A 57,671-nucleotide genomic window follows, 5' to 3' on the forward strand; every position below is an offset into this window, starting at 1 on the left:
AGGGGGAGACAACTGTTTAATCACGCACAATTCCTCAAATTTCCCATGATTAACAGCTCGGAAAGTCCTGCCAAATCCCCCGTCACGCAGCGGCTCAGTTGCTGCATAAAGGTCTTTTAGCAGCAGCTTTGAACCACAATTAAGACAATACTTTGTGCCTGGTGGGTTCTGACGCTTGTCTCTTGGGCAATCGAGATTAAGGCAGTATGTCATATATTAAAAAAATGCCAACAAAATTATACTCAGGGTTTTATATTATTCAAGAGTCCGATCGCGAGCTGGTTTTTGTAGAGGCGAAACCTCGAACCTTACGGAGGCGGCCGCCACCCTCGCGATCGGAGGGGGCGCTCTCGCCAGACTGCCCCTGAGCAAGTATAACTCTCTTAAGGGTTTGACCTCAAACTCGAAGTCCACATCTAACCTGAGACTCCGATCCGTGCAATACATTTGATTTAGCGGCCAAATAGCCCGTAGATCAAACAGAAATAGTAATTTATTACCAGCCCCGTGAGCTCTGCAACGTCAAAAAAACTGAGGATTCCGCCTGAGATATAATTTTATTGCCAGAGAGAAGCACACTAACGGGAGCCACAGGTTCCGTCAAGTTCGATCTAGTTTAATATTTTACCCGTATAATTTTTAACTTAACCAGGCATAATTAACAATCCAAAAATTCCCAACAAACGCACGTTAAAATCAATACTAGCTTCCTCGATCGCAATCCGAGCCAGACCAGCCACTTAGCCAGTTTTCCCTGTTTCCTTTTTTCAGCTATTACCAGTTACATCTAATTCGATCGGTCTACTTAATTAGGAATCGCCAGTGACACCAAAACTACAGCCCTCTCCCACTCCAAAATCCCGCAAAAAATCACCAAAAGTACCCTGGTTTGAGCGGTTCATGGCACTGGTCGCCCTAGGAAATTTAAGCCTAGTATTATTTGACATAACTTACGTCCCCGGTCGAGATTTCTACCTCCGGCAACTGCCAGTTCTAACTCAAGTATACGACCCATTTAAAGGAATTAAACCCCACCGAGACACCCAGCAATATCTGGAAACCTTAGAAGAATTAAAAATTCAAGTAGTGCAAACAGGGTTGCCCTCTCCCCAAGTAGCAGCCAAATTGCAGGAAATAAACAATCTGAGCGCGAAAATGATCGACGAAGATCCCTTTCGAGTAGCATCAAAAAGTGGCACCCTAGAAAAAATAAAAGACCGGATGCGCGATCGCATCCCGAATCCGCAAGACTCCGCTAAACAATCCTTCCAAAGATTCTGGAGCCAAGACTATTTAAACAAACAAGGCTGGCAAAAAGAAATCAAGTGGTTTGATTCCAAAATCAAGCCATTAATCGCCACCAACTATTACCGCGAGATTGGAGAAAACGGCGAATTCATCGATAACTTTTGGCAAATCGACCTGCCATTTATTGCCATATTCGCGATCGAATTTCTAGCCCGTACCTACTTGATCACCCGCCGCCACCGCAGCGTCACTTGGCGAGCCGCCATGCTCTGGCGATGGTACGACATCTTCCTGCTGCTCCCATTCTGGCGCCTGTTGCGAGTATTACCCGTCACAATTCGCATCCACCAAGCCAAAATGCCAGATCTCCAACCCATACGCACCCAAATCAGCCGAGGTTTCGTCGCCAACTTCGCCCAAGAATTGACCGAAGTTGTAGTAATTCAACTCATCAACCAGATGCAACAATCAATTACCACCGGCGAACTAACTCGTCAACTCTTTCAATCCCAAAAACAGCGCTATGTAGACATCAACAATATCAATGAAATAGAAGCGATCGCCACCCATCTCGTGCAAATAACCGTCTACAAAGTCCTCCCCCAACTCCAGCCAGACCTAGAAGCCCTCCTCCGGTACAATATTGAAACCTTCCTCAAACAATCCCCCCTGTATGAAGGATGGAAGCAAGTACCCGGCCTGGGAAACCTGCCCGGACAGCTAGCACAGCAATTAGTTGCAGAACTCTCCAAATTAGTCACCCTCGGCCCCCAAGATGCCTACGAAGCCTTCAAAATCGCCAGCGAAGACCCCATAAGCATCAAACTCTCAAGCCAGCTAGTCCAACATTTCGGGCAAGCTTTAGGAACCGAACTGCAACAGCAGCACACCTGGCAAGAAATACAACTGCTGCTGTGCGACTTCCTAGAAGAGTTCAAAATCAACTACATTCAGCGGTTGAGCGAAGAAGACTTCGAGAAAATTTTAGAACAAGCCAAAGAACTGCAACGGATAGCCCCGCGTTAGGGCGTGTCATCACTCGGAAGTCCCCAAACCGTTCGGGCAAGTCTCCCCAGGCGATGCCCGCTCGGTAGCGGTACAACACCGCTTCCACGAACAACCGATTGTAGGCCGACTGTCCCACCCACATAACCTTCACATCCGCGCAACAAATCTTTGATCCTTTCCCACTGTTAATCCCGTAGGGCATAACGGCGGCTTGTCCTGCCGATCGAATCCTTCTAGTCGGCTGTATCTCTCCTTTACCTTCCTTTACCTCAAGTGATGACAAACCCTAGCCTCTCGGATTTGAAGAACCTTAAAATCCTTGGCAGCCCTCTGTTCACCTCTAGTACCAAATTCACTATTAAGCTGAGATAGTTTCCCAGAATTAAAAGAATAGCCCTAACCCTCTTCTGTGTCATAATCCCCTCTGCTGCACCGCTCTACTTATTTTTTTCTTCCCCAGTTAGCAATTAGCAATTACCCTGCTGTAACTCCTGCAAATGAAAGTTGCTGGAATTGTAAAGTTTCATGTGCGATCGGCATTCTCTACGAGAGTCATCTGCAGAGTTGTGCATCAAATCTTCAGCGCGGTAGCGAGTTAGACCGCCGTTACGGTTCTCAGCGGCCTAGCGTGTCATGTTTTTAGCGAGAAAGGTCAATTTTTTTAGACGTATATTATATCAATTTATATGTAATTTTGATGAAGTTATACTTTTTATACTCAATCTGTAAAGTAAAGTTAAAAAATACTACAAATAGCTCTCAACCAAGTAATCTATTAGATATGATTGCTAACTGGTTTCCTCAAGGCTAAAAATATTTATAAAGGCTAGAAAAAAATAAGGCGCGTCAGTATCTTTAGTTAGCTTTTATTATAACGATATCAGAGAAAATACGTAAGTAGCGATGCTTGTTTAAGCAAGTTACTGTCTCAAACTTTTCACTAATTATTAGAGATTGCTTTTCAATATATATTTCCTCAGCCTCATTTCACTAAATCCACTGAGATTTTTCAGCCAACTCGTTACCCCAGGATTAACACCAATCAATGTCACAGACCTCTGCAACCCCTTTCCTGTCAAACCGTTCTAAAAAAAAGGTGTCCCTGCGCCTGATTTTAGTATTCCCATTCGTTCTGCAAATATTTGCCGCCGTCGGGCTGACAGGCTGGCTATCCTTACGCAACGGGCAAAAAGCAGTCAACGAAGTTGCTAGCCAATTGCGGAGTGAAATTACGGCCCGCATCCAGCAGCAGCTCAACACATACCTAGATACAGCCCCTCGGGTCAATCAATTGAATGCCAATGCCCTTCGGCTAGGATACTTAAATCCCGAGGAATTGGAGAGTACGGAGCGCTATTTGTGGGAGCAGCTTCAAGCCTTTCCTTCTCTGCCCAATATGGGTTTTGCTACTAAAAGTGGAGAGTTCATTGCCATTGAACGGCAAGAGAATGGCAAAGTAGTTTTTAAAATAGCAGACAAAGAGCATCGGAATGAACTTCATATTTATGAATCTGATAGCAAAGGCAATCAAACGAAGCTCTTAAAAGTCTCCCCCAACTACAATATACTCAGCCGTTCATGGTATAAAGACAGTGTACGCTTGGGCAGGCCCACATGGAGCGAAATTTTTTCGCTTATAGGTCAGAAAACGCTCTCGCTTCCTGCCGGACATCCAGTTTATGACGAAAGCGGCGAACTGCGCGGGGTATTCGTTGCTAATTTTCTGCTCTCTTTCCTCAGTGACTTCCTGCACAGCTTAAACATCGGTCGTTCGGGACAGACATTCATTATGGAACGTTCTGGACTCCTAGTAGCCAGTTCAACTCTCAAAGAATCATTTATCACCAACAATGGCAAACTCGGTCGCCTGAATGCTTTAGACAGCACAGATGATTTAATTCGGCTGACAACAGCGCATTTAAAAGAACACTTTGGCGACCTTACTAAAATTAATAGCTCTCAGCAATTGGATTTTACGATCGCCGGTCAGCGGGAATTCCTCCAAGTTATGCCCTTTCAGGATAGCCGAGGATTGGACTGGCTGATCGTGGTCGTAGTTCCTGAAAGCGATTTCATGGAGCAAATTAACGCCAATACCCAGACTACCATTTTGTTATGTTTGGGAGCATTGGCGCTGGCTACCGTTTTGGGAATCTTAACCGCACGCTGGATTACCAGCCCGATTCTCCGTTTGAGCGCAGCTTCTAGGGCGATCGCCACTGGCGACTTAAAGGAAAAGGTGCAGGTAAAAGGCATAGAAGAACTAGAAGTTTTGGGTCAGTCTTTCAACCTTATGGCACAACAGTTGCGCGAATCCTTTGAGGCGCTAGCCAAGACCAATTCCGAGCTAGAACTCCGAGTAGAAGAACGCACCGCTGAACTGACGGAAGCCAAACAAATCGCTGATACTGCCAACCAAGCTAAAAGTGAATTTTTAGCGAATATGAGTCACGAATTGAGAACGCCACTCAATGGAATTTTAGGATACGCTCAAATCCTAGAACGCTCAAAAACCATTGCTCCGAAAGATATCCAAGGCATCAGTATTATTCACCAGTGTGGTTCCCACCTGTTAACCCTGATTAATGACATCTTAGACCTCGCTAAAATTGAAGCTCAGAAATTGGAACTGTACGCGAAAGATTTCCATTTTCCTTCCTTTTTGCAGGGAGTCGCGGAAATCTGCCGCATCCGAGCCGAACAAAAAGGAATTGCTTTTGTTTATCAACCCAGTTTGGAAATTCCTGCTGGCATCTACGCTGACGAGAAACGCTTGCGACAGGTACTAATTAACTTACTGAGCAATGCAATTAAGTTTACAGACTCAGGACGAGTGACTTTTAAGATAGAAAATCTGGAAAAGGGGACAGGTGAAAAGGTACAAACCAATGAGCAAAAGCCAGCCTCACCAATTCACAAAATTAGGTTTCAAATTGAAGATACTGGCGTGGGTATGACACCCGAACAATTAAAAAAAATATTTTTGCCTTTTGAACAGGTAGGAGACAGCAAGCGTCAGGCGGAAGGAACCGGACTCGGTTTAACAATTAGCCAGAAAATTGTCGAAATGATGGGTAGTACAATTCAAGTAAAAAGTCAGTCAGGAGTCGGCAGTGTTTTTTGGCTAGATTTGGATTTACCGGAAGCGGCAGACTGGGCAAATACAGCCACGGTTGCCAAGCAAAGAAAGCTGGTTGGCTACCAAGGTAGAAAGCAGAAAGTTTTGGTTGTGGATGACAAATGGGAAAACCTCTCGGTTATTGTCAATCTGCTGGAACCCCTCGGCTTTGAAGTAACCGAAGCTAAAAACGGTCAAGAGGGTTTAGAAAAAGTAGAAGATTTTCAGTTCGATTTGATTATCACTGACTTGGTGATGCCAGTGTTAGATGGCTTTGAGATGATGCGCCGTATCCGAAATTTGCCACACTATAAAGGCGTGGCAATCATTGCTTCATCTGCCAGTGTATTTGCTACCGATCAACATAAAAGTTTGGAGGGAGGAGCCAACGATTTTCTCGGTAAGCCAGTGCAGGCAGAAGAGCTATTTGAGATATTGCAAAAGTATTTAAAACTTGAATGGATATATGAGGAACGAAAAAATGAAAAAATCAGCGCTATTCCTTTTTCATCAGATCCTCAATCACTTTCTGAATCTACCTCTGTAGTGGCTCCCCCGCCAGGAGAAATGGAACTTTTATTTGAACTGGCGATGAGAGGCAACGTGAAAGGAATTGTGAAGCGCAGTGAGCACCTAGAGAAGTTAGATCAGCAATTTGTGCCCTTTGCTGTTGAGCTGCGCCAGTTAGCTCAAGGCTATCAGGTCAAAAAAATCAAAGAGTTTATTACATCTCACAGAATAGAAAAAGAATGAAGCCAGCAAATATGGAAACAAGTAGCATCTTAATCGTCGATGACAATCCTAGCAATCTGGACGTGCTTTCTGAAGCTTTAGCGGGTTCAGGATGGGAGATCTTGGTAGCAACTGATGGCGAAACTGCCATAGAACAGGCTGAATATAGTCAGCCTGATTTGATTCTGTTAGATGTGATGATGCCAGGAATTGACGGGTTTGAAACCTGTCATCGGTTGAAGGCAAGTCCGTTGACGAACGAAATATCCGTAATTTTTATGACCGCTCTTTCTGACATAGGAGATAAGGTCAAAGGCTTTAATCTAGGGGCGGTGGATTACATTACTAAGCCCTTTGAACAACAGGAGGTGTTAGCTCGCGTCAACCTCCATTTAAAACTGCGTTCTTTGACTAAAACTCTCGCAGAGCAAAACCTAATGCTGAAACGGGAAATTGAAGACAGGCTCGCAGCAGAAGCAGCGTTACATCAGCTCGCACAGGAGCTAGAAAAACGGGTGGAAGAACGAACTGGTGAACTTTCTCAAGCTTTGGAGAATCTTAAAAAAGCTCAAGTGCAAATCGTTCAAAGTGAAAAGATGGCTTGCCTTGGTCAACTTGTAGCTGGGGTGGCTCACGAAATTAACAATCCAGTTAGTTTTATCTCCAATAATCTCCCTATTGCCAAGGAATATATTGCCGATTTGATCCGGATGGCTCGGCTTTACCAGCACAAGGTTACTTCGACATCAGAATTTGAGGATAAGTCCCAGGAGATTGAGTTAGATTTTATTGTTGAAGATTTGCCAAAAATTCTTGATTCAATGGCGGTCGGAACAGAGCGACTTTACAATCTTTCTATGTCACTGCGTAATTTTTCTCGCTTGGACACATCGGCACTAACGCCAGTGAATATTCACGAGGGGCTAGATAGTACCTTATTAATTTTAGGGCATCGACTGAAACCTAAAGGAAGTTTTCCAGGAATTGCAGTGATTAAAGAGTATGGGGAATTGCCGCTAGTAGAGTGTTATCCGGGGCAACTTAATCAGGTATTTATGAATATATTGGCGAATGGAATTGATGCTTTAGAAGAGTCTACGATCAGTTGTCCGCTGTGCGGGGAAAAGAAACAGGGCAATGACACTCCACAGATTCGGATTTGCACTGAAATGCTTCAGGGCGGCAGAGTGGTGATTCGGATTGCTGATAATGGGGTTGGCATAACTCAGGAAGTAATGCAGCATTTATTCACGCCGATGTTTACTACTAAATCAGTAGGTAAAGGGACAGGTTTAGGCTTGTCTATTAGCCGTGAGATTGTAGAAGCAAAACATGGTGGTACGCTGACCTGCATTTCCTCGCCCGAAGGGGGGGTAGAGTTTGTAATTGAGCTTCCTATTCAGCATTAGTAATGGGGATTTTTTCTGGTGAATCTTAGTTTGGCTGTTTTGTAAATATACCGTTAATTTAGCGATCGCCCCTGTCTAATCTACCCATCACCATCACTGTCAAGCTCTTCACCCCCTATCAAGAAGCACAGGGCTTGTCCCAACTGAAATTAGAATTTCCTAAAGAAACTCCCGTATCGCAAGTCCTAGAACGCCTGAGTGCCACTGCGCGCCTGTTCTAGGATCGATCGCACCGGCTTCGGTATCAACCAGGAATTTGCCCTCGCCCCACCCCACTGCAAAACGGTGATCGAGTCGTCCTTATTTCCCCTGTCAGCTCTCCCCTTCTGCCCTCGGACAGTCCGCCGATGCCGGTTCGGTTTGTCACCGGGCGGGCGATCGAGCTAAACTGAGAACTGAGGCCTCCCTTCGATCAGAAGAAGTCCTCAAACTTCTTGGAAGAAATTGTTTTACCTAGGAGTGGGTCAAGCCCACTTTTTTTGTTGCATTAGTCGCAGGAAAAGAGCTCAGGGCGTCTGACTTGCAAGTTGAGGACTGATTTAGTAGGGGTACCCCCCCGCTTGAGATCCCCTGCTGGGATGTTGGGTAAGTCCCAAAGTTGAAGACGAAAGTCGCAGCCACCTAATCAAACCACCTCAAAGCCAAGCAATCTCAACACCAAATTTTTCCTTGCCCGTGTCCGAGTTTAGGAGTTTTAACTGAAGTATTCGATATGACTCATCCCCTAATCCCACAAATCATAGACTTAGCTACCCCCGTTGCGGAAACACTGGGATTGGAAGTAGTGGGAGCAGTGTTTCACACCAACCAAAATCCTCCCGTCTTGCGGGTAGACATCCGCAACCTCCAACAAGACACTGGTTTAGCCGACTGCGAGCGCATGAGCACAGCCCTCGATGCTGAGTTAGAGGCAGCCGACATCATACCCGATGCCTACGTGCTAGAGATTTCCAGTCCCGGAATATCCCGATTGCTCAGCAGCGATCGAGAATTCATTACCTTTAAAGGTTTCCCCGTGACAGCCACAACCACCGAACCGGACTCGCGAATCAAAGAGTGGAAAGGACTACTCCTGGGCCGGGATGAAACAGCGGTTTATCTCAATCAAAAAGGGCGACAGGTTAAAATTCCCCGCCCTCAGATTGTCAAAGTTGAACTAGACGAAGGAAAAAAGATGTAAAGGGAAATTTTGAGTTTTGAGTTTTGAGTTTTGAGTTTTGAGTTTTGAGATTGCCTCGCAGCAAGCTGAAAACGCTTGGCTGCGAGTTAATTTTTAACAATCATATCTGTAGCAGCGGGTTGAATAGGAATAACAAATAAATTGTTACAGCACCGAGTTCCCCTAATCCTATCCAGTAACTCATCACTCCTCTGTCATCACTTCTGCTTGAAAATTTCCCATTACCAATTACCGATTACCTGTTACTTATTACCACAGCAAAAAAGGAGTGTTTTATATGTCAATGGTTCCCCTGCCCGGACTAAAAGAAATGGTCGAAGGTATTAGCAAAGAACGCAATTTACCCAAACACGCCGTCCAAGCAGCCTTGCGAGAAGCCCTGCTCAAAGGATACGAACGCTACCGCCGTACCCAAAAACTCGATCACTTCAGCGAAGAATACTTCGACAACTTTGATGTAGAACTCGACGCAGAACAAGAAGGTTTCCGCGTTTTAGCCAACAAAACTATTGTCGAAGAAGTCATCAATCCCGATCACGAAATCTCACTTTCTGAAGTGCAAGAAGTAGCCACGGAAGCTCAACCGGGCAGCATCGTGCTCGTAGACGTAACACCAAATCAAAAAGAATTTGGTCGCATGGCCGCGATCCAGACCAAACAAGTTCTCGCTCAAAAACTGCGCGACCAACAGCGCAAAATGATTCAAGAAGAGTTTAAAGATTTAGAAGAAACTGTTCTTCAAGCAAGAGTGCTCAGGTTTGAGAGGCAGTCGGTGATTTTAGCAGTCACCAGCAGCTTCGGTCAGCCAGAAGTAGATGCCGAACTCCCTAAGCGCGAACAGTTGCCCAACGACAATTACCGGGCAAACGCTACATTCAAGGTTTATCTCAAAAAGGTAGGCGAAGGCTCTACTAGAGGGCCACAGTTACTTGTTTCTAGAGCCGACGCAGGTTTGGTGGTTTACCTGTTTGCTAATGAAGTACCAGAAATAGAAGACGGGGTGGTGAGGATTGTCGCCGTAGCCAGGGAGGCAAATCCGCCATCCCGGCACGTCGGCCCCCGGACTAAAATAGCAGTTGATACTCTCGATCGCGACGTAGACCCCGTAGGAGCCTGCATCGGAGCGCGGGGATCGCGGATTCAGGTAGTAGTCAACGAATTGCGCGGCGAAAAAATCGACGTGATCCGCTGGTCTCCAGACCCCGCAACTTATATTGCCAACGCTCTGAGTCCCGCTAGAGTAGATGAAGTGCGTTTAGTTGCTCCAGAAGGCAGGAGAGCTCACATTTTGGTCGCTGAAGACCAACTCAGTCTTGCCATTGGCAAAGAAGGTCAGAACGTCCGCCTCGCAGCCCGCCTAACCGGTTGGAAAATCGATATCAAAGATATTGCTAAGTACGATCGCGCCGCCGAAGACAGCAAATTGGCAGCAGAAGCAACTAGGCTCGAAGAACTAGAAGGCGACTACGATGCAGACGAAGCGGGCGACTACGACGGCGACGAGGAAACCGCAGAATTTGAGGAAGAGGAGGCAGCCGCCACGGAGGAAACCGAAGCTGCAGTCTAAAAACTGTGACATTTACAAGATTTTCTCTCTTCGGGAGACCAGGAGGACTTGTCCCCTACTCCCCCCTCTCCCCCTACTCCCCCTCTCACAAGAAATGAAACCGAACTACCGGTGCTGTGCAAGTTGTCGAAAAATAGCTCCTAAGGAAGCTTTTTGGCGAGTAGTCAGGCTCTATCCTTCTCATCAGGTACAATTAGATCGTGGCATGGGCCGTTCTGCTTACCTTTGTCGGGAAGCAGAATGCCTCAAAGCAGCTCAGAAAAAAAATCGACTTGGGCGATCGCTCAAAGCGCCTGTGTCTGACGAACTGTACCAAACACTTTGGCAGCGTTTAGCCACATCTGACTGTACATCTTACTCTGGCCGGGCCGGACGAAAAACCGACAATAGTTCGGTATCGACTGTATAAACCCTCTTGGCAGCCCTACCAGTAATTACCGGTAGCGCCAGCTATAAAACCCCAATCCGATCTGCCCACCAGTCTGGAAAGATTTGTGTCAGATTAGATAAGGGTAGGGTACTAGCAGAGGTATCCTCAAGGTGGAAAGGCAAACTTTGAAGCTTGAGAGAGTGGGTTTTGCCAAAACTCAGACTTCGGAGTTCCAAGTTCCCAAACAGACTTGAGAATTCTTCAACCGCAGACTTCAGCGAGTTGCATCTTTTAGATAAAATTGCTGAGCGAGTACCAAAACCCCGATTCCTGACACTGAATCAATCACAGCGAATGATGTCGTCATTAGAACAAAAAATCACAATGTAAAAACTGGTTGGCACAAAAGAGGGCAGAGTGGATGAACAACGGCAAAGTAAGAATTTACGAATTATCACGGGAACTAAATTTGGATAATAAAGACATCTTGGCAGTATGCGAGCGGCTCAATATTTCAGTCAAGAGCCACAGCAGCACAATTACAGAATCCGAAGCAGAGCGCATTCGCAAAACGGCGGAAAAATACGTAGCCAGTAGCCACTCTTCCCCCGGCAAGCCAGCTCCACCCGAAAGAGCAGCAGCGCCATCTAGAGAATCTGGCCCTCACCCTAACGACCAACAAAAAAAGCAGCAAATTTTAGAAATACGCAGTCCAAAAGTACGCCCGGCTGGTGCCAACTCCCAGCCTGCAGGCAACGAGGAGAACAAAGACCAGCCCGCGGCAACCGTGGCAACTCCTCCCAAGTCGCCTGCAGCTCAACAACTCCAGCCTCCAGCTAAACCGAATATCAATCGACCTGTACTGTCGAAGCCAAATGTCGCTGTCCCGGCGGCTCCGTCAGAAACAGTGTCAGAAACAGTGTCAGAAACAGTTTCGGAAACTGTAGGTGCGATCGCCCCGGAAACAACCGCCCAAGCTCAGGCACCTACAGCACCTCAACCGCCGTCGGAAAAGGCTCCCGAACGCACCAAGCAACCGCCGATCGCCCCTCCCGCGCCGTCGGCCAAACTCACGTCGCCGCCAGTCAGAGGGGCATCAGAGTCGGCTAGCCGTACCCCACAAAATCTGGGGAACAAGCCGGTACTCAAACTTGCAAGAACCGAGCAAGAGCAATCAGAACAGTCAGAAACTCTGGAAGCGCCGGCTAAACCGAGCCGCCCCAGCAGACCTACACCGGGAGGTACCGAATCCCGCGACGCGCAAAGACCGCGCCGGGAAGGCGCTGGTGGCCCAGTCAAAACTCCACTTGCCGATCGACCCCAGCCCGGTGGCCCGCGCCGGAGCCTGGCCCCCGCAACGTCAGCTACCGGGCTGCGTAGCCGCGGCGGTGACACCGGAGCCATAGGGGATGACACTGATGACAATGAAGAAGATAATACGCCGTTGCTGGAGATTCCTCTCCTCGAAAGGCCCTCCCTCCCTCGTCCTGCCAAAAAGACATCGGTCATTTGGGAAGAAGATGATGACGAAAACTCAGATGCTGCCAAAGCTGCCAAGGCAGTTAAGGCAAAACGTTCTCGCCTCAAACCCATAGACGAGGATGACGAGGACTTAGAAAACGGCTTGGATCTGCCAGCACCAGTCACGGTCAGCCTGTCCCTAGCCCGCCCAGCTAAAGCGAAGGGACAAGCAGCACCCAAGTCAACACCAACTCCGGGCGCACCTGGAAGCAGCGGAAAAAATAAGAGACCAGGCCCTTCTCACGATAAAAGTTCTTCTTCAGGTTCCAGCGGGGGACGCGGCAACCGGGGCAAAACAGCCGAAGCTAAGGTAGAACGTCCAGAAAAGCTCCTGCTGAGCAGGCCGATGACCGTTCAAGAACTAGCAATTACTCTGGCTGTTCCCGAAACCGAAATTATTAAGCGGCTGTTCTCTAAAGGAATTGCGGTCAATATTACCGAAACCTTGGACATTCCAGCGGTGAGGATGGTAGCCGAAGAAATGGGCGTAGAGGTGGAAACCCCAGAAAAAGTAGCCCCAGCTATCAAAGTGATCGAGATGCTGGACGCAGCGGATTTGGAATACCTCGAACGCCGTCCGCCAGTAGTAACGATTATGGGTCACGTGGATCACGGCAAAACTACCTTGCTCGACTCGATCCGCAAAACCAAGGTGGCTCAGGGAGAAGCTGGGGGCATTACCCAGCACATCGGTGCTTACCACGTGGATGTGGTACACGAAGGCAAGAGCCAGCAGGTGGTATTTTTGGATACGCCCGGTCACGAAGCCTTTACAGCGATGCGGGCTCGGGGAACACGGGTTACGGACATCGCCATCTTGGTGGTGGCGGCGGACGACGGCGTGCGACCCCAGACAATTGAAGCGATCAGCCACGCGAAAGCGGCGAAAGTGCCAATTGTCGTGGCTATCAATAAAGTTGACAAGGAGGGTGCTCAGCCGGAACGGGTGAAGCAAGAGCTTACTGAGTACGGCTTGGTCGCAGATGACTGGGGCGGCGATATCACGATGGTTCCAGTCAGCGCGATCCGCGGCGAAAACCTAGATACGCTGTTGGAAATGATTCTGACAGTGGCGGAAATGGAAGACCTCAACGCCAACCCGCACCGACCGGCTAAGGGTACTGTGATTGAAGCTCACCTCGACAAGGCAAGGGGGCCTGTGGCAACTCTGCTGGTGCAGAACGGCACTCTACGAGTGGGCGATATTGTGGTCGCAGGCTCGGCTCTGGGCAAGGTGCGCGCAATGATCGATGACCGGGGCGAGCGCGTAGACCAAGCAACTCCATCCTTCGCGGTGGAAGTCCTGGGGCTGCGGGAAGTTCCTCGCGCCGGAGACGAGTTTGATGTCTTCGCAAACGAAAAAGAAGCTGCGGCGATCGCCACTGGAAGAGCTACCTCCCAACGAGATTCCCGCCTGCTGCAAGGCGGCCGGATCAGCCTCAGCGGCTTCTCTCAACAAGCTAAGGAAGGCGTTCTCAAGGAACTCAACTTGATCTTGAAGGCAGATGTTCAAGGCTCCCTCGAAGCAATTGTCGGCGCTCTGACTCAACTTCCTCAAAAAGAAGTTCAACTCCGACTGCTGCTATCTGCTCCTGGGGAAATTACAGAAACGGATATTGACCTCGCTGCAGCCAGTAATGCTGTAATTATCGGGTTCAATACTACTCTGGCAACCGACGCTCGCCTCGCGGCTGACCAAGCGGGGGTAGACGTGCGGGAATACAGCATCATCTACAACCTCTTGGATGATATTCAAGGGGCGATGGAAGGCCTGCTGGAACCCGAACTGGTGGAAGAACCTTTGGGTCAAGTCGAAGTCCGCGCTGTCTTTGCGATCGGTCGCGGGGCTGTGGCTGGATGTATGGTACTCTCTGGCAAAGTCATCCGTAACTGTAAGGTGCGGGTGCGCCGGGGCAACAATGTCGTTTACGAAGGTGTCCTCGACTCCCTAAAACGGATGAAGGAAGATGCCAAGGAAGTCAATGCTGGCTTTGAATGCGGCATTTCCTTGAGCGGGTTTAGCGACTGGGCGGATGGCGATATGATTGAAGCCTACCGGATGGTTACTAAGCGCCGGACTCTCTCTCAATAGTTTTGAGTTGTGAGTGTTGAGTTGGAAGAGAAGTTTTGAGCGATCGCAACCAAATTGCCGATCGCTCGCAACTCTTCTCTTCACTCAATACTCCCACACTCATCACTCGCAACTTGGGTTTTTAACTTATACCAGAAGGAAGAAGGTTTTAGTTATCTAGGAGAGAAGGAAGAAGCAATAAAAGCAAAGATGTTAGCAATTAACAACGTCCTAATCGTCTTGGCTGTTGCTGAAAATTCAAAACTTAAAACTAAAATAAGACTTACGCAAATCAACAGAGTTTCCTCCCAAAATGCTCGGTTTGACCGCTAGAAATGTACTCTTCGCACCGGGTTTCTGGGTCAAAAGTGCGTCCCCGACTCTCAAAATTCAAAACTCCTAACTCATAACTCATAATTATTTAAAGTGCGTTCTTTTTGGTCAGATCCTTTTTTGTGGATTCACCTTTCTGGGGCGGCTACACTGCCGATATTCCTGGGGCTGTGCTTGCTGGGACTCGCAGTGGGTTCTCCCCAGCTCCCTGTCTGGTTAGAAATATTTTTAGTAGCTGTAGCAGGTATTGTTCCTGTACTGTGGATGCAGTGGTTCCGCCCTTTTTACATTTTTAGTATTTTAGTTGTGGCGGTAAAACCGCAGAATTTAACTTCTGTGCAGCACCGACTTCTGACTCGGTTTAAAACAAAGTTAAATCAAGGAATCGCTCTTTTTGTCGCTGTTTTGCTGGCAGTAATTTTGTGGCAACTCTACCGATTGGCTCCTATCGCAGCTTCGGTGGCTCCCTTTCCTCCTTCCTGGCGGTGGGCTGGATTGTTGTTGGCAGCTTCTGCTTTTTTAGCTAGCAATTTGTTTTTGCAGGTGTCTGCTAGTGTCATGGCGGTTTTGCTGACGCCGGAATCAGAATTTGCAGCGACAAAGCCTCATGTTTTAGAAAAAATTCGGCAGGATTTTACGATCGCGCCTTGGCAAGTCGATCGACTTTTGCCGGCTTTTGCAGCCGAGACAACTGCCGCTGTGGCTGCACCCGTAGAGTCAATTGGGCCAGCATCCGGCATAGGGAATTCGTCAGTCGGCAGTCTTGTCAACCCAAAACCTGCTGACACCAACGGCGTTACATCTCTACCCGAAGAGTCGAGCGAAAAAAAGTGAAAAAAAAAATTAAGAGGGGGACAATTGTAGTTTAAGCTACTTTAATTTGTACAGATGTATGCTGGGAAAAAATAGGTAAGGCCCCTCTTCGGATAGAGATTATTAATAGTCTTAATATTTAATTTTTAATTGCAGGTTGTGGATATTTTATATTGGCTATCTGGAGAGAAGAATCTATAATAGAGAGTGTCAAGGTCAGCTTTCAATCCTTACAGGGGATTAAAACAGAGGTATAACAATATGGCGAATTATCTACCGATCGCAGAAGAACCTCAAGCCACAGAGCCGATCGAGCTGTGCGAAGATTCTGAAATCTGGGGCAGTCTCAAATCCGCGATCGGCGCAAGTTCAGGATTTCAACGCTGGCAGCTAGAACTCAATTTTGAGCGTCAGCAGCAAAATGCCACCATCGATCAGCAGGTTCGTTCCTATCTGCGGGAAACTTTAGAAACTTTGGCTTATTGAGTACCCTAAAACCAAATATTGTCACGGTTTGTGAATTTTACAGGCAAATTCTGCTGGCATCCCCTCCAATATGCTATGTGAGTGCCGACAGTGAGTGTCGATCGCGACTTCGGATCTCAAATTGCAGGGGACAGTATTTCGGGTTACTTAGTTGGGATTAATTCCCGCATCCTACTTCCCATACACTCTCAGAAAAATCAAGAAAAAATTAGCCGGAAACCCCCCATACAAAGCCGCGGCAGCCGCTATCTATTGACGTGACTGTTGGCGAAACTCTTTATAATAAGGCTAAAGCAAAGTAAAATTAATAGTGGGGTCGTGGCGGTACATCAAATCGTCCAAACCGACCTGCTTACACATCTTTTGCACCGTAAGTCCTATTAAATACTGTACAACCACAGTTGAGAAAAATGCGCTTAGTCATAGTTCAGTATGCCGGCGATTACGCAGAAGCTTTTGAACGCCTAGCCACAGGAGGAAGCGAAACATATTACGCTCAAAAATATTGTGTTGATGCCGTTACCGAGATGGCAAAACGAGCTGAGTCAGTAACGGTTATTTGCTGCATGACACCAAAATTTGACGATCGAGTTCTAGAGAACGGCGTGCGGGCGATCGGTTGCGGATTTGATTACAAAATCGATCCCCAAAAATTGATCGAGTTAATTGCCCAGCAAAATCCCACTCATTTAATCATGCGGACGACTATTCCCCCCGTTTTTAAGTGGGCAATTAAAAACACAATTAGAACCATCGCTGTATTTGCCGAATCTATTGCAACAAAAAGTTGGCGCGATAAATACCGCAACTATTTCCTATCCCGATTGTTGAATAACAAACAAATAGAATGGGTTGGAACTTACGGCATTACTTCATCTTTATTGTTCAAACAAATAGGAGTAAAAGCTGATAAAATAATTCCCTGGGACTTTCTCTTAGAGACCAATCCCGGCTCTTTGTCGCCGAAAACAATCCCTGCGGACATCAAAAAAATTCAACTTTTTTACGCTGGTTCGTTAGTACCAAGTAAGGGAGTGGGCGATATATTGAGAGCCGTAGCAAAGTTAAGAGAACGGAATAATATATCAGTTCACTTAAAAATGGCAGGTAAAGGTGAAGATGAGTTTTTTGCCCAGCGAGTCGAAGAGTTGCAAATTAAAGATTGTGTAGATTTTATGGGAATCGTGCCAACTCAGACTTTAGAACCTTTAATGAGAGAATCCGATCTCGTGTTAGTTACTAGCAGGCACGAATATCCCGAAGGTTTTCCCCTGACAATTCAGCACGCTTTACGCACTAGAACACCGATAGTAGCTTCGGATCACCCGATGTTTAAAACCCACTTGAAGCACGGCGTTAATTCCATGATTTTTGAGGCAGGGAACTCTCAGGCTTTAGCAGAATCTATCGAAAAACTAATTTCGGATTCAGCGCTTTACCACAATATTTCTGTGGCTTCTCACTCAACCTGGCATGAGTTGCGTCTGCCTGTCAAATGGGCGGAACTGATCGATCGCTGGCTGGATGATTCTCCTGAAAGCAAGCAGTGGTTATTTGAAAAACGACTAGCTTCTGGAGCCTACAACTCAAGACAAAGTTAATAATTAGGTCGCTCTAATTAAACTTGAGTAGGAGTTATATCTAGTCCTGTCATATAACCCTCATCAGGCAAGTAGTCAGGACGAAGAGTCGTTTCTTAAAGATTTTAGGCAATAAAGAGCAGGGCGGTTTCATTCTCTTGTAGGGGCAATCCCCCGTGGTTGCCCCAATCCCTGAAATGCTGAGAATTTCGTTGGTGGGGAGGGGTCGGCATGAGGACACCACCTCTACAAAATCCGGGTTTTTCTAAGAATGAAACAGCCCTGCAATAAAGAGTCTTCGTCAGTCCTCTCCTATTTGGTTTTTATTTTGCCTGCATTTTTTGTAGAATCTGCTCTCCGCGCCTAGCAGCAACTTGTGGCCAAGTGAATTCCAAAGCTCGCTGGCGGGCGGCGGCTCCCATCTTCGCACGCAACTCAGGAGAATGAGATAGTTTTCGCAGTCCCTCCACCCAGGCGTCTGTATCGTAAGGATCGAGAATTATGCCGTCAATACCATCACGCACAACACCGCCTCCTCCCATCGGCGAAGCGAGAATCGGCAAACCGTGACCCATTGCTTCATAGATAACGAGTGCGCTACCTTCCTCCAGACTGGGAAAGGCAAAAAAGTCAGCTTGGCGATAGGCAGAACTGTAGTCCAAAGCATAATCAAAGTGAACTACATCAGAACGTTTCAGCAAATGGCTGCAAGTTTGAACGATCGCCGGTTCGAGCGAGCCAAAAATTGTCAGCTTTCCCTTAATGCCAGCTCGCTCCCAAGCCTGCAACAGCAGGTGAGCCCCTTTGCGGACACAGGCAAAGCCTAGGAAAAGGACGTTAACTTCCTCTGAGGGGGGTTTTTGGGATTGATAATTGGGGAAACGCTCTGGCGACCAACCTTCAGTCGTTAAAAGCAGTTTCTCTTCAGGAACTCCGGCTTCTTGGAACGATTTTACTACTATCGGACTAGGACAAAACAGAAAGTCAACTACCTTGAGTTTTTGGTCTTCCTTCTGGATTTTTTCTGGGGTAATTGCGTGTTGAGGTTCCAATCCCAAGCGAGAGTAAGCATCGTCAAGGATACTCTTAGCTTGCCTTTGGCAACTATTAACTCGCTCCCAAAAAATTGGCTTACTTTGCTGGTTAACACTCCGTACAGTATCTAAGGAGATACCGGGCCACAAGTAGGCAGCATCAAAATTTTTGATATCTTGGAGAAAACGCTTCTCTGTCTTGATTTTGGGAGCACTAGGGCTGCGGTAATACAGTTTCTTCAGAAAGGACGGAATTGCTTCAACTATATTTGAGTCGCGACAGGAGGGCTCGCAACTCGGGACAACCATGCGAGCCTTCAGATCCGGCTTTTGCCATTCTTTGCACACTGAAAAAAATACGTGACTGATGGCTCTGTCATTGCAATGAATTGGGAATAAAGCACTCACTTTTAACATAGCGTTAATCTTCCGTTAACTAAGGTTTTTCAGCTTTTTTCTAAACATTGACATTGAACAGCCATCCTCTGTTTGCAGAGCAGTCTCATTTTAAATAAAAGGAGATTCCGTAACGGGGCTGTGATTCTACCGTGCCAGCATAACACTTAAGTGAAATCACTGACAAGGCCCTGAGAAAAAAACTATGTATTTTCGCTATATAAGATTTTTTTTTAAATTAAATAGTAGCATCCAAAAGGCAGGGAAAAATTTTTAACTATGTTTAGCATCTAACTAAATAAGGGTTTTTAACCATTGTATATAACTAGAGAATTTAAATGGCTGCTACACATACTTTCGTCCTGAATCTTACGGGCTAAGATAAGCGACCGGGTATTAAGGCCGGATTTGTTAAGTAATACCACTTAAAAAGACAGAATACCGAGAAATCCAACTTCGCGCCTAGTTGTCGGGACTCTAAAAGCGATCGGATTTTACGTTTAATTAAAGCGAGCTGCCGCTCATTACTTTGTAAAAGGCGTTGTGGAGAAAAAAACATCCGAGCTGCTTTTCTGAAAAAACAGCTCGGATGTTTTAATGACAACCTATTTCAGGACTTTAGCCTGCTGTTGCTAAAGCTGGATTCTTAGTATTGCCGATCGCCAAACACTTTTTAACAGCCGCAATTACATCTTCCACATCTGCATCTGTTAATTTGGCCGAAATCGGCAAGCTAATTGTATGCAGTCCGATGTAGCTAGCATTCGGATAGTCTTCCGGCTGCCATCCAAACATTTGTTGATAGATAGGATGTTCCGGCATACTCATGTAATGTACGCCGACACCGATATTTTCAGCATTGATAGCGTTGAGAAACTCGTCGCGGCTGATTCCTGCTTTGGCTTCATCTACCAGAATGGTGTACAGGTGATAAGCATGAATTGTATCCGGTTCGGGGTTTGCGGGCAAAGTAATCGGCAGATCCGCAAATGCTTCGTTGTAGCGCTGCCAAATCTGCTCCCGCCGCTGCCAATAAGGGGTGACTCGTTTCATTTGATGAATGCCGATCGCAGCTTGCAGATCCATCATATTGTATTTAAAACCGACTTCCACCACTTGGTAGTGCTTGTAACCCGAGTCTCCGAAGCGCTTCCAAGCATCTTTGCTCATACCGTGCAGCGCTAAAATTTTGAGCTTGTCGGCGTCTTCTTGACGGCCGGCCAGAATCATTCCTCCTTCGCCCGTCGTGATGTTTTTGGTGACATAAAAGCTGAAGCATCCGAAGTCGCCAAAGGTGCCTGCTTTCCGTCCCTTGTACTCTGTTTCGATCGCGTGAGCACAGTCTTCTATTAACTTCAAGTTGTGACGGCGAGCAATCTCGCAAAGCGCATCCATATCGCAGGGACGACCCGCGAAGTGAACCGGCAAAATTGCTTTAGTTTTTGGAGTTATTTTAGCTTCGACTTGAGCCGGGTCAATATTCATTGTCACCGGATCTACATCCGCCAGTACCGGTGTTGCGCCTGCGTGAATAATCGCATTAACTGTGGCACAAAAAGTCATCGGAGTAGTAATGACTTCATCCCCCGGTTGTAACGAAGCAGCGAGGATGCTCAAGTGCAGTGCCGCCGTACAGGAATTGACTGCAATCGCGTACTGAGAATCCTTGTAAGCTTTGAAGTCATCTTCAAAACTCTTGACTTTCGGACCTGTACCCAACCAACCTGTTTTCATGGTTGACACCACTTCTTGAATTTCAGCATCTTCGAGCGCCGGAGCGCCGAAAACCAAAAAACGGTCTTTTGAACGAATAGGATTGTTGTTCATGTTGCCAGTGTTACCCCGTGAATTGAGTCTATCGAGTGAAAGTGTCGTCCCCTGAAAAGTAAGATTTTATTTGCATTTGAGGTGCTGTTCATTAATGCAGTCTCTCACCTTTTTTTTCAACTTTTTTTCGTCAAGAGTTTTGGGGAATGCGTGGCGCAGTGGTATTGGTTATAGCACGAGCTTACTAATGACCAGCCGTTTTTCCGCAAGCGCCTGACTCTGAGAGCGTTGATCTATCTTAAGATAGATCAACTGCAATGTCCAGGCGATCGTATTTCAGTTTATGGGGGATACAGAAGCTCATGCCGTGTTTTTTATTCTCAAATAGTTTTATTAATCAAAATATACATATATTTTATTTTAAATTTGTGTAAACCATCGAACGTTTATCCGGACACTTCCTTTACAGCCAACTTATACCCTTTTAGGTTTGAGATTTGAGAATTGGGAATGCCTGATTACCGTCAGGTTTGGAGCTTGTCTACCGTTGCATTTTTTTTTAAAGTCGTGTTAAATTTAGGCAAATTTTGCCCAAATAAAATGTGACTCCACTTTAATTTATGGAGGTTCAGAAACATTGTGCGATCGCTCGCACGAATCCACCCTCCTTGACACCATCTGCTACAGTCTAGGGAGGCGAATCTTGTTCAAAATGTCTTGCAGCCGTTCTGAAACGCCGCCCAATTGTTCTGACAAAGCTACCAGTTGACCGTAAGCTTCAACTAAGCGATCGCCCTCAACATAAACTTCTGGAGTAGGATAATTCTTCATCGCTTCCAGCAGTGTGATCTCGTTATCATTAGTTGCAGACAGCACCATGGCCTCGCGCAAAGCTTCTCGATTTGCATTCCCAGAAGGAGTGCGAATTACCTGACCGACTTCATCGAGAATTATTTCCCCAACCTTGCTGTTAAGCGTCCGATCCAAAAAGCTTTGACTGACTTTTACTGGTCTCCTCAGACTGTTGCGAACCGCTTCCGGGTCTTTTTTTGCCTTTCCCAGCAGCATTTCTAACGCGGGCGACATTTGCCCAGTTTCTGCAAAAATTTCTAATTCGCTGACGGGTAAAGTCATTCGGATCGCACTGTATTTGAGCACTACCTTTTCGGCCGCCGCCGCAGCATTGCTGTAAAATACAATTCCCGCGCCTGCTGCCAAAAATAATGTCCACCGCCCTTTGAAAAATGATCGACCCATAGTAAAATCTCCCAACATCTTTTTCTACTTCGACTTTGACACATCTCATCAATTACTGCACAGGCTAAGGTCTTTGGGAAATACCAAATTATTTGAGCGCCCAAGCAGTTATACCATTTGAGATTTTAGAGAGATTTTAGATTTTAGATTTGCACATGACTGATGATTGTCCGGGTTTGGAGCACGAGCCTACAGTTGCAGGATTTTTGGGAACTGGTATTACCTATATCGGATGATAGGCACAAAACTCGGTTCAGGGCGCTTGTACGGGCCTCTCTGTGCGGAGTGTGCACCCTACTGATTCTCTCTCCCAATCTCCCGAGCCTAGCAAAATGCCGAACGCCAGCTCTTCTATCAGTGAAGGCTGGCGCTGGGCTTAAATTTATTTTATATATTTAGGGTCTTTATGAAAGCTGACCCCAATTGAACGAATTACAAGCGGTTTATGATTAGGGCCTTTAAATTTGCTGACCCCAATTGAACCCACATTATTATAATTACAGGGATCGCTGGCAAACCAGGATTTTATAATAATTTCTTTATATTTCTAACTTTTCCTTGCCTCAGATAGATTTTTGTCTCGATTTGTAAATTTTTGTTATTTCGACTTCGGGGATCGGCCCTCGGCGCGCTGCTCCCAGCGAAACAGGAACACCATCAGGGCCACAACTCCGACTTGGAGGGCAAAATTAGGCAAAGCAGAACCAATTTCCCGGCCCGAGGCAATTTTAGCGAGGAAAACCAAGCCGCCGATAAAGCCCGAAGCGCCACAAGCTACGTAAACAAACTGTCGCAGAGGCCGGTAGGGAGTGGCCATTTCTGCGGTTAAACGCTCGTATTGTTGGCGGCTGAGGTTGCGCGGGTTTTTTGGGATGTTTGTACGATCGTCCGAATTTGGGGCTGGCATAGATTTAGGAAATAGGTAAATTAAGATTGGGCCACAAAAACCCGGTTTCTACCAAACACCCTCTGGCTGAGGTGGCAACTACTGCCGAAAAACCGCGTTTTTGGTACTGGGTGCGCCAGAGAGAGTGAATATTAGACTACAACAAATATCTCACAACTGCCGAAATAAATCATCGCTGAATCCAAACCACAACTGTCTGCAAACAGCCGACAAAAACACCCAAAATCCCTCCTAAATTTACAATTCCCTGCAACTCGCTTTGGACAATTCCCTGAATTGCTAACTCCAACTCTTCAGGAGAAGTACCTTTTACTCGATCGACAATCACTTGGTCGATATTCAAAATCGGGATAGCCTGAGCTACAATATTTTCTAAATCTCTTTCTAAATAGCGCTCTAAAACCAAAGCCAGTTCTTGGCTGACAATTCCGAGGGAAGCGCTCATCACCGCTGAAGTTTGCAATCGATTGAGAAGCAACCGCGAAATATTTTCCCAGTCAATAGATTTGCTCAACCCCTCAAGTACGTCTGTACCCCGCTGTTGAACGTAGCTGCGAACGCTGTCGCGCATAGTTTTTCGCAACTGTCTCACAGTCGAAACCGGTAAATTTTGCATCGACAAATTTTGCAGCCATTCCTGAATTCGCCCGCGAATCCCCAAAGAAATAGTTAACTCTGCTAAGCGCTGATTTGTCGCTTCTCTGTCATCAAGACAAAAAGTCCGCAGCCGAGTTAAAGTGTTCCGCAAACCAAACAAATTTGCTACTACCCAATAAGTGCCGCTGGTTTTTTCTCGAAACCCTTCATCGATGATCGAAATATTGCGATCCGTCAAAAAGTCAATTAAAGCCTGCCGCAGCACTTCCGGTGGTATTACTACCTGCAACAACCACTCAGCAAGCTGAGCCGCCTGAGATTCGGTTAGCTGAATCTCCAGCAAAACTTGGTCAAAAATTTGATTTAGCTGAACTTCTAAAAAATCTTCCCGGCGCGCCAAAACTTTGAGAATTCGCGGCATAGATTCCCCCAGCAAATCTCGCAGAATGTTTGCGAGAATTTTAGCGGTTTTTTGCTCGGCGTCGGCTTTTACCTGATCCAGCGCCAACTGCAACAGCCAGAGAATTATCGACTGCATCCGCTCAGTTTGCAGGAGGCGGCGCGCCAAGTTTTGCAGTTCCTGTGGCGTCAGCAGGGAACCCATAATTGTGTCGGAAATTCGCTTTGCTAAACGCTCTTGGTTGCGGGGGATCAAACCTGGAGTGAAAGGCAACTGCCGCCCTTTGATGTAAATAGCTCGATAGGGGCGGAACAGCATTTTGATAGCTATATCGTTAGTGAAATAGCCAATAATTCCTCCCACTACAGGTGGGGCCAACAACAGCCAAATTTCAGACGGATTCATAAATGATTAAAAATAGGGTAAGGTGCACACGGATCGGTACACCCTATAGTTAGATAGCCGATCTAGACTGCAAGCATTTTTAATTTTAAATTGCTTTGCCCAGTACCAATACTCCCATCATAGCTCCAGCAATGGGGTAGTGGGTGGCGGCGGCAAATCCGGCTTTGTTGGCGATCGCCACTTGCTCCTGGCCGATCGGGAATTTTTCTAAACTAGGATTAATGTAAGCATATTCTTGAGTCATGCCAAATTGCTGAGCAATGGGCACTACGAGACTGTCTAAATAAAACTGCTGAAAGCTCCGCATTAGAGAATTGCTGGGGCGGTGGAGGTCGAGAATAGCTGCTTTGGCACCGGGTTTGAGCACGCGGTGCAATTCCTGAAGACTGCGGGGGATGTCAGTCACGTTACGCAAGCCGTAACCCATTGTGGCGCAGTCGAAGTAATTGTCAGCAAAAGGCAAGTCTAGGGCGTCAGCTTCTACCCAGGAAATGGGACTTATAGGGGTGAGAAAAGGTCGATCGCGCCTTGCAGCCACGGCCAATTGTTCGGCGGAAAAATCTACTCCAAATACGCAACCGGTCGGCCCTGCTTGTTTAGCCAGCAACAAAGCTAGATCCCCGCTACCGCAGCACAAATCTAAACAAGTATTTCCCGGGCCCGCACTGCTCCATTTCACCGCCATTTGCTTCCAAATCCGGTGTTGCCCAAAGCTCAACCAGTCGTTCAATTGGTTGTAAACTGGTGCAATTCGATTAAATATAGTTTTAATTTGTTCGGCGTTATTAGTCATCGGTCATTTGTCATTGGTGATTGATAATTTGTAATTAGTCAGCCGGAAAAAATAATTAATCCGTGCATTCATGTCATGCTGTCGCCAGTCATTAATGCTTTTTTATTTGTTAGCGAGCGCTGAGCTTTTGTCGAAACTCATTGGTTTGCTATCATTTTAAACTCAAGACTTAGAGGCAACTAAGGACTAAGGACTAATGACTGATGACTCATGACTGATGACTAATGACCCTGAAAACTCGTCAATACCAAAGCAACTTCTTGAGCGGCGAGGTGAACTGTTGTGAGTTCGTCAGGGCGCAGGGAACAAGGCTGCTTCCACTGCATGGAAATCAGGGCGATCGATCGACCTTTGTGAATCACCGGGATGGTCAGGTGAGCTTGAATGCCGGATTTCTGATAGTGCGGCAGGCTGGCTAAGGCTGTGTCGATCCCAATATTCACAGCACCCTGAATAGTTTGAGAGGTAATTGCTTCTCGAACCAGAGGGTCATCTGCCAGCCAATTTTCCACAGTTGAACCAGTGGTGTGAGTGCCTTGGACTGGTATTAAAACATTTTCTTCCACCAGTTGCAAAATGCAAGAGTCCGCCAAAAAATTATCACTTATAGCAGTAGCAATTGGATCTAAACTTGCTTCCAAACTCGGATAATCCACAGCCGTTTGCATGATTGTGGCTAACAGTTGTATTTGATTTTGGGCGCGATCCAATTCCTCAGTCCGCTGCTTGAGAATTTCATAAGTCTCGGCCGCCTTTTGCACCACCATTTTCAGTTCGTTCGGGTCCCAAGGCTTGGTGATATACTTGTAAACCTGTCCTGAGTTAATCGCATCCACCAAGTCTTCAATGTCCGTAAAACCAGTCAAGATAATTCTGACCGTATTCGGAAACTGGGGCACGGTTTTGCTCAAAAACTCCGTCCCCTTCATTTCGGGCATCCGCTGGTCGGAAATGATGACGGCGACCTCGCCTTCGATGCCGAGGACTTCCAAGGCGCGAATTCCGCTCTCAGCTTTGAGCACGTTAAAATCTCGTCGGAAAGTGCGGTAGAGTAAATCCAGATTGTCTGGTTCGTCGTCTACTACCAGCATTTTGGGCTTTTTCGGTCTGTGTAGGGTCATGAGCTGGCGTTTAATTTGATCTAGCTCTGAAATGGCATTATCCATAACAATACGATAAACTCCCCTTTGTAAATTTAGGCGAGCAACTATTCTGTAACAATAGTCTCATAACTCACTTACTATTAATCTATCGCTCTGCCGCGACACGAGCCTTGCCAGTATCCAACCACACATAACTTAGCGCTAGTTTTTGATTCAATTATGACTGATACACCGCAAGATTCATCCCCTCCTGCATCTGCATCCTCCACAACTGCTGTGGATGCCGAAAAGTTAATTCGATCGCTCCGCCGAAAAGAAGGCACTTGGGTAGAGTGGGGACAGGCCTGCACTGCACTGCTAAAAGCTGGCTACAACTCTCAAAGGATTTTTGAAGAAACTGGTTTTGAGCCAATTCAGCAAAATCAAGTGAGCGTCGCAGCCCAAGTCTACACCAGCATGGTCAATGCTGGGGCTTCAGACGAAGTTCGATCGCACTTCCTGGGCAAAGGTAGTGATATCTTATACGAGTTTCGGATTCTCTCTCAAGTAGAGCGGGCCGGGGCGGCTGCTTTGATGCTAACCCACAATTTGGATGTTGACGATGCTCGCCAAGTTGCTAAAGCGATCAAGGAGTTTTCGCACTTCGGGAGTCTCCCCCAAGGGTTCACAGACACTCCCGGCGATGCTATGGCTTACCAATGCTGGCAATTGGCGAGACAGAAAAGCGATTTGCAAGAGCGATCGCGCTTAATTGCTCGCGGTTTAAAATTAGCTAGCAGCCCAACCGCTAGGGCGCAAATCGAGCAGTTGCTCGTCGATTTTACCGTAGTTTCCAGACGGGAAGCGCCCCGCCTGCCCGTCTACAGGCTCGATACCGAGGAACAATTGCCCCGGATTGTCCCGGTTGTGGGCAAATTGCCGCTTTCTACCAGAGATTTGCTGGCCGTGCCTTTGCCGGAGGAAATAGAGCCGTTCCGAATGGTAAAATTTTCCGGAGCCGGAGCTTGGGTGGCGATTCCCGGATGGCAAGTAATTTTGAACGCTGAAGATCCGGTGGCTGTTTTGGAAATGAGCGATCGATTGCCGGTACCGCTGCAAGGCAAAGTTGAAGAAGTTTTGATTATTGCCGATCGAGCCCAAAGACAGTGGGATGCTGACAGTTATTTCCTCGCCGATAACGGGGGCAATTTAGAATTGTACTGGTTTGAACAATCCCCAGATATTCCTATTTTGGGGCGAGTTGTTCTGGTGATGCGTCCCAAAAAGATTGTGGATGAAGACTATACCAAAGATGGATGGCAAATTGATGATTAGTCAGTTGTTAGTGGTTAGTTGTTAGTTGTCAGTTGTTAGTTGTTGTCAGTTGTCAGTTGTTAGGTATCAGTTGTTAGTTGTTATCAGCCAACAGCCAACAGCCAACAGTCAACAGTCAACAGTCAACAGCCAACAGTCAACAGTCAACAGTCAACTGACTACTGAGGCGGTTTCGGTTCTGGAGTTGTCGGATCAGAATGCTGTTTCTTAAATCGATTAAAGCCGTAAACCGCAGCCGCAATTAACAGAAAATAAGGACTGTAAGCCAACAGCCAAATACCCAAAGCAAACAAACCGAGCGTCAATTCACCCACCGAATGAGTCGCTTTCCCCCAACTTTCTTGCACCCGCAAACCTAGAGTAGGTTCGGGAGTTTGTTGAGCCGATACTGCTGCTTCTAGAGTTAAGCTAATAGTCGAATAGGCTACTTGATTTCGCAAACTTTTTAACTGAGCGTCAATGCGTTCGATCGACTCCCGAATATTGCTCAACTCTTGAGAAACTTTGAGAACATCGCCGACAGAGCCCGATCGCTCCATAATTTTTAACACCATTTCCTCGGATTTGCGGAGGTTCCGGAGTCTAGCCTCGTTGTCAACTAATTGATTGGTAACATCCTCAGCCGTCAGAGAACGGTTCTCTACTGTTCCGAGTTTTGCCAAAGCCTCTAAAGTCGTTTCTAAACGTTCTTGAGGCACGCGAATCTGCACAGACGCGGTTTGGCGGACACTCGAATCCGGCGGCTTTTGATTTTGGAAACCCAAGATATCGCCTTGCTGTTGTTCGACAATATTAGTAACAGATTTAGTGCTGGCGTCAATAGATTTGACAACTACACTGAGTTGGGCTTTTTTAATCAGTTGGGGACGGGTTGCTGGAGTTTCTGCTGCTTTTTTTGATGCACCAGGAGTTTTTGACCTTTGGGCTGCTGGCTCGGGTGCTGGTGCCGATTGTGGAGCCGATGCTGCAACTTGGTTTTCAGGCCTGTTGGATGAAGCCGCGCCGCCTGGAGCGCTGCCGGTCGATTGATCTCCTCCGCAGCTAGGCAAAGCAATGGCTGAAGATAAAGTTAAGAATACCGCCACAGCAAAACGAGTTGTGCTGTTGTTGGCTGGGTTTGGGTTTGGCTTGGGCGGGGGGGAATTGATTTTGAGGTGAGTTTTCATTTGGGTGACTCCTCTAAAAAAGGCTTGGGTATTGAATTTTATGCTGGTTTCAATTTAAGCTTCAATAGATAGTGTTAGTTTAGCCGATACGGAAATGGAAACGGTAGAGGTTGAATACTTTGGGATTTTTAACCGCAGATAAACGCAGATGAACGCAGATGAAAGCCAATAAATATCGGTGTGATGACCGAAAACAATTTGGTCACAAGTCCCCGGATTCATCCGTGGAGCCAGAAAAAAGCTCCTCGCTCCCAATGGCCAGCCCCCGGATTTATCAGGGGGGTCGCTTTATTCAATTCTTTAATCTAAAATCTAAAATCTAAACTCGATTGACGGTGTGGTTCTGGGCCTACGCGATCGCCACTAAAGCAACTCGGTTTCTGATAGCCTTTAAAAAGGCTGAACGCCACAAATATTTTTCTAATCTAAAATCTAAAATCTAAAATCTAAAATCGCATGACAGATGAATTTGATACTGATTTTATGCGATCGACAACCCAGATCGATCGCCCGGATGTAGCCTCAGCGCTTTCAGAATCAGGGTTTGCCGCAGTTTTGCGAGAACAAGCTTGCCTTAAAATTCGCGAAAGCTTGCGTGCGGGCCAGCAGGACATGGCGGATTGGCAAGGCGGCCCCCTTGCTGTTTCGGCGGTTCCGGGGGCTGGGAAGTCTACGGGAATGGCTGCTGCGTCGGCAATTGCGATCGCCCGCAACCAGCTTCACAACCGCCGACAGTTAATTGTCGTGACATTTACGCGATCGGCTGCTGCTAATATTAAAGCTAAAATTCGGGAAAGATTGGCAGAATTGTCTTTATCTCAAGGCGGTTTTGCGGTGCACACTTTGCACGGTTTAGCTTTGAATATTGCGATGCGCCATCCCGATTTGTCGGGTTTAAATTTAGAAAATTCAACCTTAGTTACTCCTACTCAAAGTCACCGATTAATTCGCACCTGTGTAGAACTTTGGATTGCCGAAAATCCCCGCCGATATCAAGTTTTGCTGGAAGGACAGCAATTCGACGGAGAGGAAACGGAGAGGCTGCGACGACAATCGGTTTTGCGGACAGAAATTTTGCCGCAGGTAGCTAAAACTGTGATTCACGAGGCGAAATCTTCTGGTTTATTTCCCGAACAGTTGTTAGAAATGAACGCTCTTGATACTGGGGACGGTTATGAGATTTTAGCAGTAGCTGGGGGTTTATATCAAAAATATCAGGCTTTGTTGAGGAGTCGGGAATTCATCGATTACGACGAGATGATTTTAGCCGCTTTGCGGGTGTTGGAAAATCCGAGGGCGAGGGCGATCGAGCAAAAGCAAGTATTTGCTGTTTTCGAGGACGAAGCGCAGGATTCTACACCTTTGCAGACTCGGCTCTTGGAAACATTGGCGATCGATCCCGATCATCCTACTTTACCTCCCAATTTTATCAGAGTTGGCGACCCCAATCAAGCGATTAATTCTACTTTCACTCCCGCAGACCCGATTTATTTTAACCAATTTTGCGATCGGTGCGAAGTAGAGAATAAGTTAGCGACAATGGACGGCGCAGGTCGCAGCACCCAGGTGATTATCGATGCGGCTAACTTTATGTTGAAATGGGTAAATAGCTCGAAATTAGCGGGAACCGAACAGCCTTTTCGCGACCAAACTATTAAGCCAGTACCCAGCCATGACCCGCAGCAAAATGCAAATCCTGCCCCCATTGGTCGAGGCTTAGAATTGCATACTCCCCGCGATATTTACCATACAATTGAGTTAATTGGCAAGCGGGTAATAGAGTTAGTCGAGGAATTTTTACCGGCCGATTTTGAATTTGGCAGGGATGGCAAAGATATCGCTTCAGGCGGGGAAGCGAGCGATGGGGAAAATAGTGCCAAATTGCCGTTAGAAAATCTGAAATCGATGGCTATTTTGGTGCGGGAAAACAAACAAGGTAAGTTTATCAAAGAAGTGCTGGAAAATCCTCAGAAACACGGATTAAGCTTTGATTTGCGGAAATACGGGATTAAAATTGAGGATGTGGGAGAGCGGGACAGACATTCTCAAGTACCTTGGGAAATCTTAACACTGCTGCAATTCCTCGATCGCCCGCACTCTCCAGACTACCTGAAAGCAGCCTTAAAGATTTTGAGCGATCGGCAACTGATCCCCAAACAAGACTACAATGCTTTTGCGACTAGCCCCGAGCAATTCCTTTACCCAGGCCCGCTAGACCCGCAGCAGTCAGATCCCATTCGCAAATGTCGCTATTTTTGCTGCGGTTTGCTGCAAGCTAGCTTAGAACTGCCACCCTACCAAATCATTTCATTCTTAGCCTTAGCGCTGCAATACGACCAAACAGAATTAGCCACCGCCGACAAATTAGCAGAACGAGTAGCAATCCAAACAGCCGGCAACAATTCAATGCGTAATATTTTGGATGTACTGAGCGAAATTGTCAGTTCCGAAAGATTTGAACCTGTGGATGCAGACGACAAAATAGAAGAACGCTATACCAGCAAAGGTCAACTAACAATTATTACCATGCACAAAGCCAAAGGATTGGATTGGGATTGCGTATTTTTGCCGTTTCTGCACGAACAAACCATCCCCGGAAATTTGCGAGTTTTGCCGCAAACCCGATTTTTAGGAGATTTCACTTTAGCAGAGGTAGCGAGAGCACAAATTCGAGCAAGTTTGCACGAAAAATATCCTTTACCAAATCTAGGCGAAGCCTGGGAACAAGCAGGTTATTTGAAAACAGCAGAAGAGTTTCGACTGCTATATGTGGCGATGACCAGAGCAAAAAGCTTGCTGTGGATGGCGGCGGAGAAAAAAGGGCCTTTTACTTGGAACAAACCGGAGAATTTGCAGGAGCAAAAACCTTGTCCGGTAATGCCTGTTTTGAAGCAGAGATTTCCGAGTAATGCGATATAAAACAAGTAAGAAGTAATCAGTAATAAGTAGCTCGTTCCCGGCTCTACTCATGGATGACAACTTAAGCTGAAGTTCCCCCATTTTGGGAAGTTTTAGCTTCTCTCCAAGCCTCGGTATATAATGCTTTGAGTAACCTGCGACTCGTTTAACCTAAATTACTAGAAATATCCAGGGACGCTTACCCTAACCCTCTGGTTAGTACAACTAAATACACATCCTTGTGCAGGCTCGACAAGGGGATCATCTCACTTTTGATGCGCGGTATTGACGGTAATATGAATTTCATATATTTCCCGAAACTCTTTCTTCATCTAATACGCAAGTCTCCAGCATTCTGATTGTTTTAAGGTGGCTGCTAACCTGTAAGTTTGCTCATAATTCAGGTTGCTTTGATTACTCAACAATAAATATTTGCTGCCTCTATCTGTAATTCCTACTGCTCAACTCTCGCTCGTTGCCGCCCTTAGCTCAAAAGGGTGTTTCTGCCTTTAGGTATAACCTGTCTCCCAACTGCGGATGCTCAAAAGAAAGTTCCCGCGCGTGCAAGTGTAGCCGCTTCGCAGCAGCCAGACATCCGTAAAGCCGATCGCCCAAAATCGGAATCCCTAACCCTCGAACATCCGCTGCATGAACCCTCAATTGATGAGTGCGTCCCGTCAGTGGCAAAAACTCGACGCGATCGCAATTTCCCTCCCTCCCCATTACCTGAAAGCGAGTAACGCTGGGTTTTCCGCACTCCCAATTGACTTGCTGGTAAGGGCGATTTTCTGGATCGCCCCAAAGTGGGAGAGCGATCGTCCCTGCGTCAACATTTACAGTACCCGAAAGCACCGCTTCATAAACTTTGTGAACCTGCTTTGTTTCAAATTGCTGTCTGAGTTGACTGCTAGTTTCTTTGTCCCGCGCCAATAGCAAAATACCCGATGTTTCCCAATCTAAACGATGCACCGCATTCAAATCCAAACTATCCGGTAACAAGTTACGCAAACGACTAAAAACACTATCTTGATTTTCCAAATAACGACCGGGAACTGACAGCAAGCCAGAGGGTTTATTAACCGCGAACAACCATTTGTCTTCATAAATAATCGGTAGCATTTGCGTAACGGGCAAGATGCCCGTTCCACAATAAATATTATGGTTTTTAGGGCGGGCTTCAACAGCCCCTACATCTAGAGGTTCTGCGTCCACAATATGTATTTTGGTAACGGGCAAGATGCCCGTTCCACAAGAAATATTATTGCTTGTGGGGAGTAGGGGTTGGGCTTCTAGCCCGCCCGTCAAACCCTCATTTATATTAGAAACAATCTGATTTTGAGCCAATCCTGACAGCAAAAAACCCATCAACGGCTGACACCGATCGCCACAAGCACCATAAAATTCTCCCTGTATCTTATCCCCCGATGGCGGCCCCCACCAAAACTCAGCCATTGCCAGCGGTTTCAGATTGTTTACTGCCGCGTAGTGGAGCAATTTTGGCGCGCAACAGTCGCCGGTGCCAGTGGGAATAGAATTGGTTGGCATCAATGAGGAGAGCGATCGCGATTTCCCCAAAAAATTCACCAGAGTGTAAGCCGCGTGCATTTGTGTCTGAAGTTCGCGGGAAAGTTCTTTTCGCTGCTGTTTCAGCGCCCGCATCCGCCGATCCGCAGCTTCAATTAATTGTTTTAGCGGCTGCAATGTTTCATCCCGCTGTCGTTTCAATTGTCTGCGTTCAATTTTTTCCAAACGGCTTTCTTGATTCAGTTGTTCCAGGGCAATTTCTAGTGTTTCTGCTGGGAGAGTTTGACACAGTAACTGGCGTTTTTCATCTCGCTGCAGCTTGCGATTGCGGTGGCGATCGCTCAGAACTTGCATTTGCACTTCAAACTCCCGAAATAAGGCTTCATACTCTTGTCGCTGCGGGAGTTGATTCAGTGCAATAAGTTCCTGTTTCATCGCCTCCAATTGAGTTAACGTGCGGGCTTCTTCAAAAGCAACTCGATCTCGTCCCGGAATCGGTGGCACCCAGCCCTCAACAATGCTGCAACCGTTCAGCAGCCCGGAAAATGCTTTGAGTATCCGCTGTTCCCCCGAAGGCATCTCCACCAGTAATATGCCGTACATCTTCCCTTCGCGATCGTAGGAATCGTCAGCCGCAAGATACCGCATCAAACCCCGGGCGAGATCCTCAGACATTCGAGTACGCGGCAGTCTCACCAGATCCCCGCTTTGAGGACAACGGCCTTCGTACCAATAATTCGGGTGCGAGTCGATCGACTCCCAATGACAGTCAGTGAAATCTAAAAGCGTGTGCAACTCTAGCATCTTCAATTTGGTTTTAAACCTGAATTAGGGCATATGTGCTTGTGTCCTCGATGCTTTCGGTCAATCGAAAATCGAAAATCGAAAATCGAAAATCGACTGACCGTATCTTACAGGGGTGTACCGAAAGTGGGAAGGGTGCATAATTTTATACCTACTCGAATCAAGTAAAAAGGATTTGTCGCACCAAGCCTGATATGCTAAATTTGTTTCAAAACAGCAGCGATATTAAGAAAAGCATAAGTTAATATATAAGACCGCAAGCTTGTTATCCCACTAAATTTTTTATGTGAAAGGCGTATGCCAGACCTCTCGACTTCGGCTACAGAAAACTCCTCAAACCCCCAACCAGCTCTGCTGCCGCCGATTTTAAGAATTTTTGCAGCATTTCCCGATTACGATCGGGGCAATAGATTGTACGCCGCAGGAAGGTACGAAGCGGCAGTCATTTGCTACGGAAAAGCGGTTCAAATTAAGCCGGACTGGGCCCGGGCGTGGCTGAATCTGGGCAAAGCTTACAAGCAACTGCATTCCTACGCAGAAACCGTAGCCTGCGCCGATCGAGCTACAGCAATTAATCCCGAAGAATACTGGGCTTGGATGCTGCGCGGGACAGGGCTGTTAAGTTTGCAAAATCACTCAGAAGCGATCGCGGCTTTCGACACCGCAATTCAAATCAATTCAGAAAAGCACGAAGCTTGGTATCAGCGAGGCCGAGTTTTAGAGGAATTGCAGCAGTGGGATGCAGCCGCAAGCTGTTACAAAAAAGCAACCCAACTTCATCCGAATTTGCCCGCCATGTGGTACCGGCAAGGTAACGTGTTGGTTCAAGCGGAGCGCTATCCTGAAGCCGTGGCCGCTTTCGAGCGCGCGCTGAAACTCGTCCCGACTAATTGGGAAGCTTGGCTGAACCGAGGTTTGGCTTTGATGAAAGCCGAACGCTACGCTGAAGCTGTAACTTCATACGATCGCGCCATTCAACTGCAACCGCAAAATAGTCTGGCTTGGTTCAATCGGGGCATTGCTTCCGCAAAATTGCACAAATATGCAGAAGCGGTGACAGCTTACGAGCGCGTACTGCAAATGCAGCCCAACGACTGCGAAGCTTGGTTTTATAAAGGAATGGCCCTCAAACACCAGCGGGCAGACGCGGCAATTGCTTGTTTCGATCGGGCAATTCAAATTAATTCTTTTTATCCCGAAGCCTGGATCGGGCGCGGTCAAACACTGTCAGAATCGAGAGATTTTGAAGGGGCGATCGCTGCTTTTGACCAAGCCGTTCAAATTAATCCGAATTTCCCCGAAGCTTGGCTGGGTAGAGGCATCGCCCTGGCAGGATTGGAACGCTACAAAGAGGCAATTATCGCTTACAGCAATGCCCTACAAATTGAAGGTAATTTTCTAGAAGCTTGGAACTTGCGAGGGGAAGCTCTGGAAAAATTACAGCAATACGAAGAAGCGATCGCCTGTTTTGATAAAGTAATCTCTCTGACTTCAGAAGCAGAAATTACATCAAAAGTAGGGTTGCAGCAAGGCGCAGCGCTGGAAAAATTGCAGCGTTACGAAGAAGCCGTCGCAGCTTACAACCGCGTACTAAAAATCGTGCCAGACAATTTTGAAGCTTGGTTGCAACGCGGCAACGCTTTGTCAAAATTGCAGCAGTACGAACAAGCTCTAGCATCATACGATCGAGCAATTACTGTCTGGCCGGATAACTATCAAGGCTGGGTACAGCGAGGTCTGATCCTAGGGGAAATGCAGAATTATTCCCAAGCACTCGTCGCTTTTGACCAAGTGATTCAACTCAAGCCAGACAACTGGGAAGCTTGGGCGCAGCGGGGCGACGTTTTGCAAAAATTGCAGCGAACTCAAGATGCTATTAGTTCTTACGGAGTCGCCCTCGAAATCAAACCCGATTACTACGAAGCTCTAGTCAGTCGAGAAGAATTGAGACTCAAGGACGCGATGTCAGGAAAGTGGTAAGGGGAAATTGATAGATAGTTTTGATTTTTGAAATTGCTTTGTTCCTCGTAATACTGCGCTGGGGTAAAGCTTGAACTATTTAACTTAAAACTAAAAACTTTCCGTCTTCTCTCTTCCTCTGCGTTCTCTGCGCCCTCTGCGGTTGATAAAAAAAATCTAATTCCCAAAGCAATGAGTATTGCTATATCCGCCAGAATATCCCGATCGTAATTAATGATATTCGATCCGTTAAAATAACCTTGAGCAAGTTGAAAACCTACGTAAAAAAGCTTTGAGTTGTTACCACCAATATTCAATAAAATTAAAATTTGGTGAATAAGGTGATTGGTAAAGAACACTACCGCCGATCGATTGAATCAATGGTTCAATCGAAGCCGCTTGGTGAGCTGAAACATTATCCATGAAAACAACTGCACGCCTTTTTGTTTCCTTACCCATTTCCCTGACATTGTTGTGAAATTATCGTGTTTTGAAAAAAATCCACCCATTCAGGCGTTAAAGAGGCTCACCCAGCCTGCTTAACCTAGCTCCCTAGCAACAATCCAAAAGAGCCGGAGACAACTTCTCCTCTAGCCTTTGTGGGTTATCTAAAGAAATAATTTCGGCTTCATCTTAGATTGGCTTATGAATAATACAAAACTGCTTATCCTAGCCACGATGGGTTCATGGCGGTACTATCAAATTGGTTGGTAGTTTTATAAAGTTCGTATTGCCCTTTTGCTGCCGCCTCGCGAGTGCGATTAAGCATTGCTGCAACTTGTGCTCGATCCATCGGCTTAAACGTGCGAGCGGCCTCAAACGCTTGATCGAGGAGTTGCATACTATCAATGCCAGTAATCACGACTGAAGTAGGCAGATTCATCGCATAGTGGAGACATTCGATCGGGCTTACTGTATTACTTCTAAGCACGTAGGGGTCGCCCATAGATTTCATCCCCAATACACCTATTTGGTTCTTCACCAGCACCGGCAGAACTTGTTGCTCAAAACTTCTAAAATGAGCGTCCATCACGTTCAGCGGCATCTGTACCGCGTCAAAACGGAAATTGTTTTGAGCGGCAATTTCCATCACTCGCAGGTGAACCAAAGGGTCTTTGTGTCCTGTAAACCCGATGTAGCGAATCTTGCCCGCCTTCTGCGCTTCTACTACGGCCTCCATAGCCCCGCCGGGAGCAAAAATGCGATCGGGGTCTTCCATCCGAATAATTTCGTGATGCTGCATCAGGTCAATGCGATCGGTCTGCAACGCTTTCAGTGACTCATCAATCTGCATCATCGCAGCGCCCTTGGTGCGGCCGTCAATCTTGGTCATCAGAAACACCTTTTGTCGGTAGCCATCCTTGAGCGCTGCACCCATCCAGCGGTGGCTGCGTCCGTTGTGATAGTCCCAGGAATTGTCCATGAAATTGATGCCGCGGTCGATCGCACTGCGAATGAGCTTAATACTGTCTTGCTCCTCTCGAAGCCGTCCGATATGGTGTCCCCCCAAGCCAATTGCAGACACTCGCTCTCCTGTGCGCCCCAGCGTCCTGTAACTCATCTCGCCACTTTGGGTTTGACCTTGGGCAACTGCACTTTCAGCGTATACTTGGGTCGGTTCATCTTGAGCTAACAAAGGTTTAAAAAACCCTTCGGAAGCAGCCAGCCCTGCTGCAACTAAACCCGAAGCAGAAGTTACCTTTAACAACTTGCGTCTGCTGATATTCATAAATGCCTTCTTCAAGAAACTACTAGGACTCACTCACCGCTTCGCTGCACTAAAGAGTTTTGAATTTAAGATGTCTCAAAATCCAGAGCGCAGTCGGGCTGCAACTTCCCCGACTGCCTACTTTGCCTAATCAATAGTAATGATGAAATTTCTAGTTTTAAGAGTTCCTAGACCCGCCAGCGAAGGCTTTTAACTCAATAGCATCGTGACTGCAAAACACGCGCACATCTTTACTATGTTCCACCGATAATGCGTGCAGTCGGCCTTGATTGAGCAACCGAGCCTTGCGATCGACCTCCATCATCCATTGGTAGGCGCGCAGACCGGGCGTGCAGCGTCGGTTAGCGGCATCCATCTCGTGTCGGTAGAAATAGGCATCGCCTGCGTGCAGGAGCCAGCCATCGGGTGTATCAATGGCAATGCCAGCATGACCGCGCGTGTGCCCCACCAACGGGATTAGCAAAATCTCCGGCGGCAACCCGTCGAGGTCGCGGACTGCTTCAAAACCGAACCAAGGTTCGCCACCCGCCGAATAGTATTTCCACCGTTTGACTTCATCCCACTGCTCCGGACGATAGCGCCTTTTTGTGATGAAACCGTGCCGATCCTGTGCGGCATCGATTTCAGCCTGCATGACGTGTACCGTTGCTTCAGGGAAATCCTCTAGACCACCGGCATGATCGAAATCGAGGTGGGTGAGTACAATATGGCGCACATCGCTTGGTGAAAATCCGAGCTGTTCAATTTGATGGATTGCCGTGTACTTGCGATCGAACTGGATATTATTAAAGTGGACGAAAAACGGGCTGAGCCGAGAGTAAGGGGACTGGATATCCCGCAATCCGAAGCCGGTATCAATCAGAACCAGTCCCTGATTCGTTTCAACGAGCAGACAGTGGCAGACGAGGTGAGCCGTCAAACCCCGACTGAAGCCATCGAAAAGCGCCCCACCAATGGGACACATACAGCCACAATTGAGATGATGAATTTGCATAAATATTCTGTATTACATTACTTAGGCTATAACCATTTATTCCTCAGTTCGCATCCCAGGCGGATGCTACATAATGGCATTGATGAACGCCTGCTCAAACTGTGCTAAATCGGCACTACTGGGAGAAGTAAACACGCTTTTATCGGCAGCAATCTTGCAATTATCTGCGATATTTACTTTCTTTAAATCTCCACATAAGAGTAGTAAGACGGGCGGAAATTATTGGTTAGCAGATCCCGGTTCAGTAAGTAGACTGTGCAGTTCGGCATTGACGGTATCAGGCAAAACTTTGCTCGCGTTGGCCAGGATCTTTGTCTTGAGTGAACCTGCAATGATGTTGTCCTTACCGGCCATCAAGGCTTCAAATCCCTGCTTGGCAACCTCGGCTGGATCATCTTTCTTGTCTGCGCCCGCCTTCGTGTCATCCATTCCCGCCCGATGGAAGAAGTTAGTATCGGTTGGGCCGGGCATCAGCGAGGTGACAGTTACACCTGTATCTTTTAACTCATTGCGGAGTGCCTCCGAAAACGAGTGGATGAAGGCTTTGGATGCTGCATAGACTGCCTCGAATGGCCCCGGCATTAGGGCGGCAATCGACGAACTGAATAGAATCCGTCCCTGGCCGCGATCGACCATATCCTTAACTACCCGTTTAGCCAAATGCACAGAGGAGACAACGTTGAGGTTTATCAGATTTAGTTCGTCCTTCAAGTCTGTCTCGCGGGCAAAGTCGCCCCCGACGCCGACACCGGCATTAATTGCGATCGCATCCACTGGCCGATTAGTCGCTTTTATCTGGTTGTAGAGCGTCTCAACACCGTCGTAGGTAGCGAGGTCTGCCTGCACTGTCTCGACTTTGGCACCGAGCCCCTCAAAGGCTTGAGCCGCTTCATTGATGCTCGCTCCGGTGGCGGTGACTAGGAGATCGAATCCGTTTTGAGCGAACTGTTTGGCGAGTTCGTAGCCGATACCGTTAGAGGCACCCGTCACGACAGCCAAGGGCCGGGTCAACGAACTGTTTATAACCATTTAAAATCCTCTGTAACTGCTTCACGCTCGTTTGTCTAGGCTTGCTTCTCTCTGTACTAGACAATCTTTGTGGACTCTGGGCTTTCAACTTTTATAATGCTAGGGAGGTAGGAGTGCGATCGCATCTTTCCTAGGACATAAGCTGTTAGACATTTAAATACGGTATAATCGAAAACCAAATTCATGCAATTAGTGTAAAAATGCCAGCATATAATCATCTCATAGAAAGAGCAAATATAGAAACTACAGAAAAGCTTAAAAAATGAATAAAATGAAAATTTTAGATCAATGAGTAGGTTTTTATTATTAACGACTAATCCAAAATATAGCTAATGTTTCTGATTTTTTTAATTTTCAATAAAGTGTCCTCTTATTGCATTTAGGCAAAGCCCGACAATGTAGCAAGTCTAAGAGATGAACATATAAATATCGTGAAATATTGTTAAATGATATCACCCAAGCGCCCAACAATTAGGATATATAAATTTGGCAGGTGGACATTTCAAAGATTTGGTTCTCATTGACATACTAGCGTCACTACCAAATTAACTAGCTTACAAATACAACCAAAAATATTTTCTCTAAGCGACTCACGATAATCAACTATCTTGTTTGTTTAAAAATCAGTTCGTGTCTCTAAGCCCTCACCTATTGTCTTCCCCACTCTCGAAAATTCAATTTTTTTTGTATTTGTAAGTGCGACATTTTTTTACAATATATTGAGAGCCGCAACGGGGACATTTCATAAGCTAAAACTGAATCTATTGTGAATAAAAATTACAAGTAATTTTCCTCTGTATGCAGGAAGACCCGCCATTCAAAAGGGCAATTCTGGTCAAGTCGCTCTATCTCGGGTGAACTTTGATGTCTATATGTATAAAATGCGCGTAGATATGACTAATAACTCTTTTGAGAATTATTTGGGAACCGCCATTATCGGGGGCTAAATCGGATGCGATGAGAGACGGGAGATGGAAGATGGGACATTGACTCGGAAGATTAATGCTGGGCTAAAAACATTTATCTCTGGTGGAACGGGCAGGAGGCTTGTCCAGGGAGAACAGTGCGTGATGTCAGTTATAACTGAATCTCAAGCACTGTTCTCAATCAGACCCAATCAACCTGGTAACAGCGACGAAAAATCTCAGATATCAGGTCGATCGCGCAGCAAGAAACCAAGCGGATGACGCCAAGAGTGTAAGATGTCACTTATCACGAATACTTTCTGTTGGCGATTGCCCGACGGCACCGAAAATTGAAAATTATGACAGCCAATTGCTGATTCTGGTGGCTTCATGTTATAGTGGTTTTCCAAGAATTAAATTCGGTGGCGTAGTTTGTTGGTGTTTATTTACAAGCGTCTCTCCGAATCTAAATCTCTGCACCCTAATGATTCTGGAGATTTTATGTCGATTTACGTGGGTAATCTTTCATATGAGGTAACATCAGACGACCTCAACGAAGTATTTGCCGAGTACGGTACTGTAAGCCGCGTCCAAGTGCCAGTGGACCGGGAAACAGGCAGGATGCGGGGTTTTGCTTTTGTGGAAATGGCAAGCGAGGCAGAAGAAGCAGCAGCCATCGCAGCTCTAGACGGTGCTGAGTGGATGGGCCGCGACTTGAAAGTCAACAAAGCCAAACCTCGCGAAGACAACAAACGCTCCTCGGGCGGCGGCGGCGGCTGGGGCGACAAAGAGCGCTCTTCACGACGCTACTAAGCTTTGACACTGAAAATTTGAGTTTTGGTAGTTGACTGCAGGTGCGAATGCTGCTTTTTTTTCGGGTTGTTCGATCGACCCATCAAATAAAACTCCCAAACCTCTAAATCAGTTTTGCCCCCTCCTTGGAGGGGGCTTTGTTTTTGGCGAAAAATCCCGCGAGGTACGTCGGCGGTGCAGTTCCCACTCTAGTTCGTGATTCGACAGCCTCTTAACTGCTTTTTTTAAGAGGCTGTCGGGATTTCGCGGCTCGACTCCTGTAAATTATCAAACTAGAATTAAGCAGCAAGAAAAGTTAGAATAACGGCAAAACTGAATATTGCCTAGAACAGCAAAACTATCTTTACCGAAGATTAGTCGAGAAAACCAGCCGAATATCAGCCAATATCTTGATTTTGCCTCAATAAAGATGTCCAAGCTCTACAGCACGGCGGAACTCATTAAAATCCTCGAAGAAGAGCGCCAAGCCTGCTTGCATGGGCGGCGCCTCAACTTGACTGAAACTCCTGCTACAGGCAACCCCGTGATTGACCGCTTTCTCAAATCTGAGGGAGTTCAGAAGTTCACTGCTTATCAAAATTTTAAGGCTGCCGTGCACGAATACCAGCGGGAACATCAGGTTTCTGGGATTGTCTGGCGGGAAATCGCAGTTAAAGGCAATACTCTACGCTATCCGGCAGTGGATGACGAATTAATAGCTCTACCGGTTGATTTGATCACGCTGAAGGCAGCTAAGATTGCTATGTTGGAATTCTGGCAGCAGGTAACTGCCGGGATGGATTTGTATTTAAGCATTAACAACGGGAAGGATTTTCGATCGATCGAGTCGGTTGATGTAGAGGCTATAGCCCAGCGCACAGAATGGGCCAGTCTCTCGAAGTGGGAAAAGTTGGATTTTCTAGAAATTTTGTTGCAGTTGGGCTGGGGGAAGCCGGAGGAAGCTTATTATAAGCGGGGATGGCCGACATCGGGCAGCGAGTACATTCACGCCGTCAAACCCGGACAGCGGCCGATTTGTTAATTGGTAATTAGTAATTGGTAATTGCTAAGAGTCAAATACTTTGGTAAACTTACTCAGAGCAATACTTCGGACAGTTTTTCAATAGAGACAGGATAGCGCCCTTATCCCTGAATCCAATTAATTATGGTTGGAAGCGGTTGCGACTTTTTATGAGCGCGCTCCAAACACCAATTATTGTATTGTAGGGATTGTCTTTTTGAGATACTTGCCGCGATTTAGAGCCGATTTCTACCCAAGAGAAAACTAACATGAGAAAACTAAGTTTATGGGGGCAACAACTCAGCCTAATTTTGGGGGGAATTATGGCGGGTGTTTTCCTGGGAGAATTAGCTCTTCATCTGGGGGGAATTAAAGGTCTGAAAAAGCCCAGTGAGCCTGTCTCTTTTGAGACCTACAGATTAGACGATCCCGCTGGAGCTTGGTCATTGAATCCGGGCGCGTCTTTCGAGTGGCAGGGTGAAGGGGAGCGCTCCTTCATCCAGGCGAATAAAGATGGTTTACGCGATCGTGAACATACGAAGGAGAAACCACCAAAAACTTTTCGGATCGCGGTGGTGGGAGATTCCTTTGCCGAAGCTTTACAAGTGCCGATGGAAAAGACTTTTTGGTGGAAAATGAGAAAGCAACTCAATAAAAAATGTACTGCGTTAGGCGATGGCAAAGTTGAGGTAATTAATTTTGGGGTTCAGGGTTATGGGACGGCTCAAGAACTAATGACTTTGCGCCATAAAGTCTGGAAATATTCTCCCGATTTAGTGATCTTAGCTTTTTACCCGGGCAACGATCTTATTAATAATTCAAAAAAACTTGATTTTTATCAACGTCGGCCCTATTTCGTCTATAAAAATGGTGAATTAGTCCCAGATATGTCATGGGTTAAAATGTCACCTAAAGAACATGAATATTTGAATTTTTCCCTGGTTGATTATCTTCCCACTTGGTGGGTCAATAATTCACGCATTTTGCGGTTAGTCAGACAAGTTGATTTAGAGAATAAGAAACGTCTGCTTGATGCCACAGAAAAAAAACGATTTTCTAAGAACTTTCAAGAACCTATTGATCCAGAATGGAAAGAGGCTTGGCAGGTGACAGAAGGATTAATTTCACTAATGAATCAGGAAGTTAAGGCAAAAAAGGCAGATTTTATGGTTTTGATTGTCAGTACGGGATCTCAAGTCCACCCCGATCCTATAGCTCGTCAAGGCCATATGAAACAATCTGGCATTAAGGACTTGTATTATCCTAATCAGAGAATCAAATCCCTTGGCGATACCCTCAATATTACGACCTTGGATACAGTCCCGCGATTGCGAGAGTATGCAGAAAAAAATAAAACTTGCGTACATGGCTTTCCCAATGCTCTACCCTGTGAAGGCCATTGGAATAGTCAAGGCCATGAGCAAGTTGCTCAACTTATGGCACAACACTTATGCGATAAGTTCCAAGCAGAGCCTTCGGGTTCCACAAAAAATAACGCCCTAGTGAAGTAAAATTAATATGATTCTCCCCATTCGTGTCAACTTAACGTCAAACGTAATACCGGTCTGCTGTTTGACTATTAGGGTTCGATCCCCCCTAGCCCCCCTTCTTAAGCTATGCGGTACCCACATCTTCCTTAACAATCAGGAAAGCCTTGTTTCACAAGGCTTTCCTGATTCATTTTCCCACCAGCATTGACAATTTGACACTTATGTTTGTTGATAAAAAGTCAAGTTTATTGATAACTGGTGATCGAGGAATGGGGGTTTGAGAGCGTAAGAGCGATCGCTCTCCAAAAGTTAAGAAAGATGGTTATAAAGCATAGCTTCTTAAGGGGGATTTAGCGAGATATAGACTCACGTAAAACCGATATTTATCAATGGTTTCACTCTTAAGTTGACACCAATGATCGCGGCCCGGTGTCCTGACTGTGGGTAATATCTGAAGAACTCATTTATTAACTTCTGACATCTGACAAAGCATCAAGCCAAACCACTGATTGGGATCGGTCCAAACTTGCACCGGCATTAAACCACGCTGCGAAAGTTCTTCCTTTACAGTATTGAGATTAAACTTGCGCGATATTTCGCTGCGGATAGTTTCTCCCGCTGCAAATTCAACAGTTAAATTGAGAGAACGCAACTGCACAGTTTGCGTTTTTTTACTTTTTAAGTGCATTTCAATTTGACATTCCTCTTGATTGTAAAAAGCCCAATGCTCGAACTGTGCTAAATCAAAATTTCCCTCAAATTTTCGATTTAAATGCCGCAGCATATTCAAGTTAAATGCCGCCGTTACTCCTTGACTGTCATCGTATGCAGGCTCTAAAATATCTTTAGATTTGTCCAAGTCAATTCCCAGCAAAAAATACTCTCCCGGCTGCAATGCACCGACAATTTGCGAGAAGAACAAATCGCATTCTTGAGCGTTGAGATTGCCGAGGGTACTGCCGAGAAAGCAAATCATTCGGGTTGGCAACGGCGACGGTGCAATTTTAGCTAAGGCTAATTCGTATGTGCTGACAAGTCCGTGAATCTGGAGCGACGGATAATCTGCCAACAGTTGACAAGCGCTGCTTTCTAGGATAGTAGGACTGATGTCGATCGGCAAATAATGCAGGGGATACTCCAGTTGACTGTAAGCATCAAGGAGAATCCGAGTTTTTGTGGAACTGCCGCTGCCGAGTTCGACGATTTCGCAGGGGCCAGTTAAATTTGCGATCGCCCCCGCGCACCCCTGCAAAATAGCCGTCTCAGTGCGTGTCAAGTAGTATTCCGGCAACTGGCAAATCAACTCAAACAGCTTCGAGCCGCGATCGTCGTAGAAATACTTTGGAGGCAGGGATTTGCGGGTTTGAGTCAACCCGCTAACTGCATCGCTGCCAGCATTGATTTCTGCGGGTGTCAGTGCCGCAGCGCTCACCAGTCGCTCTAAGTGCAGCCGGTTTTCCTTCGTTAAGGCTGAGTTGGTTGTGTCGGACAGTCTTGGGGATTTCATAAAGTAATTTTTAGATGCACATATCGGTATAGCACGCAGTCGCGTTGCCAAATATCGCGCTCAAGTCAGATTTTTCCTGCCGATCTGGGTTCTGTATTGTCTCACCGGATGGCGATCGCATCCACAATTAAAACTTAAAATTTCTCCACAAAAATTATTAAATAATTAACCAAACTTGTTTTATTTGAGCTTGTTACATGGAAAAAAGTTAGGCATTTCGCAAACAAGTTTCGTTGCAAATACCCTGTCCAGGCATTTATAGGATGTCCGTAAAATAAGCGTTATAAGGCAAGTAGTGAGGGCTAAAGTCCTCTGAAAACTGCGAGGACTTTAGTCATCACTACGAACCAATTTGATTGCAGTTATCATTACCTAGCGAACTACTTAGCGCACCGAAAACCAGCAATAATTTGCCGCACGCCCGGATAGTACCAATTCCGAAAGGTCGATCGCAGTGCCTGCGGAAAAGTCGCCCAACTCCCCCCTTTCAAAACCCGGTGTTCTCCATCAAAATAAACTTGAGAATAGCCCCTGTAAGGATAACTTTCAAATCCCGGATAGGCGTCAAAGGTTGAAGCAGTCCACTCCCAAACATTGCCTAACATATCGCAGCAGCCGATCGCACTTGCTCCTTTGGGGAAGGCATCAACTGGCGAGGTATTGGCAATATTATTGCCGTGATTGCACAGGCTGCCGTTTGGCTGTTCTTCTCCCCAAGGATAGATGCGATATGTTTGATTTGTGGCATCCCAACTCGCAGCTTTTTCCCATTCTGCTTCCGATGGCAAACGCTTGCCAACAAAGTTGCAGTAAGCTTCGGCTTCGTACCAACTCACGCCGCAGACTGGATGGTTGTTGAAAGCTGGATTTTCTGACCAGTAAAGCGGTTGAGAGACGGCTTCGCCTTGCAGCCATTTCCAGCCGTCCGCTGACCACCAATCAGGGTTTTGATAGCCGCCGGATTCCATGAAATCTCGGTATTGACGGCAAGTGACGGGATAGCGATCGATCGAGTATGCTTCTAAATAACACAGGTGGCGCGATCGCTCGTTATCCAAAGCCTCAGCAGCATCGCTTCCCATGTAAAATTCCCCGCCCGGAATTTCAATCGCCTGGGAATCCGTAATTTGTAATTGGTAATCTGCAATTGGTAATCGGTAATTGGAAATTAATCTTCCTTCTTCCTTCTTCCCTCTTCCTTCTTCCTTCTTCCCTCTTCCTTCTTCCTTCTTCCCTCTTCCTTCTTCCTTCTTCCTGTGCATTTGCAACACGAAAGCAACTGTTTCGCAGTGCTGGCTTTCGTGCTGAATAATAAACCGCCAGAGACGTTCTTGCTCGTCTATCGGCGCTACTTCCAAATAATCTAACACCTTTTTTCTCACCGCGTCCAGATATAATTCAACTTCAGGTAACGTCGGCAGAAAAACCCGTTGTTTTTTCGGCAAAATATCAGCAGCAAACAGTTGGTGATACTGAGGCAAGACAGGTTCCAAGCCAGCACATCGTTGCAACAGCCACAAATCCTCAGTATAAGCAATGTGACCTAAGTGCCAGCCAACCGGACTAAAATCAGGATGAGCTTGGCGGCAAAAAGTATCATAATCGATGTCTGCAAATAGCTTGAAAGTGCCGCGCCGACACTGCTGCAAATCGCGATATATTGCCTCTCTACAAGATTGGATAGATTTCGATATCACGCTCTACTCCGGTACTGATAATGCTCTGGACTGGGCACTCGTGCCAATTGCCTGCAAATAAAGGTTCAGAAGCAATGATGACAGAATTCGGGAAATTTAAATCGTCCCGCAGCCAATAGAGGGAAGGAGGGGTTTTTTGGGCAGCAAAGCGAGAGGCAACGAGCTGGTGTCCGTCGCTGATAATGATATTAGCTGAAAATTCTACTTGGTGAGAGTTGGCTAGCTCTGCCACAGTTTTCAGCGTGTTTTGCAAAGCAGCTTCTAGAGTCATATTGGCGGCTGTCAATTCATTGACGAACAAGCCGAAGATATGCTCTGAATCGGTAGTGCCGTTAATTGATTGATAAATGGTATCGGTGAGTCGATCGCGAATTGGTCTGTAAAGAGTTTGCCGAAAATTCTTCACGAAGCCGTTGTGTACGAACAGCAGGCGATCGTTCTGAAACGGCTGACAGTTGCTCAAATCTACAGCTTGTCCTGAAGTTGCACTGCGAACGTATCCGATCGCGCATCCGGATTCAACGTATCGACTGATACTCGGAAGGTTAACGTCGCTCCAAATTGGCTGTACATTTTTATAGGTGAACGGGTCAGTATCTAGGTGCGGGTGATACCAACCAAGACCAAAACCGTCAGCATTGAGTACGCCAGAAGTCATTTCGCGGGGATCGTAACTCTGCACAATTAGGGAATGTTCCGGCTTGTACAGAATAGCATCGAGTAAAATCGGCTCCCCGAGGTAGCCAAGCAAACGGCACATAAAATTTTTGCAGCAATGTGATTAGCATTGTAAGTCATTAGCCGAAAAATTGCCCGAGCGGGCATCTTCAGGGCTGGGAACAAGGTTTTTTGTAGCCCGCTGCCAGCATCGCAGTACAAACGATACAGTTAAGGTAGAACCCCTGCAGCAAAAGGAGACTCTTGAATGTTCCTCGACGAACTCATCCCAATGGCCCAAGAATTGATCCAACAGCCGATCGCCTTCGCGGGCGGATTTTTATCTGGCCTGCTTCGACTCAACCTTCACGAAGATCCCGTTAAAAGCTGGATCGACGAGCAAGCTGGTTCAACTTCCTACACTACTCCCCCAGCCGAACCCACCAACGGTAAAAGCACGGGGCCTCAGTCAATCTCGATCGACTAAGGAAAAGCAGTAACATCCTCCCAACGCCAAACTGATTACAGTTATGGCGTGGGCTTCCAAACTTCACAGTTTGGCTTTTCGCGTTTTTCCCTTACGGGATTTCCCCACTTGGCTAGACTTAATTTCTCCGTGCCCGCTAGAAAGTCTGCACAGACACTTTCGATTCCCGTATAGCCTTTCTCAGATAGATAAAGTACAATAACAGCAGCGTGTAAACCAGTTCCAAATATCTTGCTTAGAAAGTTGACCTGAGAAAGTTGACGGAATGCAAACTCTCTCGCCTTTCCTAATTATTAATAATTTGTTGTGTTAATAAAACTGAAAACATTTTTAATTTTTGACCGTAATTTTTTAGGGTTATGATCAATCGGGGTAAGGCGGCGACAAGTATATTACTTTCGCCCTTTTTCTTGATTACTTTCTTTACTTATTTTCTCTCTTTCTATAATCGTTCTCCCTCACTACCCAAGCATTTTTCCTTAGTTATGGTAGATTTTCGGAGCATAATAGCCTGAAATGTAATTGTATCATTTTACTGCTTAAATTAACTTATATTATAACTTTATTTATCCTTATATATACTGTTTGTATAAAATATTTTTACAGGTTTGTTCGTTTTATTTATTGCCCTTGAATCTTTTATTCAATAGTTAAGAATGAAGTTATTCAAGATTAAATCATTTTTATTTTCAATCGGCTCTAAAATTATCAGTTGTTCGGTATTAATTTTGCCCGATCGCATAAATTAGCTAGATGAGCAATATTTTTGGTTTTAGGAGCCTGTTTAAGTAATTTTTTTACAAAACTGAGAACTCCCAAAAAACAGTTAGGTATGAATTTTTGTGAGATTGCTTCCGTAATGATAAACCTCGATAATTTCTTGTCTAAAATCAACATAATCAGCTTTCATTGCTAGTAATGTATGATGTTTTCAATGCTTGGCAAACAAACGTGCTGTGAGTGGAGGGGGCGTCTCCTCCACTTATGGTGATGCTGTGACTCTTGAGCGAATTATAGTTCATTTATCTTATATTTTATATTTTACCGTTATAAATTAGTCAACAATATGATACCTCATCTGCCTCACAAAGGCTTTATCTCTGAACTCCAAACTTAATTATAATTTTACCACTTTTTATAATTGGCGTGGGCAGGCTTGGTTTGTGTAAAGCCAGGTTTTAAGCTGTAGACTAAAGGGGTTTATAAAAATGAATTCAGCATGATGACAAGCAAAAAGCTACCGTAACTGCGCCGTCACCCAAAATCGATAGCGACTTTCAGGATCGGGAGTTACCGATCAATTAATTACTAATTTTAAAAGGTAAAATCTCAAAGGTAAAATCCTAATAGGTACTTGATCTACCGGAGAAAAGGTATAATATACAAGATATGTTGAGGATGGCAGCGAGGATAACTGTAGTAGAAGGAAGCAGAAATAGTATGTTGAGAAAAATGAATTTACAAACCAGACTGATCGGCGCCTTTCTGATTATGGGACTTTTAGTATTTTTAGTTGCCTGGGTAGGATGGAACTCAACATCTAATCTCAGTCAACACATAGATACTATAGGTAAAAATAATTTACCGAGTATTGAAGCATTATGGAAAATTAACGAGGGACAAACCCAAATCGAGTCATCCGAGAGAGCGCTAATTAATCCGGCACTCAGTCAAGCAGAAAGGCAAGATGCCTTAAACAGAATGGACAAGGCTTGGCAGCAGATTCAAGATGGGTTTAAAGCATACGAAGCCACTCCACGTACCGCAGAGGAAAACGCACTATATCAACAAATGCTTAAGTATTGGGAGAAGTGGAAGCAGGAAGATCAAGAACTCCTGCGAATTAATCAAGAATTTGAGAAAGTGGGAATTTTGAATCCTTTGGGCTTGCAGCTAAACCTAATTAATCAAGGTAAAAGTAATTCGCCAGAAATGGCAAGGGCAAAAACAGCTAGTAACCTTTTGAATAAACTTGGTCAGCAATCTAAGGTAATTCGCCTTGAATATATAAAGGCCGAACAAGCAAATTTAGCCGTAGCTACATCCAACAGAAAGCAAGCCGACGACGCTTATAAAATCGCAGAAAATGATATTAGGAATACTCAAGTAGCTGTATTATTGGCTATGACAGTTGGACCGCTAACAGCGATTAGTTTAGGAATAGCTTTAAGCATAGCGATCGCCAAACCTTTAGATAAAGCGCTGAAAGGTATTATTAATATGATTGTCACTTCTTCTACCGAGATCGCTGCTACAATTGAGCAACAGGAACGTATTGCTGTACAACAAGCTGCTTCTGTTAATCAAACAACTACCACAATGGATGAATTGGGCGCATCATCGAGGCAATCAGCTATGCAAGCCGAGTCAGCCCTTGAGAATGCCAGTAATGTCTTAAATCTGGCAGCAGAAGGCAGTAAAGTGGTGCATAAAACCCAGCAGGGAATGTTGAGTTTGACGCAAAAAGTCGGAGCTATCGCCGAGCAAGTTTTACATTTGAGCCAGCAAACCAATCAGATTGCTAATATTACCAATTTAGTCAGCGATTTGGCTAATCAAACTAATATGCTGGCAATTAACGCTACAGTGGAAGCAGTACGCAGCGGAGAACAAGGAAAGGGGTTTGGGGTGGTGGCAAGGGAAATTCGCCGACTCGCAGATGAAAGCAAAAAATCGTCGGCTCAGATTAATGATTTAGTAAACGATATTAAGAATGCCATTAATAAGACAGTGATGGTAACAGATGAGGGCAAAAAAACTTTAGATAATAGCCTGAAATTGACTGAAGGTACGGCGGATAATTTTAGCAATGTTGCTAATGCTATTAACAGTGTTGTTGTCAGCAGTCAGCAAATTTATCTCAATACCAAACAGCAGGCGATCGCTATTGAGCAAGTGGTAGATGCGATGAATGTTCTGAATAAAGGAGCAACGGAAACAGCCAGCGGTATTACCCAAAGTCGAATTGGCACTCAAACACTTAACAAAGCTGCTTTAAATCTCACATCCTTAGTTTAATTGAGAAAAGTAATATCCTAAACTGGGGATTAAAGAGATGGAGAGAAAATCTGTCCTATTCCTCATTTCCAATTTGCCATTCCAAATTTGGCCCAAGGATTGAAGGTGACATCTCCCCGTTTAGGAAAGGGCTGGGGAGAGGTGAAGTAGGTTTCCTCAAAGGCCTGTCTAGATGTGTATAGCAATTCTCAAGTGAATGAGGTACAGATTTAAATTGTAGATTAAAGAATGGAAGAATTGGGGAATTGGTAATTAACTGCCAAGTACCTTACGAAAGTTGAGAACCGCTATATCAACGCTCGCGATCCAAAGCAACCTAATATATTAGACCTTGTTAGTGGCTTTGTTTCCGAAGATACTCCGTGATTCGTCGCCCACCCATCAGTGATGTGATTAAAATCAAATATTGTTCAGGGGTAGGAGTCCTCGCCACCCCAAAACTCATATTCTCACTCATCCGCAGGGCGAGTGAGGATATGAGTTTTGATTAAGCTAACTATTGCAGCCAGTACCAAGGGTTGGTCAGTGCGGCAAACCCTTTTAGTCAAAGTCGATTGCCCAGTTGTATGGTAGATAGCACTTGACAGTTAAATTAACAGGTTATTATGTATAGCACAACAAGTTCAGTTCGATCGACATGACTATCTACATTGGAAATCTGTCTTACCGCGCCACCGAAGAAGACCTGACAGCAGTATTTGCAGAATACGGCACAGTCAAGCGAGTTGTCTTGCCTACCGACAGGGAAACCGGTCGGATGCGCGGTTTTGCATTTGTTGAGATGATGGAGGATGCCCAAGAAGACGCTGCAATTGCCGAATTAGACGGTGCAGAGTGGATGGGCCGCCCCTTGCGAGTGAACAAAGCTAAACCGAAAGAAGAGGGAAATCGAGGCGCAGGTTTCAAGAGAAACGACGGATATTAGTCCGCGATGCGGCGGTTGACATCCTGTCGGAACCCACCTGATGCACCAGTGCGCTACTAGCGCCGAATTGCTAGCAGCAGTTGATTTTGGGGATGCAATGTCAAATCCGCTGCACAAAAACATCGATTCTTTGTGGGCTGCACTTGATTCATAATTTTTGGAGAAAGACAGAATTTATGCACGCTAGTCTAGAAACCCGATTTCTTCCGCCATACCTCGCTGCTAAAAGCAAAATTTATCAGGAGAAACCGGGTTGATGAGCGTTAGTCTTAGAAAGAGTAAACTCGCCCTTTTTCATCAATATAAACTGATCGGTCTTGCCGAGTGCGGGGGTCTGATCTGGTGATGCGAATCGTCACAAGGTTTGTCTGCGAGTCAACGTTATAGTCGTATTTCAAAGTTGTGCTTCCTCCTGTGGCATTAATCGGAATATTGGCAATGTCGCCGGTGCGATTGCTGATACGAACAATGATGTTTTTGCTGGTTCCGACGGGCAAGGATGACAAGTTGGCACCTGATTGACCGTATTCTAGGTTTAATCCAGTTTCATTTAACAGTCTGAGGGTTATGTTGCGAGTATTGTCAACCTGCGCTTGAGGTTGCCAGAATCCTGGTTTTTTGCCACCGTCAGTTGCAGGTTGAGATAATGCTGGGTGAGGATGCAGAAAGGCGAGGGCGGCAAGTATTGCTGCGGCTGCAATAATTTTTGATTTCACGGTTTGTACCTCCGGGTCAAGATTTGGTGATATTTCTATCCTAGCTTTAAAATCGGATGTTAGTGGAAGGAAGAAGGAAGTTCGGCAACGGATTATTTAACGGATGTAACGGATGTAACGGATGTCAGGAAGAAGGAAGAAGGAAGAGGGAAAAAGGAAGAAGGAAGAAGGAAGAGGGAAGAAGGAAGAAGCAATAAAAGGAATCAAAGCAAGGGTTTGAGAAATTAAGAATTTCCTAAGCGTCAGGGTGGTTGCTATATCTACTCAGAAACCGGGTTTCTGTAGTTGTTAATATTCCTGGACGCACGGGTTGTCTAGAAATCCGATTTCTGAGCGGGTGGCTGCTTGCCAAAGCTATGATTTAGAGTAGAAACCGGATTTCTGGGGTCAAGTGAGTCCGGGAGTGATTAATTGTTAATTATCGATCGAGCGAGTTCTAGGAGTATGCGCTGTTCGGCGCGGACGATCGCCCTGGAAGTTTGTTCTGCAGCATCGACATTGACCGAAATAGACGAAATTCCCCACCGCACGAAGGATTCAACTGTCTCGGGATACAATGCGGGAGCGTCGCCGCAGATTGAGCAAGGAATGCCGGCGGCCCGGGCCTGTTTGATTAATTGTTCGATCGCCCTCATCACTGCTCGATCGCGCCCGTTGAAAGCACCTGCTACATGGTCGGAGTTGCGGTGAACTCCTAATAGTAATTGGGTTAAATCGTTAGTGCCGATCGAAATTCCTTGAACTCCGGCTTTTACGTAATCGGGCAATAAAAATAACACCGAAGGAACTTCCGCCATAATCCACATTTGAAACTCGGTTGAGCGGTTTTTCCAAACAGTTTCTAAGCGCTGGCGGCAGTATATAAACTCGTCAACCGAGCGCACGAAAGGCAAAATTAAATTAACATTGGTATGGCCTGACTCGCAGACTTTTTGAAGTACGCAGAGTTCCCAATCAAATAATTCCGGTTCAAAGGTATAACTGAAACTGCCGTGGGCGCCTGACTCCCGTAAATCGAGAGAGCGATAAAATATTGGCCGCGGCGAAACGGCAGCAGCAAATAAGCTGAGGCAATCCGCCATGCGATCGACAAATTCCGATTGGCGGCCGTCTTGCAGCCAAACTTTGGGGTTTTGACAGTCCAAAGCTTCTAATGCCATTAATTCCGATCGCAGCAATCCGATGCCGTCTATTGGCAGATTTTTGAGGCGGTCAATCGAACTTGTTTGGCTGACATTAACTAGCAGTTGAGTCGCCGTTGGTGGGCCCCAAACATATTGAGTAGACTCAGATTGTCGAGATTTAGGCGCGGAATTGGACGATCGATCGGAGGTAGAAGATTGGTGCTTGGCTATTGACATTTTTGCTGCTGTACTGTATACATCTGCCTTTTTTGCTGTGTCCCGAAGTCGGCCGCTGTCTCCTGTCTCGATCGCATCGTGTTGGGCGAGGGCAAAAACTTCTCCGCTATCGCCGTCTACCAAAACCGAATCGCCCGAGGCGATCGCCCGAGTGGCCCCTGCCACTCCCACAACGGCGGGAATCCCCAATTCTCTAGCTAAAATGGCGCCGTGGCAGGTCATGCCTCCTTGTTCCGCAATCACCCCAGCAGCAACCTTCAGCCAAGGCAGCCAATTCGGATCGATTGTCCGGGCTACCAAAATGCCTCCGGCTAAGAATTCCGCGTTTTCTGGGTGGGAATTAGTCATAACTTGGGCAATTGCTTCGGCTTTTCCTGATGCTGCTCCCACACCTCTGAGTATCGCAGGAGTTCTGGCTGGGGCGATCGAGTTTGGCTGCAGGAGGGCGATCGGATTTTCCTCTACCGGCGCGACTTTTTCCCCTTTCACAAGACGAACTTGAGTGAAATAAAACTGCGATTCGCCGCTGTTTGCTGTCTGGTTTAGCGTCCACTCCAAAATTAAATCCGAGTCAAATTCTGCGCTCACTTTTTTACTCAATTCCATGATTTCTCGCAGTTGCGCTTCCTCTAAAATGTATTCTGTTTGCGCTTCCTCTCCTAGGGCTAAAACTTGCACGCAACAGTCACCAAAATCATGAATTAAAAAGGGAGAATCGGGAATTGGGAAAGCAGAAAACTTGCCGATATGCAGTTTTTTTTTCGGTTCTCCATCGCCGACTTTGAGATTGTAGGCTAATGTTTTGTAACCGATCCGCTGGAATTTAACGGCGGTTGTTTCTGGCTGCACTTGATAGTAATCGGGGATGGTTTCTCCCCTAGCGAGGGACAATCCCAAACCGCTGGTGGCTTGGATTTCCCACTGTGCGCCCGCCTTTGTTTTCACCTCGCCTGCGGCGATCGCTTCTTGAAGTGGCTGCACCAAAACTGCGGGATTGATTTGCTGTACCCGCAGGCCGCACCGCTGCCAGTAAAATAGACTTCGGGCTCTGAACATTTCTGCCCAAGCTCGTTTGAGTCCGGCCCCAATGGCTTCGGGTTCTGCCCGTACTGCCTGAGATTCCAGAATGCCGACTGTTTTCGGGTTCCAGGAAGTCAGGGAAGGGCGAAAAATTAAGGCTGTGGAGTTTAAGTTTGACTGTGAGTTGAGTTGAGAAACAGCAGACTCTAGGGTGGAGAGCAGTGAATCTGGCAGTTTGCCGGCGAGGATTTGGTGGCGGATGCTGCGGGCGATCGATTGCAGTTGTCTGGGTTCATCGACATTCAAGTGCAGGGAAGAGTTTGGCCAGTCAGCAAACAGCGGTTCTAGGCACTCGATCGACTCTAAAAACTGCCAAAATGTTTGAGCCGGCACGACAAAACCCGGTACAACGGGATGATTTTTCTGGAGCAAACAGCTCAAGTAAAATGCTTTTTCTCCCACTGCATCTCGGTCTGAAGGTTGAATTTTGTCTAACCAGTAGAGGTTTTTCACGCTGCGAGCCTGTCGGTGGAAACTGATTGAAGTTGAGAGTTTTTCCCATTAATCACTTACCACAATTTTAGGATGAACAAGCGACAATGGACGGGATTAGTCAAATCTTTTCTCAATCTATTTCTTAAGTCTAACTGTCCTCTTTGTCAGCGGCCGGCCGCCGGAGAGTTTTGTCCGTACTGTCACAAGCAACTTCAGCGATGTCAATTAAGCGATCCAGGTCGATTTTGGCATTCAGAGCAGCGTGTTTTTGTGTGGGGTGAGTATGGCGGGGCTCTCAAACGGGCGATCGCAGCTTTGAAATATGACGGCAATCCGCAATTAGCCAAACCTCTAGGCGGCTGGCTGGCGGAAGCTTGGCTGAGTTTTCCCGAATTAGCTATAGACAATCTAACAGTTGTACCGATTCCCATGCACAAAGAAAAGGTCAAGGAGCGGGGTTTTAACCAAGCAGAACTGTTGGCTGAAAGTTTTTGCGAGCTGACTGGTTTGCCTTTGCAGCGGCACGGTTTGGAGCGGGTGAAAAATACTCAGGCTTTATTCGCTCTGACGCCACAGCAGCGGCAAGCGGAAATGAAAAATGCTTTAAGTTTGGGGAAAGATTTTCGTCGTCGCCTCCCGCGCGATCGAGTGCTGTTAGTTGATGATATTTACACTAGCGGTACTACGGTTAAGTCGGCAATTCAAATATTGAAACTGTCGGGAATTTCGGTTTATGGAACTGTGGCACTGGCAACTCCGAATAAGATTAATCGGTAAGTTATGACTGGCTTTAAGTTTAAAAAGGTTTGTAGTGAGGACATGATATTAATCAGGATTTGCTAATAAGATTTTTTTGGGAAAACGAACCGCGAAGACGCGAAGTCTGCGAAGGAAGAGAAAGAAGAGAGAGAGTTTAGGCCGACAGCGGGAACTGGTTGCTGATGTTCCATCGGCTGCCGTTATGAAGCAGCAAGGTTAATGCCGAAGCGGTAAAATCAAAGTGGAGCGATCGCCCGGAGAATTCCAACCAAGCCGTTTGAAAATTCTGCTTAGTTAAATCGCGAAACGCTACTGTCATGTGCGGTACAAATGGGCGAGTCTGAGAAACTCGATCGACTATTCCCAAATTTGCCTCCAAATAACTCATCAAATCTTTGTGAATTTCCAGCAATTCGGGCGATTTGACAACATCAACGTAAATGACGCGGGGCGCGAAAGCAGCAAAACCGGATAGAGTAACGGGAATGGGCAGCCGATTTGCAGAAAACTGCTTCAAACTTTCCTCTAATTTGGGAACCTCCTCCGCTAACGAGTGAAAAGGAGGTTGCAGCGTGATGTGCGGCGGCGAATTCAAAGCACTGCGGCTGTTGTAGGAGGCCGCAAAATACAGTTGAATGTCAGTAATGTGCTGTTCAATATCGGGAGGCGGCACTAAGGCAATGAAAAATCGCTGTTTTGACTGGTGCATGGGATAACATCGCAGTTAAGAAAGGATGATGGAAAATGGAATATAGAGCATTTGCCCTAGACTCGATTGCCGATCGCCCATTCCCAATCTAAAATATAAAATCTAAAATCCCAAATAAAAATGCCTTGGTTTGTCAAAATTGAGCAAGGAATTGTCGAAAAGCCTGTCTTTGACCAATACGTGCCAGCTCACAGAGCTTATGTCCGAGAGTTGATTTCTAAAGGACACCGAGCGAAAACTGGCTACTGGGGGCGGCGGGGCGGCGGTATGTTGCTGTTTGAGGCGGGTTCGATGGATGAGGCGAAGGCGATCGTCGCTGAAGACCCGCTGGTGAAGAATGGTTGCGTTATTTATGAAATTTATCACTGGTGTGTGGTTGAAGAATAAATAACTGTGTTATACTCATTTATGAACTGGACCCACGCGATTCCAACGCCCAAATCTTGTCAGGACCGGAAGGTAGCAGCAACACGGGATGCTTGTAATAGGCGTGGTCTCCGGTTCACCCAGTTTTTTGAGGTGTAGCTCCTATGCCTGGTTTCGGAGATATTTTACAAAAAGCAGTTTACCTTGGTGTCGGGCTAGCTTCTTACGCTGGTG

At 46.2% G+C, this 57,671-nt stretch carries 44 protein-coding genes, 1 other RNA gene and 1 pseudogene (2 of these 46 running past the window's edge); 24 read left to right on the forward strand and 22 right to left on the reverse strand.

All coding sequences use genetic code 11. From position 1 onward, the window contains the following. On the reverse strand, positions 1 to 213 hold the 5' portion of the coding sequence (locus QUA71_RS01750) for a GUN4 domain-containing protein (protein ID WP_333281453.1). Its footprint begins 1,287 nt before the window's first position; 213 of the gene's 1,500 nt are visible here — the first part of the coding sequence; its start codon is at positions 211 to 213; its stop codon lies off the left edge, out of view. Between the two features lie 609 nt (positions 214 to 822). Between QUA71_RS01750 and QUA71_RS01755 the strand changes: the two genes are divergently transcribed. Continuing rightward, positions 823 to 2,274 (forward strand): hypothetical protein, encoded by a 1,452-nt coding sequence (locus tag QUA71_RS01755; RefSeq protein WP_333281456.1) that lies wholly within the window; start codon positions 823 to 825, stop codon positions 2,272 to 2,274. 13 nt (positions 2,275 to 2,287) lie between these two features. Here the strand turns inward: QUA71_RS01755 and QUA71_RS01760 are convergent. After that, positions 2,288 to 2,429 (reverse strand): annotated as a pseudogene (locus tag QUA71_RS01760) (transposase); the annotation flags it as partial. Between the two features lie 872 nt (positions 2,430 to 3,301). Here QUA71_RS01760 and QUA71_RS01765 point away from each other — a divergent pair. From QUA71_RS01765 to QUA71_RS01805, 9 genes are all read left to right on the forward strand, one after another. Beyond that, entirely contained in the window at positions 3,302 to 6,127 is a 2,826-nt protein-coding gene (locus QUA71_RS01765) for an ATP-binding protein (RefSeq protein ID WP_333281459.1), read from the forward strand. Next, entirely contained in the window at positions 6,124 to 7,515 is a 1,392-nt protein-coding gene (locus QUA71_RS01770; RefSeq protein ID WP_333281461.1) for a response regulator, read from the forward strand. The genes QUA71_RS01765 and QUA71_RS01770 overlap by 4 nt, the downstream gene beginning before the upstream one ends. A gap of 712 nt (positions 7,516 to 8,227) precedes the next feature. Then, complete coding sequence (gene rimP / locus QUA71_RS01775; RefSeq protein ID WP_006633025.1) at positions 8,228 to 8,695, forward strand: ribosome maturation factor RimP; 468 nt, start codon at positions 8,228 to 8,230, stop codon at positions 8,693 to 8,695. A gap of 277 nt (positions 8,696 to 8,972) precedes the next feature. After that, complete coding sequence (nusA, locus tag QUA71_RS01780; RefSeq protein ID WP_333281464.1) at positions 8,973 to 10,262, forward strand: transcription termination factor NusA; 1,290 nt, start codon at positions 8,973 to 8,975, stop codon at positions 10,260 to 10,262. 94 nt (positions 10,263 to 10,356) lie between these two features. Further along, positions 10,357 to 10,671: a YlxR family protein gene (locus tag QUA71_RS01785; protein WP_006633023.1), complete on the forward strand. Its 315-nt coding sequence runs from the start codon at positions 10,357 to 10,359 to the stop codon at positions 10,669 to 10,671. Between the two features lie 382 nt (positions 10,672 to 11,053). Continuing rightward, the gene (infB, locus tag QUA71_RS01790; RefSeq protein WP_333281467.1) at positions 11,054 to 14,245 is read left to right on the forward strand and encodes a translation initiation factor IF-2; all 3,192 of its coding nucleotides are present in this window, start codon (positions 11,054 to 11,056) and stop codon (positions 14,243 to 14,245) included. Between the two features lie 405 nt (positions 14,246 to 14,650). Next, positions 14,651 to 15,391, forward strand: a complete 741-nt coding sequence (locus QUA71_RS01795; RefSeq protein WP_333281470.1) for a low-complexity tail membrane protein — start codon at positions 14,651 to 14,653, stop codon at positions 15,389 to 15,391. Positions 15,392 to 15,631: 240 nt separating this feature from the next. Further along, positions 15,632 to 15,856, forward strand: coding sequence for a hypothetical protein (locus QUA71_RS01800; RefSeq protein ID WP_333281473.1), 225 nt, complete (start codon positions 15,632 to 15,634; stop codon positions 15,854 to 15,856). Between the two features lie 410 nt (positions 15,857 to 16,266). Beyond that, a complete protein-coding gene (locus QUA71_RS01805) occupies positions 16,267 to 17,457 on the forward strand; it encodes a glycosyltransferase (protein WP_333281476.1) in 1,191 nt (396 codons plus the stop codon). Between the two features lie 302 nt (positions 17,458 to 17,759). Here the strand turns inward: QUA71_RS01805 and QUA71_RS01810 are convergent, their stop codons facing one another. From QUA71_RS01810 to QUA71_RS01840, 7 genes are all read right to left on the reverse strand, one after another. Further along, complete coding sequence (locus QUA71_RS01810; RefSeq protein WP_333281480.1) at positions 17,760 to 18,887, reverse strand: glycosyltransferase family 4 protein; 1,128 nt, start codon at positions 18,885 to 18,887, stop codon at positions 17,760 to 17,762. A gap of 597 nt (positions 18,888 to 19,484) precedes the next feature. Next, positions 19,485 to 20,693 carry a DegT/DnrJ/EryC1/StrS family aminotransferase gene (locus QUA71_RS01815; RefSeq protein WP_333281483.1) on the reverse strand — a complete coding sequence of 403 codons (1,209 nt, stop codon included), beginning with the start codon at positions 20,691 to 20,693 and terminating at the stop codon, positions 19,485 to 19,487. A gap of 621 nt (positions 20,694 to 21,314) precedes the next feature. Beyond that, entirely contained in the window at positions 21,315 to 21,890 is a 576-nt protein-coding gene (locus QUA71_RS01820; RefSeq protein WP_333281485.1) for an alpha/beta hydrolase, read from the reverse strand. 598 nt (positions 21,891 to 22,488) lie between these two features. Further along, entirely contained in the window at positions 22,489 to 22,797 is a 309-nt protein-coding gene (locus QUA71_RS01825) for a DUF3493 domain-containing protein (RefSeq protein ID WP_333057719.1), read from the reverse strand. Between the two features lie 169 nt (positions 22,798 to 22,966). Then, positions 22,967 to 24,199, reverse strand: coding sequence for a DUF445 family protein (locus QUA71_RS01830; protein WP_190738668.1), 1,233 nt, complete (start codon positions 24,197 to 24,199; stop codon positions 22,967 to 22,969). 85 nt (positions 24,200 to 24,284) lie between these two features. Next, a complete protein-coding gene (gene ubiE, locus QUA71_RS01835; RefSeq protein ID WP_333217430.1) occupies positions 24,285 to 24,992 on the reverse strand; it encodes a bifunctional demethylmenaquinone methyltransferase/2-methoxy-6-polyprenyl-1,4-benzoquinol methylase UbiE in 708 nt (235 codons plus the stop codon). A 221-nt stretch (positions 24,993 to 25,213) separates the two neighbouring features. Continuing rightward, positions 25,214 to 26,158 (reverse strand): response regulator, encoded by a 945-nt coding sequence (locus QUA71_RS01840; RefSeq protein WP_333060945.1) that lies wholly within the window; start codon positions 26,156 to 26,158, stop codon positions 25,214 to 25,216. A gap of 156 nt (positions 26,159 to 26,314) precedes the next feature. Here QUA71_RS01840 and QUA71_RS01845 point away from each other — a divergent pair, with 156 nt between their 5' ends. After that, positions 26,315 to 27,409 (forward strand): RuBisCO accumulation factor 1, encoded by a 1,095-nt coding sequence (locus QUA71_RS01845; RefSeq protein WP_333281489.1) that lies wholly within the window; start codon positions 26,315 to 26,317, stop codon positions 27,407 to 27,409. A 158-nt stretch (positions 27,410 to 27,567) separates the two neighbouring features. Here QUA71_RS01845 and QUA71_RS01850 read toward each other — a convergent pair whose 3' ends face one another. Further along, positions 27,568 to 28,575 carry a DUF4349 domain-containing protein gene (locus QUA71_RS01850; protein WP_333281492.1) on the reverse strand — a complete coding sequence of 336 codons (1,008 nt, stop codon included), beginning with the start codon at positions 28,573 to 28,575 and terminating at the stop codon, positions 27,568 to 27,570. A gap of 456 nt (positions 28,576 to 29,031) precedes the next feature. Between QUA71_RS01850 and QUA71_RS01855 the strand changes: the two genes are divergently transcribed. Beyond that, positions 29,032 to 31,494 (forward strand): ATP-dependent helicase, encoded by a 2,463-nt coding sequence (locus tag QUA71_RS01855; RefSeq protein ID WP_333281496.1) that lies wholly within the window; start codon positions 29,032 to 29,034, stop codon positions 31,492 to 31,494. A gap of 468 nt (positions 31,495 to 31,962) precedes the next feature. On the opposite strand, the gene QUA71_RS01860 is transcribed toward QUA71_RS01855, so the two are convergent. Next, a complete protein-coding gene (locus QUA71_RS01860) occupies positions 31,963 to 33,801 on the reverse strand; it encodes a pseudouridine synthase (RefSeq protein ID WP_333281498.1) in 1,839 nt (612 codons plus the stop codon). A gap of 297 nt (positions 33,802 to 34,098) precedes the next feature. Here QUA71_RS01860 and QUA71_RS01865 point away from each other — a divergent pair, with 297 nt between their 5' ends. Then, positions 34,099 to 35,781, forward strand: coding sequence for a tetratricopeptide repeat protein (locus QUA71_RS01865; protein WP_333281500.1), 1,683 nt, complete (start codon positions 34,099 to 34,101; stop codon positions 35,779 to 35,781). A gap of 279 nt (positions 35,782 to 36,060) precedes the next feature. Here QUA71_RS01865 and QUA71_RS29175 read toward each other — a convergent pair whose 3' ends face one another. The 5 genes from QUA71_RS29175 to QUA71_RS01885 form a co-directional block, all read right to left on the reverse strand. Then, a complete protein-coding gene (locus QUA71_RS29175) occupies positions 36,061 to 36,219 on the reverse strand; it encodes a transposase (RefSeq protein ID WP_445243743.1) in 159 nt (52 codons plus the stop codon). Positions 36,220 to 36,424: 205 nt separating this feature from the next. Further along, positions 36,425 to 37,489, reverse strand: coding sequence for an aldo/keto reductase (locus tag QUA71_RS01870; protein WP_190660678.1), 1,065 nt, complete (start codon positions 37,487 to 37,489; stop codon positions 36,425 to 36,427). A gap of 157 nt (positions 37,490 to 37,646) precedes the next feature. After that, positions 37,647 to 38,483: an MBL fold metallo-hydrolase gene (locus tag QUA71_RS01875; protein ID WP_333281505.1), complete on the reverse strand. Its 837-nt coding sequence runs from the start codon at positions 38,481 to 38,483 to the stop codon at positions 37,647 to 37,649. Between the two features lie 219 nt (positions 38,484 to 38,702). Next, complete coding sequence (locus QUA71_RS01880; protein ID WP_333281509.1) at positions 38,703 to 39,512, reverse strand: SDR family NAD(P)-dependent oxidoreductase; 810 nt, start codon at positions 39,510 to 39,512, stop codon at positions 38,703 to 38,705. A gap of 1,144 nt (positions 39,513 to 40,656) precedes the next feature. Next, a complete protein-coding gene (locus QUA71_RS01885; RefSeq protein WP_190660672.1) occupies positions 40,657 to 40,809 on the reverse strand; it encodes a hypothetical protein in 153 nt (50 codons plus the stop codon). A gap of 109 nt (positions 40,810 to 40,918) precedes the next feature. Here QUA71_RS01885 and QUA71_RS01890 point away from each other — a divergent pair, with 109 nt between their 5' ends. The 3 genes from QUA71_RS01890 to QUA71_RS01900 all read left to right on the forward strand — a co-directional run bounded on the left by QUA71_RS01890 (position 40,919) and on the right by QUA71_RS01900 (position 43,741). Further along, the gene (locus tag QUA71_RS01890; protein WP_190660670.1) at positions 40,919 to 41,230 is read left to right on the forward strand and encodes an RNA-binding protein; all 312 of its coding nucleotides are present in this window, start codon (positions 40,919 to 40,921) and stop codon (positions 41,228 to 41,230) included. 409 nt (positions 41,231 to 41,639) lie between these two features. Beyond that, positions 41,640 to 42,251, forward strand: a complete 612-nt coding sequence (locus QUA71_RS01895; RefSeq protein WP_333281513.1) for a hypothetical protein — start codon at positions 41,640 to 41,642, stop codon at positions 42,249 to 42,251. Between the two features lie 248 nt (positions 42,252 to 42,499). Continuing rightward, complete coding sequence (locus QUA71_RS01900) at positions 42,500 to 43,741, forward strand: SGNH/GDSL hydrolase family protein (protein WP_333281516.1); 1,242 nt, start codon at positions 42,500 to 42,502, stop codon at positions 43,739 to 43,741. A 439-nt stretch (positions 43,742 to 44,180) separates the two neighbouring features. On the opposite strand, the gene egtD is transcribed toward QUA71_RS01900, so the two are convergent. The 3 genes from egtD to egtC form a co-directional block, all read right to left on the reverse strand. Continuing rightward, on the reverse strand, positions 44,181 to 45,227 hold the full coding sequence (gene egtD / locus QUA71_RS01905) for an L-histidine N(alpha)-methyltransferase (RefSeq protein ID WP_333281519.1): 1,047 nt from the start codon (positions 45,225 to 45,227) through the stop codon (positions 44,181 to 44,183). A gap of 380 nt (positions 45,228 to 45,607) precedes the next feature. Then, the gene (locus QUA71_RS01910) at positions 45,608 to 46,924 is read right to left on the reverse strand and encodes an ergothioneine biosynthesis protein EgtB (protein ID WP_333281522.1); all 1,317 of its coding nucleotides are present in this window, start codon (positions 46,922 to 46,924) and stop codon (positions 45,608 to 45,610) included. Next, positions 46,896 to 47,684, reverse strand: a complete 789-nt coding sequence (egtC, locus tag QUA71_RS01915) for an ergothioneine biosynthesis protein EgtC (protein WP_333281525.1) — start codon at positions 47,682 to 47,684, stop codon at positions 46,896 to 46,898. Before egtC ends, QUA71_RS01910 begins: the two co-directional genes overlap by 29 nt. Before the next feature lie 165 nt (positions 47,685 to 47,849). Here egtC and QUA71_RS01920 point away from each other — a divergent pair, with 165 nt between their 5' ends. From QUA71_RS01920 to QUA71_RS01930, 3 genes are all read left to right on the forward strand, one after another. Then, positions 47,850 to 48,068 carry a hypothetical protein gene (locus QUA71_RS01920; RefSeq protein ID WP_006632999.1) on the forward strand — a complete coding sequence of 73 codons (219 nt, stop codon included), beginning with the start codon at positions 47,850 to 47,852 and terminating at the stop codon, positions 48,066 to 48,068. Positions 48,069 to 49,520: 1,452 nt separating this feature from the next. After that, positions 49,521 to 51,086, forward strand: a complete 1,566-nt coding sequence (locus tag QUA71_RS01925; RefSeq protein WP_333281528.1) for a methyl-accepting chemotaxis protein — start codon at positions 49,521 to 49,523, stop codon at positions 51,084 to 51,086. 637 nt (positions 51,087 to 51,723) lie between these two features. Then, positions 51,724 to 52,011, forward strand: coding sequence for an RNA-binding protein (locus tag QUA71_RS01930; protein WP_333281530.1), 288 nt, complete (start codon positions 51,724 to 51,726; stop codon positions 52,009 to 52,011). Between the two features lie 269 nt (positions 52,012 to 52,280). On the opposite strand, the gene QUA71_RS01935 is transcribed toward QUA71_RS01930, so the two are convergent. Next, positions 52,281 to 52,727, reverse strand: a complete 447-nt coding sequence (locus QUA71_RS01935) for a hypothetical protein (protein WP_333281533.1) — start codon at positions 52,725 to 52,727, stop codon at positions 52,281 to 52,283. 56 nt (positions 52,728 to 52,783) lie between these two features. Between QUA71_RS01935 and QUA71_RS01940 the strand changes: the two genes are divergently transcribed. Further along, complete coding sequence (locus QUA71_RS01940) at positions 52,784 to 52,924, forward strand: hypothetical protein (RefSeq protein ID WP_333281535.1); 141 nt, start codon at positions 52,784 to 52,786, stop codon at positions 52,922 to 52,924. 210 nt (positions 52,925 to 53,134) lie between these two features. Here the strand turns inward: QUA71_RS01940 and QUA71_RS01945 are convergent, their stop codons facing one another. Next, complete coding sequence (locus QUA71_RS01945; protein ID WP_333281538.1) at positions 53,135 to 55,621, reverse strand: putative PEP-binding protein; 2,487 nt, start codon at positions 55,619 to 55,621, stop codon at positions 53,135 to 53,137. A gap of 72 nt (positions 55,622 to 55,693) precedes the next feature. On the opposite strand from QUA71_RS01945, the gene QUA71_RS01950 reads away from it, so the two are divergent. After that, complete coding sequence (locus QUA71_RS01950; RefSeq protein ID WP_333281541.1) at positions 55,694 to 56,380, forward strand: ComF family protein; 687 nt, start codon at positions 55,694 to 55,696, stop codon at positions 56,378 to 56,380. Positions 56,381 to 56,516: 136 nt separating this feature from the next. Here QUA71_RS01950 and QUA71_RS01955 read toward each other — a convergent pair whose 3' ends face one another. Then, on the reverse strand, positions 56,517 to 57,071 hold the full coding sequence (locus QUA71_RS01955; protein ID WP_333281543.1) for a 2'-5' RNA ligase family protein: 555 nt from the start codon (positions 57,069 to 57,071) through the stop codon (positions 56,517 to 56,519). A 120-nt stretch (positions 57,072 to 57,191) separates the two neighbouring features. Between QUA71_RS01955 and QUA71_RS01960 the strand changes: the two genes are divergently transcribed. The 3 genes from QUA71_RS01960 to QUA71_RS01970 form a co-directional block, all read left to right on the forward strand. Continuing rightward, positions 57,192 to 57,458, forward strand: coding sequence for a YciI family protein (locus QUA71_RS01960; protein WP_006632991.1), 267 nt, complete (start codon positions 57,192 to 57,194; stop codon positions 57,456 to 57,458). 23 nt (positions 57,459 to 57,481) lie between these two features. Continuing rightward, positions 57,482 to 57,578, forward strand: an RNA gene (gene ffs / locus QUA71_RS01965) — signal recognition particle sRNA small type. Positions 57,579 to 57,601: 23 nt separating this feature from the next. Beyond that, positions 57,602 to 57,671 carry the 5' end (the start) of a phasin-related domain-containing protein gene (locus QUA71_RS01970; RefSeq protein ID WP_333040711.1) on the forward strand. 311 nt of this gene lie beyond the right edge of the window, so only the first 70 of its 381 coding nucleotides appear in the window; it begins with the start codon at positions 57,602 to 57,604; its stop codon lies beyond the right edge, outside the window.

The sequence above is a fragment of the Microcoleus sp. MON1_C5 genome, from assembly GCF_036701875.1.
Classification (GTDB): Bacteria; Cyanobacteriota; Cyanobacteriia; order Cyanobacteriales; family Microcoleaceae; genus Microcoleus.

Excerpts from the sequence above, each read along its gene's own strand:
- QUA71_RS01765 (WP_333281459.1), top strand. The coding sequence starts at position 3,302 with ATGTCACAGACCTCTGCAACCCCTTTCCTGTCAAACCGTTCTAAAAAA.
- QUA71_RS01770 (WP_333281461.1), top strand. The coding sequence starts at position 6,124 with ATGAAGCCAGCAAATATGGAAACAAGTAGCATCTTAATCGTCGATGAC.
- rimP (WP_006633025.1), top strand. The coding sequence starts at position 8,228 with ATGACTCATCCCCTAATCCCACAAATCATAGACTTAGCTACCCCCGTT.
- nusA (WP_333281464.1), top strand. The coding sequence starts at position 8,973 with ATGTCAATGGTTCCCCTGCCCGGACTAAAAGAAATGGTCGAAGGTATT.
- QUA71_RS01785 (WP_006633023.1), top strand. The coding sequence starts at position 10,357 with ATGAAACCGAACTACCGGTGCTGTGCAAGTTGTCGAAAAATAGCTCCT.
- infB (WP_333281467.1), top strand. The coding sequence starts at position 11,054 with ATGAACAACGGCAAAGTAAGAATTTACGAATTATCACGGGAACTAAAT.
- QUA71_RS01800 (WP_333281473.1), top strand. The coding sequence starts at position 15,632 with ATGGCGAATTATCTACCGATCGCAGAAGAACCTCAAGCCACAGAGCCG.
- QUA71_RS01805 (WP_333281476.1), top strand. The coding sequence starts at position 16,267 with ATGCGCTTAGTCATAGTTCAGTATGCCGGCGATTACGCAGAAGCTTTT.
- QUA71_RS01810 (WP_333281480.1), bottom strand. The coding sequence starts at position 18,887 with ATGTTAAAAGTGAGTGCTTTATTCCCAATTCATTGCAATGACAGAGCC.
- QUA71_RS01815 (WP_333281483.1), bottom strand. The coding sequence starts at position 20,693 with ATGAACAACAATCCTATTCGTTCAAAAGACCGTTTTTTGGTTTTCGGC.
- QUA71_RS01820 (WP_333281485.1), bottom strand. The coding sequence starts at position 21,890 with ATGGGTCGATCATTTTTCAAAGGGCGGTGGACATTATTTTTGGCAGCA.
- QUA71_RS01825 (WP_333057719.1), bottom strand. The coding sequence starts at position 22,797 with ATGCCAGCCCCAAATTCGGACGATCGTACAAACATCCCAAAAAACCCG.
- QUA71_RS01830 (WP_190738668.1), bottom strand. The coding sequence starts at position 24,199 with ATGAATCCGTCTGAAATTTGGCTGTTGTTGGCCCCACCTGTAGTGGGA.
- ubiE (WP_333217430.1), bottom strand. The coding sequence starts at position 24,992 with ATGACTAATAACGCCGAACAAATTAAAACTATATTTAATCGAATTGCA.
- QUA71_RS01840 (WP_333060945.1), bottom strand. The coding sequence starts at position 26,158 with ATGGATAATGCCATTTCAGAGCTAGATCAAATTAAACGCCAGCTCATG.
- QUA71_RS01845 (WP_333281489.1), top strand. The coding sequence starts at position 26,315 with ATGACTGATACACCGCAAGATTCATCCCCTCCTGCATCTGCATCCTCC.
- QUA71_RS01850 (WP_333281492.1), bottom strand. The coding sequence starts at position 28,575 with ATGAAAACTCACCTCAAAATCAATTCCCCCCCGCCCAAGCCAAACCCA.
- QUA71_RS01855 (WP_333281496.1), top strand. The coding sequence starts at position 29,032 with ATGACAGATGAATTTGATACTGATTTTATGCGATCGACAACCCAGATC.
- QUA71_RS01860 (WP_333281498.1), bottom strand. The coding sequence starts at position 33,801 with ATGCTAGAGTTGCACACGCTTTTAGATTTCACTGACTGTCATTGGGAG.
- QUA71_RS01865 (WP_333281500.1), top strand. The coding sequence starts at position 34,099 with ATGCCAGACCTCTCGACTTCGGCTACAGAAAACTCCTCAAACCCCCAA.
- QUA71_RS29175 (WP_445243743.1), bottom strand. The coding sequence starts at position 36,219 with ATGGGTAAGGAAACAAAAAGGCGTGCAGTTGTTTTCATGGATAATGTT.
- QUA71_RS01870 (WP_190660678.1), bottom strand. The coding sequence starts at position 37,489 with ATGAATATCAGCAGACGCAAGTTGTTAAAGGTAACTTCTGCTTCGGGT.
- QUA71_RS01875 (WP_333281505.1), bottom strand. The coding sequence starts at position 38,483 with ATGCAAATTCATCATCTCAATTGTGGCTGTATGTGTCCCATTGGTGGG.
- QUA71_RS01880 (WP_333281509.1), bottom strand. The coding sequence starts at position 39,512 with ATGGTTATAAACAGTTCGTTGACCCGGCCCTTGGCTGTCGTGACGGGT.
- QUA71_RS01885 (WP_190660672.1), bottom strand. The coding sequence starts at position 40,809 with ATGAAGCCACCAGAATCAGCAATTGGCTGTCATAATTTTCAATTTTCG.
- QUA71_RS01890 (WP_190660670.1), top strand. The coding sequence starts at position 40,919 with ATGTCGATTTACGTGGGTAATCTTTCATATGAGGTAACATCAGACGAC.
- QUA71_RS01895 (WP_333281513.1), top strand. The coding sequence starts at position 41,640 with ATGTCCAAGCTCTACAGCACGGCGGAACTCATTAAAATCCTCGAAGAA.
- QUA71_RS01900 (WP_333281516.1), top strand. The coding sequence starts at position 42,500 with ATGAGAAAACTAAGTTTATGGGGGCAACAACTCAGCCTAATTTTGGGG.
- egtD (WP_333281519.1), bottom strand. The coding sequence starts at position 45,227 with ATGAAATCCCCAAGACTGTCCGACACAACCAACTCAGCCTTAACGAAG.
- egtC (WP_333281525.1), bottom strand. The coding sequence starts at position 47,684 with ATGTGCCGTTTGCTTGGCTACCTCGGGGAGCCGATTTTACTCGATGCT.
- QUA71_RS01920 (WP_006632999.1), top strand. The coding sequence starts at position 47,850 with ATGTTCCTCGACGAACTCATCCCAATGGCCCAAGAATTGATCCAACAG.
- QUA71_RS01925 (WP_333281528.1), top strand. The coding sequence starts at position 49,521 with ATGAATTTACAAACCAGACTGATCGGCGCCTTTCTGATTATGGGACTT.
- QUA71_RS01930 (WP_333281530.1), top strand. The coding sequence starts at position 51,724 with ATGACTATCTACATTGGAAATCTGTCTTACCGCGCCACCGAAGAAGAC.
- QUA71_RS01940 (WP_333281535.1), top strand. The coding sequence starts at position 52,784 with ATGTTAGTGGAAGGAAGAAGGAAGTTCGGCAACGGATTATTTAACGGA.
- QUA71_RS01950 (WP_333281541.1), top strand. The coding sequence starts at position 55,694 with ATGAACAAGCGACAATGGACGGGATTAGTCAAATCTTTTCTCAATCTA.
- QUA71_RS01955 (WP_333281543.1), bottom strand. The coding sequence starts at position 57,071 with ATGCACCAGTCAAAACAGCGATTTTTCATTGCCTTAGTGCCGCCTCCC.
- QUA71_RS01960 (WP_006632991.1), top strand. The coding sequence starts at position 57,192 with ATGCCTTGGTTTGTCAAAATTGAGCAAGGAATTGTCGAAAAGCCTGTC.